Below are 55,866 nucleotides of genomic sequence, written 5' to 3'. Positions count from 1 at the left end.
AACCGCTGATCCGGCCGCCGTTCTGCATGCCCCGGCAGCAGACGTACGCAATCCATGCTCCGTTGAGACTGCTGTTGTGGATATCGCGGGGGGTATTTGTGGATTTCGGCACTCCTAGGCCTGTTTTGAGCTGCTGTCAACACGGCACCAGCAGCCGGGCGCGGCGGAAAAATAGTTTGTTTACACAGGTGTGGACAAGCGTTTGCCCTAGTCAGAGCCCCTTTTGTGGAAAAAACTAAGATTTATCCACATGCTTATGCCCAGCCTGTGCACAAGACACGCCGCGTTATGCACAGCCTGTCCACAGGACCTGTGGATAACTCGTTTGTCGGTAGGGCGAAGGAGGCATACGGTTGCGGTGAATCCCTTCTTCAGACGCATGTCCGCCGGCTCGGATCCGTCAGCACGCCGCCGCCGTTCCGGCGATAGTCAGTGCGGGCTGATAGAGATAAGCAAGCCCTCCGGCAGGGCAGGGATCGAAACGTCTTAGCCTTTATGGAAAGGGTCACAGTGTCGCTCACGCATACGGACTCCCCGGCATCAACATCAAGTCCGGACTTCGCGAGGACACCGCCGCAGGACCTGGTTGCAGAACAATCGGTGCTTGGCGGCATGATGCTCTCCAAGGATGCCATCGCAGACTGCGTGGAAGTCCTGCGCGGGCTGGACTTCTACCGCCCTGCACATGAGGCCATCTACGAGGCCATCATTGATCTCTACGGCCGCGGGGAACCGGCCGATGCCGTCACCGTTTCGGATGAACTCACCAAGCGGGGCGAGATTGGCCGGATCGGCGGACCGGCCTACCTGCACGAGCTGATCCAGTCCGTTCCCACCGCGGCCAATGCCGGCTTCTATGCCGAAATCGTGCGCGAGCGGGCGGTTCTCCGCCGCCTTGTTGGTGCCGGCACCAAGATTGTCCAGTTGGGCTACTCCAACGAGGGCATGGAAGTGGATGACATTGTCAACGCTGCCCAGGCAGAAATCTACGCCGTGGCCGAGCGGCGGACTGCTGAAGACTACGTGCCCCTGAAGGACATCATCGAGGGCACGGTGGACGAGATTGAGTCCGCCGGGCACCGCGGCGAAGGCATGACCGGCGTGCCCACCGGCTTCTACGAACTGGACGAGCTCACCCAGGGCCTGCACCCGGGCCAGATGATCGTTATCGCTGCCCGTCCGGCCGTCGGAAAGTCCACCTTCGCGCTGGACTTCGCCCGGTCCGCGGCCATCAAGAACAACATGACCACCGTCTTCTTCTCCCTCGAAATGGGCCGCAACGAAATCGCCATGCGCCTGCTCTCGGCTGAAGCGACCATCGGGCTTCAGGACCTGCGCAAGGGCACCATCAAGGACGAACAGTGGGGCAAGATTGCCACCACGATGGGGCGCATGAATGATGCGCCGCTGTTCATCGATGACAGCCCGAACATGTCCCTGATGGAGATCCGTGCGAAGTGCCGCCGCCTGAAGCAGCGCCACGACCTCAAGCTCGTGGTGCTGGACTACCTCCAGCTGATGTCCTCGGGCAAGCGCGTGGAATCCCGTCAGCAGGAAGTCTCCGAGTTCTCACGTGCCCTGAAGCTGCTGGCCAAGGAGCTCGAAGTCCCCGTGATCGCGTTGTCGCAGCTGAACCGAGGTTCGGAGCAGCGCACCGACAAGAAGCCCATGGTCTCCGATCTGCGTGAATCGGGCTCCATCGAGCAGGATGCGGACATGGTCATCCTGCTGCACCGCGAGGACATCTACGACAAGGAATCGCCGCGCGCCGGCGAGGCCGACGTCATTGTGGCCAAGCACCGTAACGGCCCCACCAAGACCATCGTCGTAGGGTTCCAGGGCCACTATTCACGCTTCTCGAACATGGCGGTTGAGGGCGGCAGCGGCTTCTAGCCGCCGCGTTCACCCCTCCACCGCTTTCCCCCACCGCCGCAGGAGATCCAGCATGCCCAAGTCCAAGCCCCGCAAGAAAGCTGTTTCCAAAAAGAAGCAGGCCCGCCGCGCCGAGCATGAAGTCAATGCCCTGCTGCGCGGCGAAACCGCCTACTTCAGCGATGAGGCAGAGGCACTGCTGACCGCCCGCGGCTGGATCAGCGAGCGGGACCAGCCCGGCGGCCCTGACCAGGGCGACGCCTGGTACTGGATGCCGTCCCAGCTGCCGGCGTACCTGGAGGAAGGCGAACCCGTCCCCACCTCCATCTACCCGTCTTCCGAGAGCACCTTCGTCAGCCAGCTGGCGACACCGGACGGCTCCGTTCCCCCCGTGGCACAGACGGAGTACGACTCCCTGGCGGAACTTGAGGCGGACCTGGACCGGCTGCAGGCCTACCGGGTGCCCGACGGCGAGTGGACTGTCCTGAGCGGAGGCCCGTCCGCTGAAGAGACCCCCGGCGATCTCATCGACTCGATTACCGAGGAATGGGAGCTCATTGCAGAGCTCATCCACTTCCCGTACAGCAGCGACGCCGGTGCGCGTTCCTTTGCTGTCGTGGAGCAGGCCGTGCAGGACGGCAGGCTTACTGAGTACGCCTACCGGTCGATCCTCGCCGGCCGCGCCGGAAAGTAGGCGCCCCCGGGGGGAGTAGGCACCCCCGGCCGCGCCTAGCCCCGGTTTGAAGCGCCGGGGCCGCCCGCCGGCTCTCCGTGGGCATCGTGGCTGGACGCCAGCTGCCACGGCACGGAGGCAACCATGATGGCCGGCTCGAAGTGGAGCCGGGCCTTGATGCGCAGGGCGGTCTGGTTATGCACCAGCTGCTCCCACCAACGGCCCACCACGTACTCCGGAATGTAGACCACGAACAGTTCCCGCGGCGCGTTTCGCCGGGCATCGCGCAGGTACGCCAGCACCGGGGAGATGGTCTCGCGGTACGGCGAGGAGAGGACCGTCAGCGGCACGGGAATCTGCAGCCGCTCCCAGTCAGCCAGCGTGCGGCGGGTGTCCTCCGGATCAAGATCCACAATGATCGCGTTCAAGCTGGAGGGACGGGACGCCCGCGCATAGGCAATGGCCCGCAGGGCCGGCTTGTGGACCTGCGAAATCAGGATCACCGCATTGACCCGGGAGGGCAGGGCCAGGCCGTGGTCATCAGCGCTGAGCGCCAGCTCGCGGGCAACCGTGTCGTAGTGGACCCGGATGCTGTACATGATCACGTAGAGCACGGCCATGGCCAGCAGGGCAATCCACGCGCCGTGGGTGAACTTGGTGATGATGACGATGAGCAGCACCAGGGCCGTCATGCCGAAGCCGAGGGAGTTGATCGCCCGGGAACGCTGCATCCGGCGTCGTACGTCCTTATCCCGCTCGGTGCGCAGCTTGCCGGTCCAGTGCCGGATCATACCCAGCTGGCTGGCGGTGAAGGAGACGAAGACCCCGACAATATAGAGCTGGATCAGCTGGGTGACATCGGCGTCGAAGGCCACGATAAGCACCAGGGCGCCCAGGCCGAGCGAAATGATGCCGTTGCTGAACGCGAGCCGGTCCCCGCGGGTGCGCATCTGGCGCGGGAGGAACCCGTCCTTGGCCAGGATCGAGGCCAGCACGGGGAAGCCGTTGAACGCGGTGTTGGAGGCAAAGACCAGGATCAGCCCGGTGGCGGCCACGACAAGGTAGAACGCGATGCTGCCGTCGCCGAAGATGGTCTCCGCCAACTGGCTGATCACCGGATGCTGCACGTAGTCCTCGCCCACGGGTGAACCGTTGGATGTGAGCTGGGTGGCCGGGTCCTGGGCGACATGGACCTTGGTGAGGTTGGCCATGGCGATGATCCCGCCGATCATGGCCGCGGAAATCACGCCCAGGAGCAAGAGGGTGGTGGCGGCATTGGCGCTCTTGGGTTTGCGGAACGTGGGGACGCCGTTGCTGATGGCTTCAACGCCGGTCAGTGCGGCTGCGCCGGAGGAAAAGGCCCGCAGCAGCAGGAGGACGCCGGCAAGTCCTACGAGCCCTTCGTCGAAACCGGATTCCCGCACCAGTTCAAAGGATGCCGAGGGGGCCTGGCGGAGGTCTCCGCTGAGGAACTGGAGGAAGCCGGTGAGGCACATGCCCAGTACGGAGATCATGAAGATGTAGGTAGGTACGGCAAACAAGGCGCCGGCCTCCCGGATGCCGCGCAGGTTCACCAGGACCAGTACGGCCACCCCGATCACGGCGATGGTGGCCTGGGTGCCGTGCAGTGCGGGGATGGCCGTCACGAGGTAGGACGCCGCCGAGGACATCGACACAGCGACGGTGAGCACGTAATCCACCAGCAGTGCGGAGGCGACGGTCAGGCCGGCGGGCTTGCCCAGGTTGGTGCTCGCGATTTCGTAGTCGCCGCCGCCGGACGGATAGGCGTGGACGTTCTGGCGGTAGGACGCCACCACCGTGAGCAGGACGACAATAACGGCCAGCCCCACCCAGGGGGACAGGGTCACGGCAGCCACGCCGGCCAGCGCCAGGGTAAGGAGAATCTCATCGGGCGCATAGGCAGCAGATGAGAGGGCGTCCGAGGCGAAAACCGGGAGCGCAATCCGCTTGGGGAGGAGGGTGTGCGAGAGCCGTTCGTTGCCGTAAGGACGCCCGACCAGAATGCGTTTGAGCGCATTGAAGAATGTGAGCACGAGGACCAACGTTAGACGGGTCCGCCTGCACTGTCCAGAAGCGGAAAAACGCGGCGGCTGCGCCCTTCCCGGGCCGGGGCGCGGCTGGCTCCCCGGCACCGTCCGGAACCCGGGCGCCGGTATCGGCGCGATCACCGGAGCATGATCAAGGACACGTTGAATAACGGTATGGCTGTTGCACATGGGGTGGGAACGGGTCTCGGCAAGAAGCTGTAGGCGGCGGACGTCCGCACGGCGTCTGCCGGCGTTCTTTTGATGGCGTTCCTCACTGCTTTGGGGATGACCCGGATCACGGAAAACGCGTCCTGGGCCCCGAAAATGAATACGTGACGGAATCTACAAAAACGGGTGTGGATTGTACTTCTGCCGCTTATCTACGCGGATCTGGAAAAGATAACGATTCGTGCATATTTGATATCGATTTGATCTCGATAAAAGACTCCCTTACGTTGGTTAAGGCCCTGATCGAGGGCTGGACCGCCTGACTGAATCGAAGTCGGCGGCGGCCGCTACTAATGCTGGTGCGGCCTCAAACCAGTAAGCCTGATGCCACGCGTCCACTGCACGTCGCCGCTGCGTGGCATCCAAGAAATACCTCTATCAATATGGGGAAGGCGACGGCGTGCAGACGCCCGGGGACGGGATGAGCGCAGGTGGAACCCGTGGGAGCACAAAACTTATGAAGAACCAGAAGATCCGTCGTATCGTACGTCGCGGCCTGGCTACTGCCGCCATCACCGGTGCTGGCGCTGCCGGCCTCGCCGGCCTGGCCGCTCCGGCAAACGCAGCCTCCATGGACTGGGATGCCCTTGCACAGTGCGAGAGCGGTGGAAACTGGGCTATCAACACCGGCAACGGTTTCTCCGGCGGGCTGCAGTTCACGCCCAGCACCTGGGCAGCCTTCGGCGGTACCGGCAACCCGGCAGACGCCAGCCGCGAGCAGCAGATTGCCGTGGCTGAGCGTGTCCTGGCTGAGCAGGGCCCCGGCGCCTGGCCTGCCTGCACCGCCAAGCTGGGCCTGACCGGCGCCACCGCCAACCCGCAGGCCGCCCAGCCTGCTCCGGTTGAGCAGGCTCCTGTCACCGAAGCCGCTCCGGTTGAGACCTACACCGAGCCTGCTCCTGTGGTCGAAGCCGCTCCGGTTGAGACCTACACCGAGCCCGCTCCGGTTGAGACCTACACCGAGCCTGCTCCGGTGGTCGAGGCCGCTCCGGTCGAGACCTACGTACAGCCGCAGACCGTTGCCCCGGCACCGACCAGCGTCCCGGTTGAGGCCGTTGCTCCGGTACAGACCCCGGCTCCGGCCCTGTCCGGCGAGACCTACGTCATCCAGGCCGGCGACACCCTCTCCGGGATCGCCGAGAAGCTTGGCATCGAGGGCGGCTGGCAGGCGCTGTACAACGCCAACCTGGACACCGTTATCCACCAGGACCTGATCTTCACCGGTCAGACCCTGCAGCTGCCGGCCTAGTCGCGGCAGCATGAGTCTTCGGTAGCTGTTCCGCCTTAGTGCGGCGATCGAAGCAGAACGGGCGCTTTACGCGAAATGCGTAAAGCGCCCGTTCCTTTTAACTATCCTCACCCGCCGGCGATCGACTGCAGGACCAGAAGCTCCGCACGGGCGGGCAGCACGGTGGAAGCGCCGTCCAGGTCCCGGATGTCCTCGCCGTCCAGGTACAGGTTCACATAGCGGCGCAGCTCCCCGGTCTCGTCGCAGATCCGGCGGTACACACCGGCGAAATCGGACTGCAGGAGCGCCAGGACATCCGCAACGGTGATGTTTTCCGGTGTGCCTTCGCCAGGCGCGGGACGCAGCGTCAACAGGCGGCGTCCGTCCGCGGCGTCGGCCAGCGCCGCCGGGAGCAACAGCTCGACGTCGGTGCGGCCGGGAGCGTCAGGCCGCGACGGCGCGGACACAGAGCACATCCGGAAGATTGGCTGCCACCAGGTGAAAGCTCTCGCCCTCGTCGGCGCTCGCATACACCTCGCCGCCGCGGGTACCGAAGTAGATGCCGGCGGGATCGGCGCCGTCCACGTAGGCGGCATCGCGCAGCACGGCGTTGAAATCATAGGCGGGCAGACCGGCGTCGAACCGCTCCCAGCTCCCGCCTGCATCTGTGCTGCGGTACACCGCCGGGCGGCCCTGCGGCGGATTGCGTTCCCCCGCCGAACCCAGCGGAATGGTCCAGATGGTATCCGGGCGGGTGGGGTGGGCAAGCATCACGAAACCGAAATCCGCGGGAAGGCCGTCCGCAATGGACAACCACTGTCCGCCGGCGTCGTCGCTGCGGTACACCCCGCCGTGGTTCTGGGCGTATAGCCGCTGCGGGTTGCCCGCGTCCCGGGCAACCTTGTGCACGCACTGCCCGAACTCGGGATATTTCTCCGGCATAAAGTCCGCGATGATGCCGGTGTTGAATGCGTCCCAGGTCTCCCCGCGGTCATCGGAGCGGTAGACCCCGCCGCTGCTGATCGCCACGTGGACGGAATCGTCGCTCGGGCTGGGCAGGACCGTATGGGCGGCCGGGCCGCCGTAGCCCGCACCCCACTGGGTGCGGTGCGGGTGGTCCCACAACCCCCGCACCAGTTCGAAGTGCTTGCCGCCGTCCTGGGAGCGGAACACGGAGATCGGTTCGCAGCCCGCCCAGACAACGCCCGGCCGGTCCGCGCTGTCCGGCGCCAGCTGCCAGATGCGCTCCAGCGAGGCGCCGGTGTCCTCCGGAAAGGCAATGGCCGCCTGCTCGGGTTCCTGCCAGGTCCGCCCCAGGTCATCCGAAATCGCGACATTGGTGCCCCACCACTCGGACCGGACACCGGCCAGCAGGCGCGGGGTCCCGCTGCGGGCGTCAAAGGCCAGGGACGGGACTTCCGTCATCGCAAACTCCGGCCCGCGCAGCTCCCAGTTGCGGCGGTCGGGGCTCGTGGCCAGCCACAGGCCCTTGCGGGTTCCGATGGCGACGACGGTGGAGGCACCGGGGGATGCGGCGGCGGGCACGGCAGCGGGGTCGGCGGCGGGCATCGCTTCGGGCACGGCATCCATGCGGTTATTCCAGCACCGGGGGGTCCCCGGAACAAGGGGTTGCGCAAAGACCGGCTGCCCGGCGGTCCGACGGATGCGCTGCCGCATGGAAATTGCTGCCCCGGGTGCGATAGACATACAGGATGCTGTTGCTGCAGCCGGAAACCCGGCGTCCATGATCTACATCGATCCGCCGATGTGGCCGGCGCACAACACCCTCTTCTCGCACCTGATCTCCAACTCCGGGCTGGACGAGCTGCACGCGTTCACCCGGGAGGCCGGCATCTCGGACCGGGCGTTCGACGGCGACCACTACGACGTGCCCCGGGAACGCTATGACGCGCTCGTGTCGCTGGGGGCCGTGCCGGTCAGCTGCGGCGACCTGGTCCGCATCCTGATCTCCAGCGGGCTCCGGATCCCGGCGAGGGAGCGTCCCTCTGCCCTTGCCGCCCCGCTGCGCCACCGGTGGAACCGGCTGCTTCCCGGGACCCCGGAGCTGGGCGAACACCTGCTTCAGCTCTGGAATGAACCGCACCGCCGCTACCACGACCGCAGGCATCTGCTGCAGGTCCTGGAGGCCCTGGACCTGCTTGCCGGCGGCGAAGTGCCCCGCCCCGTGGCCCTGGCCGCCTGGTTCCACGACGCCGTGTACACCGGCCGGGCCGGCGCCGATGAGGATGCCTCGACCCGGCTGGCCGAGCAGCTGCTCTCCGGCGCGGGCGTAGCTGCGGCCGAGACCGCCGAATGCGCACGGCTGATCCGCCTGACCGCCAGCCACGATCCGGCTCCGGCGGACGGCAACGGCGCGCTGCTCACGGACGCGGACCTGGCCGTGCTGGCCCGCGACCCGGCGGGCTATGCCGCCTACCTGCAGGCGGTCCGCGCCGAGTACGCGCACCTTTCAGCGGAGGACTTCACTGCCGGACGACGCCGGGTGGTCCGGCAGCTTGCCGCAGCCGATCCGCTCTACCGGACGCCCGCCGGCCGGCAGCTCTGGGAGGAACGGGCCCGCCGTAACGTGGCCGCGGAACTGGCGGAAGACCCATCCGGGGCATCGCGGACCGCGCCCGCCGGCCCGGCCCGGGACGCGGCAACGGACCAGCCATGACGAGACGCGATGACGCGCCCGGGTCCAGCGGCCAGTTCACCGGGCACCGGCGCGGCAGCCCCGGCTACCGCGGCGTCCTGGTGGGACTGGCCGCGGCCGGTGTGGCTACCTTCGCCCAGCTGTACTCCCTGCAGGGAGTCCTGCCCGAACTCGCTGCCGATCTGGGTATCTCCGCCTCGTCGGCAGCGTTGACGGTTTCCGCAGCCACCCTCGGACTCGCCGTCACGGTGATTCCCTGGTCCGCCGCAGCGGACCGGTTCGGCCGGCTGCCAGCCATGCGCCTGGCAATCCTGGCCGCCGTGGTGCTGGGCCTGGCCGTTCCGCTCAGCCCCAATCTGCCGATGCTGCTGGGACTCCGCTTCCTTGAGGGGGCGGCGCTGGGCGGGATTCCGGCGGTGGCGCTGGCTTACCTCAGCGAGGAAGTGAGCAGGCTGCATGCCGCAGTGGCGGCCGGGACCTACGTTTCGGGCACCACCATCGGCGGTCTCGCGGGCCGGATCCTGGCCGCACCCCTGGCGGAATTGGTGAACTGGCGGGTGGGTGTAGCCGCGGTGAGCCTCCTGGCAGCCGGAGCCGCAGTCGTTTTTATGCTCACCGCACCCCGCCAGCACGGTTTTGTCCCCGTCCGCCGTGCCGCCTCCGGACACGGCCTGGCTGCGCGGCTGGCGGCGAACCTTCGCAGCCCGCGGCTGCTGGCCCTGTATTCACAGGGCTTCCTGCTGATGGGCGGGTTCGTGGCGGTTTACAACTATCTGGGTTTCCGGCTGGGCGAGCCGCCCTTCGGGCTGCCCCAGAGCCTGGCCAGCTCCCTGTTCCTCGCCTATCTCGCCGGAACCTGGTCCTCCCGGGCCGCCGGTACCCTTGCGGCCCGGCTTCGCGGCGGGCGGAAGCCGGTGCTGCTGCTGTCCCTCGGTGCCATGGCGGTGGGTCTTGCCCTGACGCTGGCTGAGAACCTTCCGGCCATCGTGGCCGGACTGCTCGTCTTCACCGCCGGTTTCTTCGCCGCGCATTCCATTGCCTCCGGCTGGACTCCGCTACTCGCCCGGGAGGGGCGGGCACAGGCCTCCTCGCTCTACAACCTCTTCTACTACACCGGGTCCAGCCTGCTGGGCTGGGTGGGCGGCTATTACTTCCAGCAGGGCGGCTGGCTGTTCCTGGTGGTTTTTGTCGGCGTGCTGCTGCTGGCGGCGGCTCTGGCGGCCGTCCTGGTCCTGCGCAGCAACGACGACGACGGCGGCGCCGGGGCGGCGGACCCCGCCGCAGCGGCACCGGACAACGGACGCAAAACGTAGGCTGGATGGTGTGAAGACCGAAGCCGACCTTTCCTCCCGGCGGCTCAGCCGCCGGATCCTGGCCCTGGCCCTCCCGGCGCTGGGCGCACTGATTGCCGAACCCCTGTTCCTGCTGGCGGATTCCGCCATTGTCGGGCACCTCGGCGTGGCCCAGCTGGCCGGCGTGGGCCTCGCCTCCACGGTGCTGCAGACCGCCGTCGGGCTGATGGTCTTCCTGGCCTATTCCACCACCGGCACGGTGGCGCGCTACCTCGGCGGCAACCGGCAGCCTGAGGCGCTCGCCGCGGGACGGGACGGCATTGCCCTGGCCGTCCTGTTGGGCGCCGTGCTTTCGACCGCGGGGTACCTCTTCGCTCCACAGCTGTGCAGTGCCATGGGTGCCACCGGTGACGTGCACCGCTACGCCGTCGATTACCTGCGCTTTTCGATGCCCGGCCTGACCGCGATGCTGGTGGTCCTGGCCGCCACCGGCGTCCTGCGCGGGCTGCAGGACACCCGCACCCCGCTGGTGGTTGCCACGGCCGGCTTCGCCGTGAACATCGGGCTGAATTACCTGCTGGTCTACGGGTTCTCCCTGTCCGTGGCGGGATCTGCCCTGGGCACCAGCATCGCGCAGTGGGGCATGGCGGTGTTCTACCTGATCGCGGTGGCGCGGATGGCACGCTCCCAAGGCGTGCCCCTGCTTCCCGCAGTGTCGGGGATCCGGGCCACCGCCCACGTGGGTTCGTGGCTGATGCTGCGGACGCTGAGCCTGCGTGCCGCGGTGCTCGCGACCGTCCTGGTTGCCACCGCGCAGGGGCCGGAATCCCTCGCGGCCCACCAGCTGGTCATGACCGTGTTTACCTTCCTGGCGTTCGCGCTGGACGCCCTGGCCATCGCGGCGCAGGCAATGATCGGGAAGGAACTGGGAGCCGGAGATACCGTGACGGCCCGCGCGCTGACCCGGCGGATGATTGTGTGGGGTGTGGGCTTCGGCGTCATCACCGGAGCCCTGTTGGCGCTGGTGGCGCCGGTGGCAGGGGTGCTCTTCACCAGCGACGCCGGAGTGCAGCAGGCCATGACCGCCGGGCTTTGGGTCCTCGCGGTTTCGCAGCCGATCTGCGGTCTGGTGTTTGTGCTGGACGGCGTGCTGATCGGGGCGGGGGACGCCAGATACCTGGCGCTCACCGGCCTGCTGAACCTGGCCGCCTATCTGCCGCTGCTGATCTGGGTGCACGCTGCGGGGCTGTCCGGCGCCGGGGGGATCGCCTGGTTGTGGGCGGCGTTTGCCCTTGGCTACATGAGCGCACGCGGAATCACCTTGTCCTGGCGGACCCGGCGGGACGCCTGGATGGTGACCGGTGCCCGGGCCGGAGCAGGGAGCGACTAAGCTTGACGGTGGCCAACCGGCCACCGAAATGACGCAAAAGTGAAAGCGGAGGCTCTGCAGTGGGCGCATCCAATCCCGGAGCACCTTGGGGACCCATGCTGGTCCGTTCAATGGTCGCAGCAGTCTACGGCGTGCTGACCGTGTTCTGGCAGGACCCCACCGAGCCCGTCCTGGTGGTTGCCGGCGGCACGTATCTGCTGCTCACCGGCGTCGCACTCTGGCCCATGCTCACCGCGGCACGCGGACACGGCAACGTTCGGGCTTTCCTGCTGGTTGAAGCCGCCGCCTACGTTCTGGCCGGTGCGGCCACGCTGGTCTTCGCCTCGGCCGAGGCATTCCGGGCCGCGGCTGCCGCCGCCCTCATCCTCGGGGGAGCCCTGGAAATCATCCTCTGGGTCCGGAACCGCAGCGGCTTCCTGCCGGCCCGTGACTGGCTGATCACCGGTGCCGCCGCCCTGGGGGCCGGCATCCTGGTGCCGCTCGTCTACAGCCTGGGTGTCCGCGCCTTGCTCGGCGTGACCGGTGGCGCGGCGATCATCATTGCGGTGATCGTGGCCATTTCCGCCCTGGGCGCCCGGCATGATTCCCGTGCAGCCGTGGACGAGCAGGCATAGGCCGTAAACTAGGTAACGCGCGCGGTGCATCTACGCTCCGATCCGCGCCACCCCAACGCAGCAGGAGGCAATCATAGTGGCGAACAGCTCAACCGGTGGACCGCAGAGGCGGAACTCCGTTAAGGCACCGCTGATTTTCTCTGCCGTGCTGGCGTTGATTGCCGGCATTGCCACCATGATCTTCGCCACCGGGGGAGCGGAGCAGGAACTGAGGTTCGACCTCGGGCTCATTGCCGTCGGCATTGCGTTCATCGCGTCGCTGCTGGTCTCTTCGCTGCTGCTGATGACGGAGAAGCCGAACCCCGAGCACCTAAGCCAGGGCTCGGGTGTCCACCGCAGTTCGGCAAAGATCCCGGGCGGTGCGGGAAACGTGGGCAAGCCAACCCCGCCCGCAACGGATCAGGACGATTCGCCCCGGCCCGCGGATCCCACCGCCTGAGCAGCTAGATCTCCCGTCCGCTGGACGGGTCGCACCCGCCGGTGCCCAGAATGAGCTCGGCAGCGTCAGCGGACCGGTCGGTAACCGTGGTCGGCGACTCCAGGTGCACTGCGCCGGAGGGAATCATTCCGGCGCCGCCGAACCTCTCCATTACCCGCCACTGGGCTGCCACGTCCTCCCCGGCGTGCCCCGGCGGCAGCTGGTCCCAGAACCCGAAGCCGCCGCACGCAAGCAGGGCCTGCCGGTCATAGAGGACGCACGCCCCCACCCAGGCGATCCGGTACAGCCGCCATTCTCCCGGCGGAATCCCGAGTCCGGACGCCACATGTGCCAGATTCGCGGCGTTGTGCAGGGTCCAGCGCGAGAAGCCCGGCTGGTTGCGGCGGATCCGCTCCGGCTGCACCTGTCCGTTCTCCCAGGCCTCGAACGGCTGCTGTTCCTCGGGCCGCCGGTCGGTGAGGTAGGACAGCCCCTGCACGGCCGCCCCCACAAACCCGCCGCCGGACGCCGCCAGGGCCGCCGTCAGCCGGGCCAGCATGTCCGGTTCCAGCCAGACGTCGTCGTCCAGGAACAGGACCAGCGGCGCGCCGGCCTGCCCAAGCAGGAAGTGCCGCTGTTCGGCCAGCCCCCGGGCCGGCAGGTGCCTCAGCAACCGGACCGGACGGCCCTGCGCCTGCAGGACCCGGACCATCGCTTCGGCGGCGGGATGGTCCCAGGACGGGACGTCGGTGCTTTGGTCGCTGATGACGACGGCGAAATCAGGCCCGTCCTGCGCGGCCAGCCCGGCGAGGGTGACCGCGAGTTCGGCCGGCCGGTTGCGGGTCGGAATCAGCACGTCCACCGCCGCCGCACTGCCCGCATCGGGTGGGCGGGCCCAGTCCCCGGACCAGCGGCGCGTCACGGCGGGTTCCCGGGGCCGTTCCCGCCAGCGGTTGCTTCCGAGCCGCCGCTGCCTGCGGGGTTTCCCTCAGTCCCGCCGGGACCATTCCCGGTGCCGCCGGACCGGATCCGGGACACCAGCGCAGTGGTGGAGTGGTCGGAAACGTAGTCCAGGATCAGCACCCGGCCGCCGCACTCCTCCACCACCGGGGTTTCAGCCAGCATCTGGGCGGAGTAGTCCCCGCCCTTGGCGTAAATATCCGGGCGCAGCTCCCGGATGAGCGGAATCGGTGTGTCCGTGTCGAATACGGTCACGTAGTCCACGCAGCTGAGCGCGGCAATGATTCCGGCCCGGTCATGGACGGGATTGATGGGACGGCCCGGTCCTTTCAGCCGTCGGGCGGACGCGTCGCTGTTCAGGGCGACCACCAGGATGTCGCCGAGCTGTTTGGCCTGGTTCAGGTACCGGGTGTGCCCGCGGTGCAGGACGTCGAAACAGCCGTTGGTCAGGACAATCCTGCGCCCGGCGGCCCGTTCGACGGCGGTCCGGGCCAGGAGATCGGCCTGGCCGAGTGCCGTGTCGGCAAAGCTGTCCAGATGCTTTTCCAGGTCGGCGGCGCTGCAGACGGAGGTGCCGGGCCGCTGGACCACAATATCGGCGGCGTTCTGCGCCAGGTCCGCGGCGGTGGACAGGGGCAGGCCTGCGGCCCGGGCCAGCGTCAGGCAGGCAACAAAGGTGTCGCCTGCTCCCGACGCCTGTTTTTCGGCGGCGGGACGCGCCCAGGTGCGGTGGAACCCGCCGTCCGCGCCGATCACGGCCGCGCCGTCGCGGTCCAGGGTGACGGCTGCCGCTGCCGCACCGGCGGCGGCGAGCAGGGCCGGTGCAGCGGTCCGAACCGCTGCCGCCCGGTCATGCCCCAGCGACTTTGACCCGCCCAGCAGTTGCGCGGCTTCGGCGGCATTCGGTGTGACCAGGTCGGGGGACAGATGGGCCCAGCCCGCGGCGTCGTGGGCGTCCACGACGGTGAGGCGGCCGCCGCGCAGTGCCACCAGGGCGTCGCGGACGGCCCCGTGCAGCAGCCCGGTGCCGTAATCGCAGACCACCAATGCATCGGCGCCCTCCAGCAGTGCAGGCACGGAAGCCGCCAGCAGTTCTTCTGCCTCCGGCGGGAACCGCCCGCCGTCGTCGAGCCGGAACAGGACCTGTTCCGCGGCGACAATCCGGTCCTTCGTGGCGGTCTGCGCGTCGGGGTGCCGCACCATCCCGCGCAGGTCCACGCCCGCCTCTGCCAGGATGCCGCGCAGCCGGTCACCGGCGGCGTCGGTGCCGGTCAGTCCGCCGAGCCGGACCCGTGCTCCGAGCGCCTGCAGGTTCATGGCGGTGTTTCCCGCACCGCCGGGTGCGTAGTTTTTCCGCTGCACATCCACCACGGGAGCCGGGGCCTCGCGGCAGAACCGTTCGGTGACCCCGGACCACCAGCCGTCCAGCATCACATCGCCGATGACCGCTATGCACAGGGAGGCGGCCGCGAGGCGATCAGGGAGCCCGGGAGCGAGGCTGCGGACCTCCCCGGGGTTCCGGAAGTCCGTCACTCCGGTATTCCCGGTGCCGCGGTGCCCGGAGAGCCGACGTGGACCACCTTTACGAGGGAGAACTCGTCCAGAAGTTCCGGGCCGTAGCCAAATCCTCGGCCGCTCCGGCGCCGGGGCTGTGCCGAACCGCCCGGGGCGCCGCCGAACACGGCGTTGATCTTCACCGTGCCCACGTCCAGGCCAGCCACTGCCTGCTGCGCGTGGGCAATGCTGCCCGTTAAGACCGTGGCGGCCAGCCCGTAGGACCCCGCAGCGGCGAGGGCGAGCCCTTCGTCGAAGCTGTCCACCACCTGCACGGCGGCCACCGGGCCGAATGTTTCGGCATCGAAGACCTCCATCCCCGCCGAGCAGTTCAGCAGGACGGTCGCGGGGTAGTGGGCTCCGGGTCCTTCCGGTAATGCGCCGCCCTCCGCAACCGTGGCGCCGCGGCCCAGCGCCTGGGTGACCTGCTGGTGCACGGTGTCGCGGAGCCGGGTATCCACCAGCGGCGCGACCGCGTGCGCGCGGTTGCGCCGCCGCGCTTCGGCCATCAGCTCGGCGCAGAACGCATCCGCGATGTTGCGGTGAACATAAATGCGTTCCACCGAGGTACAGATCTGTCCGCTGTTGCTGAATGCTCCGACAGCTGCCTGTCCGGCCGCCCAGCGCGGATCCACATCTGCATCAACCAGCAGCGGATCGTTGCCGCCGTTCTCGAGAATGACGTGGGCTCCCGTCAGGGCAGCCGCCCGGGCAATCCTGGCGCCGGCCGCACTGGAACCCACGTGTGCCAGGACGTCCACCCCTGCCTCCATGGTCAGCTGGGCACCCGTGTCCGGGCCGCCGGTGACCGTGGTGAGGACACCGGCGGGGAACAGCGGAGCGAGGATCTCCCCGAGCAGTTTCCCGGTGTGGGGAGAACGCTCGCTGGGCTTGTGAATCACCGTGTTTCCGGTGACCAGCGCCGCGCCGATCAACCCGGCGGCGACGGCCACCGGGTCGTTCCACGGAGTCAGCACCACGGCGACACCGCGAGGCCCGGCTACCGTGTAGTCCGCAGCCAGCGATGCACCGCGGAGGCTATGCCCCCGGTGCACAGGGCCAAGTTCGGCGTATTGCTCTAATGTGGCCACCCCGGCCTGCACCCCGGCAAGGGCTTCGGTCCCGGGCCGTCCGGTCTCACGGCTGTTCCACTTGGCCAGTTCGGCGGCACGCAGCTCCAAAGCAGCGGCGGCGGCGCGCAGGAAGCGCCCCCGCTCTGCGGGGTCGGTGCCCGCCCACCCGGGCAGGGCGCCGCGGGCTGCCGCCACGGCGGCGCGGATGCCGGCCCGTCCGTCCTGCTCCACCCGACCCACCAGCGTTCCGTCCCGGGGATCGAAAATGGTGAGCGGCTCGGGGGAACCGGCGGGGTGCATCGGGGAGGCGGGCCGGGGAGCCGGCGGCTGGATGGTGGTGGACATGCTGCTCCTTGTCGCGCGTTGTATAGCTCCCATACCCCGTTTCGGGCGGGTTCAGACAGGCGCGGAAGCAGGTGCGGGGCTGCAGGCGGCCCCACGGGGTTCCGGCCGCCCTGTCGGACTTATGCCGTCAGCGGCATATATTGCCGAAGCCTTCTGGTCCTTCGGACCGCGATCCGCCGCGGCCAACTGGAGGAGACACCTCCCTTGGGTCCGGCGTCGCCAGCACCTATGGTGAGTGCCCACAGGGCAGACCGGCGCGGCACGCGCGTCCTCGGCGAAAGGAAGCCCAATGAAGCAGCAGACCACGGAACAGCGCGGGCCGCTGCACACCCCTGGCGACCGGGCGGGGCTCGTCCGCGGTGTCGGCCCCCTGGCCGCACCCTTTCCGGCGGTGAAGAAAATCGCCGTGCTGCGCGGCGGAGGGCTGGGGGACCTGATGTTCGCCCTGCCTGCGGTCGAAGCGCTCGCCGCCGCCTATCCGTCCGCGTCCATCACGTTGCTTGGTACTGCACTGCACGCCGCCCTGCTGGCGGACCGGCCCGGGCCGGTGCAGCGGGTTGAGGTCCTGCCCGCCGCCCCCGGCATTGCCTCCGGACCGGAGAACCCGGCGGCCGTTGAGGCATTCCTGGCCCGGATGCAGCGGGAGCGGTTTGATCTGGCCGTACAGGTGCACGGGGGCGGCCGGAACTCGAATCCCTTCCTGCTCCGCTTGGGGGCACGGCACACAGTGGGGACCCGCGCCCCCGATGCTGCTGCCCTGGAGCGGAGCATTCCCTACATCTACTACCAGCACGAGGTCTTCCGGGCCCTGGAAGTGGCCGGGCTCGCCGGAGCCGCCCCCGTCAGCCTGGACGCGCAGCTGCCCGTCCTGCCCGAAGAAGCAGCAGCGGCGCGGGCCCTGGTATTGCCGGGCCGGAACCTGGTGACCCTGCACCCCGGGGCCACGGACCCGCGGCGGCGGTGGCCGGCGTCGTGCTTCGCGGAGGTGGCGGTGCGTGCCGTCGCCCGGGGCTGCCAGGTTGTGGTGGTGGGCGACGACGCCGACCGGGGCCTCGCGCAGGAGGTTGTGGACCTTGCGCTCGCCGAGGCCGGACCCGATGCGCCCGTCCGCTCACTCGCCGGCGAACTGGGCATCGGCACACTCGGAGCCCTGCTGCAGGCCAGTGCGGTGATGGTGGGCAATGACAGCGGGCCCCGGCATCTGGCGCAGGCGGTTGGCGCGGCCACGGTGGGGATCTACTGGTTCGGCAACGTCGTCAACGCCGGGGCGATGGGCCGCACCCGGCACCGGGTGCACATGTCCTGGGTGTCGGAGTGCCCCGTCTGCAAGGCGGACGTCACGCAGGTCGGCTGGACGGCGGAGCGGTGCGAACATGACGATTCGTTTGTGGCGGAAGTGCGGACCGCAGATGTGTGGGCCGACGTCGACGAGCTGCTGGGGTAGCGCCGGGATCCCCTTGATGCCAGCGGAGGAGAGGGAGTTTACGGCACCGTAACGGACCGATACCGCACCGTAACAGGGGGTGTCCGCCGCAGAAACAAAGCGTTCGTAGGCTCGGGATTCATCACCCCGCACCTACTGAAAGCGGTACCCATGAACGTCCTGCCCCGGTTGCGCACACGCGCCGCGAATACACGAATCCTGCTCGGCACACTCGCCGCGTCCAGCCTTCTGATGGTCACCGCCTGCGGCGGGTCTGCCGACGCCGGGGACGCGGAGTACGACACCCTGGACGTGAACCTGTCCTGGATCAAGAACGCCGAATTCGCCGGTGAGTACTTCGCCGAGGAGAAGGGCTATTACGCGGATGCAGGCTTCTCCGAGGTGAACCTCATAGCAGGCGGTCCCGGCGGCACCTCGACGGAAACCATGGTCCTCTCCGGCGGCGCCCTGGTGGGAACCTCCAGCCCCATGGGGGTGGCCCCGGTCATCGCGGAGCAGGACGCACCGCTGAAAATCATCGGCACCACCTATCAGAAGAACCCGTTCGTCATCATCTCCCTGGGTTCCCTGCCCATCACCACGCCGGAGGACCTCGTTGGCAAACGGATCGGAGTGCAGGCCGGCGTCAACGAAACACTCTTTGACGCCCTGCTCGAGGTCAACGGGATCGATCCCGGTTCCGTGGAAAAGGTCCCGGTGCAATATGACCCGCAGCCGCTGGTCAACGGGGATGTGGACGGATTCTTCGGCTACCTCACCAATGAAGTGCTGACACTGGAGCAGGCCGGGCATCAAACCGCCGTACTGCCCTTCGCCGACAACGGCCTCCCGTTCATCGCAGAGAGCTTCGTGACGACTGACGAAGCCATTGAAACCCGCCGGGAGGAACTCAAGGCATTCCTGAAGGCGACCGCGCAGGGATGGAAGGACGCCGTCGCCGACCCCGAGGAGTCCGCACGGCTGGCCGTCGAGGTCTACGGCACGGACCTGAACCTGGACACGGCCAAGGAGACCCGGCAGGCCGAGGAACAGAACACCAAGCTTGTTGTATCCGCGGATACCGAAGCCAACGGATTGTTCACCATCTCGGACTCGCTGATCGCGGAGAACCTGGAAATCCTGAAACTGGCCGGATATGACCTCACCGCCGAGCAGGTGTTCGACATGAGCCTCCTGGCCGAGGTGTACGAGGAAAACCCGGAGCTGAAGTAGATGCAGTCCGAACACGCCTTGGCACCGGCTTCCCCGGGCATCACAGCACCCGGGGAAGCCGCCCGGCCGGGCAGCGGCACGGGAATCCGGCTGACGAATCTCGGTAAGACGTTCGGATCGGGGCGGAAAGAGGTGACAGCCCTGGCGGAGACCAACCTCGTCACCGACCGCGGATCCTTCATCTCCCTGCTGGGTCCTTCCGGCTGCGGAAAATCCACCGTGCTGCGGATCCTGGCCGGGTTGGAAACACCGACCACCGGGGAAGTCCTTGTAGACGGAAAGTCGCCCCAGGATCTCCGGCGCGGCCATGAACTGGGCATCGCCTTCCAGGACTCGGCGCTGCTGCCGTGGCGGAGCGTGTACACGAATATCCGGTTGCCGCTGGAGGTCGCCGGGCGTGCAGCGGATGACGCTTATATCCGCGAGCTGATCAATCTGGTGGGCCTGGAGGGATTCGAAAAGGCCCGGCCCGCGCAGCTCTCCGGCGGCATGCGGCAACGCGTTTCGATTGCGCGGGCGCTGGTTCTGAAACCGTCGGTACTGCTGCTGGATGAGCCCTTCGGAGCCCTGGACGATATGACCCGCCAGCGCCTGAACCTTGAACTGCTGCGGATCTGGACCGAGAAACCCGCCACGACGCTGATGGTCACCCACGGAATTTCCGAGGCCATCTTCCTCTCGGACACGGTGGCGGTGATGAGCCCGCGTCCCGGCCGCGTGAAGGAGGTCATCACCGTGGACCTCCCGCGGCCGCGCACCCCGCAAATGATGCGGACCCCCGAATTCCACGCCCTGCACGACCACGCCTCCGAGCTGCTTTTCGGCGGGCCGTCCTCCGCGGAGGCATCATGACCCGCGTGCCGCCGTGGGCCGTGGGGGTCACCGGCGCGGCTGCCGTACTGGCCCTCTGGTGGGTAGGTGCGGCCACCTTCCTCAGTGGCATCGGCGCCGCAGGCGACGGCGGCCCCGGAGCCATCCCGACCCCGTGGGAGGTGCTCGCCCAGGTGGGGGCCGACGGATGGGGTTTCTACTGGCGCAATGCCGCCGTGACCCTGGCCGAAGCCGGCGCCGGTTATCTGTGGGGCAACGCCCTGGCCCTGCTGCTGGCGTTCCTGGTGCTGTTGGTCCCGCGGCTCGAGCAGCTCGCCACGCAGCTGGCCGTCGTCAGCTACTGCCTGCCGGTGGTCGCCGTCGGCCCCGTGATCTTTATTGTCCTGGGCCCGCCGCGGTCCGGAGAGTCCTCGGGAACGGCGGTGGCACTGGCTGCACTGTCGGTGTTTTTCACCACGATGGTCAGCGCCCTGGCCGGGTTGAAAGCGGCGGACCGTGCCTGCCTGGACATCGTCACGGTGTTCGGCGGCCGCCGGATCCATCAGTTGCTCAAGGTCCGCATCATTGCTGCCCTGCCGTCGGTCCTGGCTGCGTTGAAAATTGCCGCACCGGCCGCGTTGCTTGGTGCCATCCTCGGTGAGTACGTGGGCGGAGTGGACCGTGGACTGGGGCCCGCGATGGTCAACGCGCAGCAGACCCTGGAAGTGGCACGGGTATGGGGTGTGGCGGGTGCCTGTGCCGCCCTGGCCGGTTCCGCCTACGCGGTGCTGGGGCTCCTGTCCCGATTTGCTGTTCCGTGGGCCTCCGGCGCGCCGGGTGTCCGGGTGGGCGGCCTGTGATGGGCGCGCTGGTCCGGTCCGTCGGCCGGATGCTGCTGGGCCTGGCGGTGTCACTGGCCGTGGTTGGTGCGCTCTGGATCGGGCTGCTGAAGGTTTTCGACGTGTCCGCCTACATCGGCAAGGGACCGTGGGAGGTCTGGACATTCCTGGTCCTGGACCCGGAGGCCGCAGAGAACCGCGCGCTGGTCGGCGGGCAGCTGGGACAGACACTGCTCGACGCCGGCATGGGGTTCGCCGCCGGAATGCTGGCCGCGCTCGCCGCGGCCTGTGTCTTCACCCTGTTCCGCGGGGTGGAGCACGCTCTGATGCCGCTGGCCATGCTCCTGCGCTCGGTGCCGCTGGTGGCACTCGCCCCGATGATCATCCTGGTCTTCGGCCGGCAGGAAGCTGCGGTGGCCGCGATGGGCGGCATTGTGGTGCTGTTCCCCGCGCTCGTCACCATCGTGTTCGGCCTGCGCTCCGCCTCACCGGCCATGCTCGAAGTGGTGCAGGTGTACGGGGGCAGCCGGTTCGATGCCTTCCGGAAGGTGGCGGTGCCGACAGCAGTGCCCGCCCTGTTCACCGCGCTGCGGGTCTCCATTCCCGGGGCACTGACCGGGGCGTTGCTCGCGGAGTGGCTCGCCACGGGGCAGGGAATCGGCTACGGGATAGTCTCCGCGGTGTCCCGGGCGCGGTATGACCAGGTGTGGGCCGCCGTCGTCGCCGTGACCTTGGCCTCGATCCTGCTGTACGCGGTGGTTGCCGCAGTGGAGGCGGCCCTGAAGCAGCGCGCAGGGACGTAGCCTGCCACCCGCCGTCCCGGCTCCGGGGGAGGGCAAAGCCGAGGAAACGGTTGAGTGCCGGGCGGCGCGGCGCAAGACTGTTGGCGTCGGGTGTATCCGCCCGCGTGCGCCGAGCCGGCAGGCCGGCGGACTTTGAAAAGACAGGACGGACACCATGGAGCTTGTTCCGAACAATTCCCTCAAGTGCGCCACCCCGGAGGAAGGCCGGCAGCTGGCCATTCAACTGGCGCTGCAGACCGCCTTTGCCATCCAGCCGGACGGGCAGGCGGAGCACATCATCCGGGATGCCTATGCCAACAACCCGGACGGCATCATTGCGGCCTCACACGTGGTTGCCACAGAGTTCGCGACCGTTGCGGCCGCGAACAACTACTGGCGCTAGTCCTCCGGCCCGCCTGCCCCGACCGCCTAGGCGTACAGCCGGCTGAGGAACCGCGCAATGACTGCCGGGCGCTCCTGGCCCTCGATTTCGATGGTGAGGTCCGCGACCACGTGCAGGCCGTTGCCCTTGACCTCCTGGACCTCGGCGATCGCGGCGGTCATCCGGATCCGGGAACCGACCTTCACCGGCGAGGTGAAGCGGACCTTGTCCAGGCCGTAGTTGACCTTTGTCTTGACGCCCGTCACGTCGAACAGCTCGCCCCACATCGGGATCAGCAGTGACAGCGTCAGGAAGCCGTGGGCTATCGGGGCGCCGAAGGGGCCGTCCTTGGCCCGCTCCGGATCCACGTGGATCCACTGGTGGTCGTCGGTGGCATCGGCAAACAGGTCCACCTGCCCCTGGGTAATCTCGCGGTACGCCGAGGTGCCGAGGTTCTTGCCGATGAGGTCCTTGACCTCTTCGAACGCTACGACGGTCTGGGCGGAGACGGGTGCTTCAGTCATGGAAAACTCCTAGGTTGCTGGACGGATACGGCGGAGCGTGTCAGGCGAAGGCGCTCTTGCCGGTGACTGCGCGGCCTACGACCAGCGCATTGATTTCGTGGGTTCCTTCGTAGGAATAGACGGCCTCGGCGTCGGCGTGGAAACGGGCGACGTCGGTGGCCAGGGTGATCCCGTTGCCGCCGACCACTTCGCGGGCCAGGGCAACGGTTTCACGCATGTGCAGGCTGATCCACATCTTCGCCAGGGCGGAATCCTCATCCCGGAAAATCCCTTCCTGCTGGCGCTCCGCGAGGCCTGCCACCAGATTCAGGGACGCGGTGACGTTGCCCAGCATGCGGGCAAGTTTTTCCTGGACCAGCTGGAAGCTGCCCAGCGACCGGCCGAACTGTTCGCGGCTGCGCACGTACCGCAGGGCAGCTTCGTATGCTCCGGCCTGGATGCCGGTGGCAATCCAGGCCACGTCGGACCGCATGGCCCGCAGCATCGCCGCGACGTCCTTAAAGGAGTTCACATTGCCGAGCCGCCGGGATTCAGGAACACGGACGCCGTCGAGGTAAATATCGGCATTTTGCATCATCCGCAGAGACGTTTTGCCGCGGATCTTTTCGAGCCGCACCCCGGCTGCTTCGCGGTCCACGAGGAACCCCTTGACCTGTCCGTCGGCGCTGTCCCGGGCGAAGACGGCCAGGTAATCGGCGGTGAACGCCCCGCCGATCCACCGCTTGGCGCCGTCCAGGATCCACTCTTCGCCGTCGCGGCGTGCCGACGTCGCCAACCCGCCGGCAATGTCCGAACCGTGCTCGGGCTCGGTCAGGCAGAACACGCCGGTCATCTCAAAGGAGGTGATCAACGGATCCCACTGGGCGAACTGCTCCGGCGTTCCGCCTACCCGGCACGCGGTGCGGAACAGCCCGGCCTGCGCGGTGTAGTAGGTGGCAAGCGAGGCGTCGGTGCGGGCCAGTTCGAAGATCCGGAAGCCGTGGTAGAGCGCGCGGGGTTCGGCGCCGTCCGCGGTGAGTTCCTCCGGCACCATCAGGTTCAGCTCCCGCAGCGGGCCGTCCAATTGGTACGGGAACTCCCCGGCCTCCCAGTATTCCGCCAGCAGCGGCCGGGCTGAGTCCTCGAGTACCCGGCGCAGGCGCCGCAGCGGAGCCTTCTCCGCCTCGGTCAGCCGCCCCTCGACGTTGAACGGATCGCAGTCCGGGTACAGGCGCGGCTCGGTCAGCAGCCCGGTCATGCGCTTTCCCCTGCGCTGGCGGCGCCGGCGGCAGCACCGGCAGCGGTATCCAGCCCGAGCAGGCGCACCGCGTTGTCCTTCAGGATCTTCGGGCGTACCTCATCCTTGAAACTCTGCTGCTCAAAGGCACCCAGCCACTTCTGCGGGGAGATCAGCGGATAGTCGGTGCCGAACAGGACCTTGTCGGCCAGCATCGAGTTGGAAGCCCGGACCAGGGACTCCGGGAAGTACTTCGGCGACCAGCCGGACAGATCGATCCAGACGTTGGCCTTGTGGGTGGCAATGGAGTTGGCCTCGTCCTGCCACGGCACGGAGGGGTGGGCCATGATGACCTGCAGCTCCGGGAAATCCGCGGCGACGGCGTCGAGCAGCATCGGGTTCGAATACGCAAGCTTGATGCCGTAGCCCCCGGGCAGCCCGGCACCCATGCCGTTCTGCCCGGTGTGGAACAGGGCCGGGACGCCTAGGGCGGAGATGGCCTCGTAGATCGGATAGAACTGCTGGTCCGAAGGATCGAAGCCCTGCAGCGAAGGGTGGAACTTGAAGCCCTTGACCCCGTAGTCCTCCACCAGCATCCGCGCCCGGTCCACGGCGCGGCTGCCCTGCAGCGGATCCACTGAACCGAAGGGGATCAGTACGTCGTTGTTGCGCGCCGCGCCCTCGGCAATCTCCTCGATGGAGTTCGGTTCATGGCCCAGCGCGGTGGTGGCGTCCACGGTGAAAACGACGGCGGCCATCCGCCATTCGCGGTACCGCTCGGCGATGGTGTCCAGGGAGGGGCTGCGGTCCTCGGACTTGAAGTACTTGGCCGACGCCTCGGTGAGGGCTGCCGGCAGCGACGCGTGGCCGTGGTCGGAGCACTCGATGTGCACGTGCATGTCGATGGCGTCCAGGGACGCGAGGTCCAAGCCGTATTCGTAGCGCATTTCCGTCTCCGTCCCTACTGCGCCTGCGGTTCGGGCTGCAGTTCCTCAGGCAGCGGAGGCATCTTTTCGCCGACCGGCTGCAGGTTCCCCTCCAGGAGCACCGGGAACTGCTCGCGCAGGGCCTCAAACGTCCAACCGCCCTCACGGTATTCGGTGACCACGGGTACGGGGTGGGAGAAGATCTGCAGCCGGTCGCCGCCGGCACCGATGACCTGCCCGGTGATTCCCGCCGCGTCGTCGGAGGCCAGGTACGCAACCAGCCCGGCGACGTCGGCGGAGGTGCCGAAACCCAGGTCCTTGCGGAAGAAGTCCGGCATCGGTTCGCCGCGGCGGTCCGCCTCGACGGCGGCGCGGAAGTAGGGGACAGTTTCGGTCATGGCGGTGGCGGCCACGGGAATGACGGCGTTGGCGGTGACGCCGGCCTTGCGCATTTCCAGCGCCCAGGTGCGGACCATGCCGACAATGCCGGCCTTGGCGGCGGCGTAGTTGGTCTGCCCGAAGTTGCCGTACTGGCCGGTGGGGGAGCCGATGGTGATGATCCGGCCGGCCACGTTGTTTTCCTTGAAATACCGGTAGGCCTCGCGGGCGCAGGTGAACGTGCCGCGCAGATGCACCTGGATCACGAGGTCAAAATCCTCGTCAGTCATCTTCAGCAGCGACTTGTCCCGCAGCACACCCGCGTTGGTGACCAGGATGTCCAGGCGACCGAAGGCGGACACGGCGCCTTCCACCAGGGCGGTGGCGGCCTCAGTAGTGCCTACCGGGGCGACGACGGCGACGGCCCGGCCTCCGGCGGAAGTAATCATTTCGACGGCGCGGTCTGCCGTTTCCTGGACCACGTCATTGATAACGACGGCGGCGCCCTGGCGGGCGAGTTCGGCGGCGTAGGCCAGCCCGAGGCCCTGGCCGGAGCCGGTGACAACGGCGACCTTTCCGGCGAGTGCACCAGTGGATTCAGTGGTCATGCGAAGCTCCTTTGCTCAGGCCGGCCGCATGTGACTGCGGCCACGTTGCGGCGGTGTTCCCATTCCACGGCATATCATTGAAAAAGTCAACAGTTAATATCCTCACTTATTGGGAGAAGCGACTATCTCCTAGGATGGGGTTCTGACCGTGCCCCTGCCGAAGGATCAAACACTCCATGAGCACCTTCCCTGACGGCGTTGCCGCCCGCTTCGCCGCTACCGATCTCGGTGCCGAACCCGTCTTCCTGATGGCCCGCGCCGCGTCCATGGGCTCGGCCGAGGCCAACCGCCGGCTGGCCGACCTCGGCCTGAAGGTGCGCCACTACTCCGTGCTGTCCCTGGCCTGCAGCGGAGCGGCGCCAACACAGCGGGAGCTGAGCCAGTTCCTGGTGCTGGATCCCAGCCAGATCGTGGCCATCATCGACGAGCTGGAGAGCCGCGGCGCCGTCGAACGCCAGACCGACCCCCGGGACCGCCGCTCAAAGGTCATTGCGCCCACCAAGGACGGGGACGAGCTGTATGCACGGGCCAGGGAGGCAGTGGTCGGAGCCACAGCGGCCTCCATGGCGCAGCTCTCCGCCGCCGAACAGGACGAACTCCGCCGGCTGCTGCAGCAGGTTGCTTTCTAGCTGCCGCGGGCTGGGCCGGGGAGTGTCATCCCGCTTCCGGGACAGACCCCTGAAGCGGGGGGTGGACGCCGTAGTGCCGCGTCCTCTAGCAGCGGAGGACGCGGCACTGTTTTGAGGCGGGGTCAGTGCTCGTGCGTCTCCAGGTCATAGTCCTTGGATTCGCGGGTCAGCAGGATGAAGATGGCACTGATCAGTGCCATTCCGGCCAGGTACCAGACCACGGGCCCGGTGTCCCGGCCGCTGGAGGCATAGATCGAGGACAGGATGCCGGGTGTGAAGCCGGCACCGAGCAGGGTGGCGAACTGGTAGCCCAGGGACGCACCGGTGTACCGGGCGGTGGTGCCAAACTGTTCGGAGATGAACGCGGCCAGCGGTCCGTAAATGGCGGCATGGAAGAGCAAGCCGAGCATAAAGACGGCGAAGATCAGCCAGACGTTGCCCGTCGACAGCCAGGAGAACATCGGGAAGATCATGGCGATGAACAGCACCAGGCCGGCGACCATGACCGGACGGCGGCCCAGCCGGTCGGAGAGCCGGCCCATACCCACCACAAACGCGACGCTGAGGATGGAAGCGGCAGCGAAGACGTAGAGGACCGACTGGCGCTCGGCTCCGTGTTCGACGGCGTAGCTCACGGCGAAGGTGGCCAGGAATACCTGCAGGGCAAAGCCCGAGGCTCCGCCGAGCATGGTGAAGATCAACGCACGTGGCCGGCGCAGCACCTGCAGGATCGGCAGCTTGGGCTTGGCGTAGCCCTGATCGGCTGCTTCCTTCTCCACGGCTGCCTTGAAAATGGGGCTTTCGGAAACGCGGGAACGTACAAAGAGTCCCACCACAAGGAGCAGCGCCGAGAGCAGGAACGGAACCCGCCAGCCCCAGGACAGGAACTGGTCCTCCGGCATGGAGGCGAAGAGGCCCAGGATGAACGTGCCGAGGGCCGCACCGGTGGGGGCTCCGGCATTGGTGAAGGAGGCGGCGAATCCGCGTTTCCCCTTCGCTGAGTGCTCCAGTGCCATGAGGGCGGCTCCGCCCCATTCGCCGCCTACGGCAATGCCCTGGCAGACGCGCAGCAGGATCAGGATCACGGCGCCCCAGGAACCAATGGTGTTGGCGCTGGGGATCAGGCCGATCAGGGTGGAGGCGATGCCCATGATGAGCATCGACAGAATAAGCATCTTCTTGCGGCCCAGCCGGTCACCGAAGTGCCCGAACACGGCACCGCCCAGCGGCCGGGCAAGATAGCCGGCGGCGAAGGTGCCGTAGGAGGCGATGGTGCCGGCCAGCGGATCCAGGTTGGTGAAGAAGACATGCGGGAACACCAGTGCCGAGGCGGAGGCGTAAAGCAGGAAGTCGTAGAACTCGATGGTCGAGCCGAGGTAGCTGGAGAGAATGACCCGGCGGGCCTCGTTCTTTCCGGTGCGCAGCGCCGGGGCGGCCGGAGCGTCAGGAGCGGATGACATGGTTTCCTTCGAGGGGGAGTGATGGATAGCGGGGTTGCGGGCCGGTGCCCTGCTCAGGCACCGGCACGCAGGACGTGCTTTTGGATCTTGCCGGTCGCGGTGCGGGGAAGCTCGGTAACGACGTTGATCCGGCGCGGCAGCTTGTAGGTGGCCAGCCGCTGGCTCAGCTGGGCGCGGAGGTCCTCGCTGGTGCGGGAGTCGCCGTCGGCCAGGACAATGAAGGCCAATCCGGTTTCGCCCCACTTCGAGTCGGGGATGCCGATGACCGCTGCATCCCGGACGCCGGGGATGTTCAGCAGCGCGTTTTCCACCTCGGCGGGATAAACGTTCTCGCCGCCGGAAATGTACATGTCCTTGATCCGGTCCTTGATGTACATGTATCCGTCTTCGTCCACGACGGCGATGTCACCGGAGTGATACCAACCGTCAGCAAGTGCCTTGGCGGTTTCTTCCGGCTTGTTCCAGTAACCGGACATCACGTTGGGGCCCCGGACGATCACTTCTCCGGGCGCACCCGGCGGCACGGGCTTGCCGTCGAAATCCACCACCTGATGCTCCGTGAAGAAATGCGAACGGCCCGCTGAGCCGGCTTTCGTAACGCCGTCACGTGCCTCGAGCATGCACACCCCGGGAGCGGTCTCCGTCATGCCGAAGCCCTGCATGATGGCCGCCCCCTTGCCCGCCCAGGTGCGGATCATCCGTTCGGGAACCGGTGATCCTCCCACCATGAATCCACGGACCGAGGACAAATCCGCATCGGCAAACCCGGGGTGCTCGCTGAGTGCATCGAGCATGGCCGGAACCATGAAGGAGGAGGTGACTCGGGAAGCGGCGATTTCGCGCAGTACGGCGTCCGGCTTGAAGGAGCGGTGGATGATGATCCGGCCGCCCAGGGTGAAGGCGGGCAGGGTCATCATGTTCAACCCGGCAATATGGAACAGCGGCGCCACGGCCAGGTGCACCTCGTCCTGCCGCAGATCGACGCCGATCAGCGCGTTCACGTACTGGTAGAACAGATTCTGGTGCGAAAGCATCGCGCCCTTCGGCCGGCCGGTGGTGCCGGAGGTGTACATAATCAGGGCGAGATCCTCCATCTCGACGCCGTCCGGCACCGGATCCTCGCTGCCGGCGGAGAGGAAGTCTTCGAACCCGGTTCCCGGCCCGCCGCCGTCCACGCTCAGCCACCGCTCGACGTCGAGCTCCGCGGCGAGCTGTTCATTGTTCTCCCGCTGCTCATCGGTGTAGACCACGGCCCTGGCGCCGCAGTCGCGCAGGATGTAGTCCACCTCGGCCTGCCGCAGGCGCGGATTGACCAGGACGCAGGCGGCGCCGATCAGGCCGGCGGCAAAGAAGGTTTCCAACAGGGCCGGATGGTTGAAGCCGACGTAGGCCACGCGGTCTCCGCGGCGGATCCCGGCGTTGAGCAGGGCATTGGCCAGCTGGCGTACGCGGCGGTCCACGTCCGCGTAGCTCCACTCGCGACCCTCGAACACGATCGCCGGATCATGCGGGCGTACCTTTGCCCGCCGTGCCGGCCAGGAACCAATTCCCAGATTCACCATGACTCCTTTGTCGTGAGCTAGTTCACATCAAAAACCATTGGAACAGCAATCTATTGATAAAGTCAATGATTGTTGAGGTGGACGACGGCGAAGGTGTTGGGCGCCCGGCGCGGTCGAAGATGACCGAGGCCTGACTGGAATGCTGGCGAGGGGCCGGATATCAACGGGCTGAATCCCGCCGCCGGCATCGCCCTGACGTGCGCGTGCCGCTGGCCCTCAGCTGCTTTTGAGAATTCTCAAAGCAACAAGTTCGAGGATGGTAACCGTCAGCAAACCACTTATTCGGAGGTGAAACAGCACCATGGGTATAGGCAGCGGAGCTCGGAAAGTCATCGTCTGGGGCGGCGGCGCCCTTGCCGGTGTGGGCCTGCTGGTTGCCAGTTTTTTGGCGGGTACCGCTGTAGCGGAGAACCCGGAGTTTGAGCAGGCCGGCTCCACCGCCCAGGAACAGGACGCCGGGGACAACGAGAGCCGGGACTTCTTCGACGAGCAGGACACCCAGGACAAGCAGGACGAGCAGGACGAGCACGACACCCGGGACGAGCAGGACGAGCAGGACACCCGGGACGAGCAGGGCGAGCAGGACACCCGGGACGAGGAACGCCGGGATGCCGACGGAGAGGCGGAACAGGGTCCGGACGGCCAAGGTCCCGAGCAGAAGGACCCGGACGCCGAGGAGGGTGAAGGCCGGTACGATGACGACGGCCGCCACCACGGCCGGCACCATGACGACGGCCACCACGACGGCGGACCGGATGAGGACCGGGAGAACCAAAGCGAGGACGGATCGGCCCCGGCGTAGTTTCCGCAGTCAAAGGGCCGGGTGCAGCGGCACCCGGCCCTTTCTGTGTCGAGCGACCGGTTCGCTCGTGTTCTTGAAGTTCATCGCGCGGATTTCGGTATCCTGCCGCGCCCTGAAGTGGAACCATGGCAAAAAGGGCCGGCGGACAAATCGATCAGGAATCAAGAAGCGCCTTCCGCCCGCCCGCCGGTAGCGTGAGGGAACACCGGACAGGACAGCAGCAGGGAAAGTGCGATGAGTGTCGTATCAGCAGCCGTGGACAAGGACGGAGGATCCGGCCGGGCATTGGAGAACTCCCGCCGGCTCGCCGACCTGGCCCGACTGCGTCGGGTGCGGGACCGGATCGACCGAGAGTATGCCAAGCCACTGGATGTCGAAGCGCTGGCACGCGGGGTATTTATGTCGGCCGGACACCTCAGCCGCCAGTTCCGCCTGGCCTACGGGGAATCGCCGTATTCGTATCTCATGACCCGGCGCATTGAACGGGCCATGACGCTGCTGCGCTGCAGCACCCGGAGCGTCACCGACGTGTGCTTCGCCGTGGGGTGCTCCTCGCCGGGTACCTTCAGCACACGCTTTACCGAGCTGGTGGGGGTCCCGCCGGGAACCTATCGGCGGCTGGCTGCAGAGCAGGAGCCGGACCTGCCGGGGTGCGTGAGGCGCACCGTGCAAAGACCGATCAGGAAAGGGCGGTTTTCGCCGTCCCAGAGAGGGTGAGCCCGATGGACATCTCCATCAATGCGGTATTTCTTCCCCAGACCGATCCCGATGCTTCGCTGGCGTTCTACCGCGACGTGCTGGGCTTCGAGGTCCGCAACGATGTCGGCTACGGCGACATGCGGTGGATCACGGTGGGGCCGCCGGACCAGCCGGGAACTTCCATTGTGCTGGAGCCGCCCGCAGCGGACCCCGGCATCACTGACGCCGAGCGCAGGACCATCGAGGAAATGATGGCCAAGGGCACCTATGCCGGGATGATGCTGGCAACTGCCGATCTGGACGCGGCATTCGAGCGCGCCGTCGCCGGCGGAGCGGAGGTGGTCCAGGAGCCCATGGAGCAGGACTGGGGAGCGAGGGACTGCGCGCTGCGGGACCCGGCGGGCAATCAGCTGCGGATCCAGGAACTGCGGTAGCCTCCCGGCCCTACTCCCGGCGCGGCTCGGGCACCAGGTCCAGGAGGTGGGTTTCCACGTAGTCCAGGGCCAGGCGCACCGCACCGGTGGGCACCAGCATGGTGCCCAGGTTCGAAACGGCGACCCGGGGCGGTTTCACCACGTACCCGTTCAGCTCACGCGTCATGGCGGGCAGCAGGGCAGTGGCCGACGCCGCCACCGCGCCGCCGATCACGATCAGCCGAGGATCGAAGAACGAGGACACCAGTGCCAGTACCCGGGCCATCCGGCGGGCAATCCGGTCCAGGATTTCTTCGGCCACCGGGTCTCCGGCCTCGGCCGCTTCGAATACCAGACGGGCCGAGGCGCGGTTGGTATCCGGTCCCACGAGTTCGCGGATGCGGCCGTTGTGCCCTTCCTTCAGTGCGGCACTGCCCCAAAGGCGGGCAAGCTTGGCAATGCCGTCCTCGTTGCCTACGCCTTCCACCAGGTCCAGCGCACCCATGGCGCCGGTGCCGCCGGTCGCACCGTGCAGCAGGCGGCCGGACTCGATGATGCCGCTGCCGAGGCGCTCGCCGGCCAGGATCACCGCCAGGTCGTTTTCGCCCGCGCCCACCCCGCGCCAGCGTTCGGCGAGGGCTGCCAGCTTGGCATCGTTTTCCACGAGCAGCGGCCAGCCGCGGGAATCGCTGAAGATGGCGCTCAGTCCGAGATCGAACATCGGCGCCACCTCCTGCCCCGGGGCGACGTCGCCGGCGCCGGTGACCTGCGCGGCGATGCCCATCCCCGCGCACAGCACGGCCGACGGGGAAATCCCTGCGTCCTGCAGGGCGGCATCGACGGCCTCGGTGACCACGCGCCGTCGTTGTTCCGGTTCGCCGCCGTGACGCGGGAACCGTGCCTCCGATTCGCCGACGACGGCGCCCGCGAGGTCGGCGACCAGCACCCGGACGGTGGCGATGCCGACGTCGAGCCCCAGGACATAGCCGGCACTTTCGTTGAATTCGAACCGGCGGGCGGGCCGGCCTTTTTGCCGGTCGATGCGCGGGGACTCCGTTTCCCGGGCCCAGCCCCGGGCAATCAGGTCATCACACACGGCAATGACGGTGGCGCGGGTCAGGCCGGTGGCGTTGATCAGGTCGGTGCCCGTGACGGAGGGGGCAGCACGGAGCACCTCCAGCACCGCGCGCAGGTTGGTGCGGCGCAGTAGCTGCGGAGTGTTTGCTGAGGCGTCCATGGAAGTGCCCTTTGACGTGTGGCGGTAATAACAGCATAATTATAGGAGACAATAAATTTAGTTCCTAAATTTAGTTTCAGCATCAAGGAGGCACCAGTGACGGTACGCGTCGGAATCAACGGTTTTGGTCGGATTGGCCGCAATTACCTGCGGGCAGCCCTGCAGCACGGCGAAGGGTTCGAGGTTGTCGCAGTCAACGACCTCGGCGACCCCGCGCAGCTGGCCCACCTGCTCAAGTACGACTCGGTAGCCGGACGCCTGGCCGAGAAGGTCACCGTCGAAGACGGAAACCTCGTGGTCGGCGGCCACACCATCAAGGTCTTCGCTGAGCGCGATCCCAGCAACCTGCCCTGGGCCGACCTCAACGTGGACATCGTCATCGAATCCACCGGCTTCTTCACCAACGCCGAGGATGCACGCAAGCACATCTCCGCCGGCGCCAAGAAGGTCCTGGTTTCCGCACCGGCCAAGGGTGACGCGTTCACCGTGGTCATGGGCGTGAACGACGGCGACTACGACGCCGAGAAGCACGACGTCATCTCGAACGCTTCCTGCACCACCAACTGCCTGGGCCCGCTGGCCAAGGTCCTGAACGACGCCTTCGGCATCGAAAAGGGCCTCATGACCACCGTGCACGCCTACACGGCAGACCAGAACCTGCAGGACGGCCCGCACAAGGACCTGCGCCGCGCCCGCGCCGCAGCCCTGAACATGGTTCCCACCTCCACCGGTGCCGCCAAGGCCATCGGCCTGGTCCTGCCGGAACTGAAGGGCAAGCTGGACGGTTTCGCCATCCGCGTTCCCGTCCCCACCGGTTCCGTCACCGACCTGACCGTCACGCTGGAAAAGGAAGCCACGGTCGAGGAGATCAACGCCGCCTACGCCAAGGCTGCACAGGATCCGCGCTGGGCCGGCATCCTCACCTACACCGAGGATGAGATCGTTTCCTCGGACATCGTGGGCGATCCGTCCTCCTGCATCTTCGACTCCGGCCTGACCCGCGTCATGGGCAACCAGGTCAAGATCGTCGGCTGGTACGACAACGAGTGGGGCTACTCCAACCGTCTGGTCGACCTGACCGGACTGGTTGCTTCCAAGCTCTAACAAGCAACAACGCACGACGGCGCCGCGCCGGACTCCCTGCGAGTCCGGGCGGCGCCGTCGTCGTTTAATGTGCAGGTCGCTGAAACAGGGGAAAGACGAAAAGAAAATCGGGGGAACCGTGAACCATTTGCGGTGAGCGGGCATTACAGGGTGTGAACACAGACAAAGAGATTGTGGAGCGGTCGCGGAGCGCCCCCGCCACATTCGGGGAACTCTATGACCGGCACGCGCCGGACATCTACCGGTACGCGGCCCGCCGTGCCGGTGACTTTGCTGCCGAAGACGTGATGGCGGAAACCTTCCTGGTCGCCTTCGAAGGGCGGGCAGGCTTTGACGGGCCGGCCGAAGCCGTGCGGCCCTGGCTCTTCGGCATCGCCACCAATTTGCTGCGCCGGCACCATCGCGCCGAAGCGCGCATGCTGCGTGCCCTGGCCCGAAACGGCGGCCGCGGACACTCCGCGGACGGGCTCGATGCGGTGGACGCGAAAGTGGATGCCGACGGCGACCGGTCCCGGATCGGTGCGGCCCTGCATGCGCTGGCACCGATCGAGCGGGAAGCCATCCTCCTCTACGCGTGGGCGGACCTGACCTACGACGGAATCGCCACCGCCACCGGCGTGCCTATCGGCACCGTCCGCTCCCGCATCAACCGTGCCCGGCGCAAGCTCCGGGCCGACCTCGGCTTTGCCCTTTTCGACGATATGGACAGTGATCATGGACGAACTGCACCTGCTCCGCACAACGCGTAACAGCACCGGAACGGTACTCCCGGCCGTCCTGGCCGCCGGGCGGGAGAAACTGATGCAAAAGGCCGCGGAAGAGGAATCCTCCCGTCGCGCGGCGGGCCCGGTGCACGCCCGGCGGCCCTGGCGCCGCACTCTGTTGGCCTCCGCCGCGGCTGCGGCGCTCGTTGCAACGCTCGTGGCGGTGGACGTCGTCGGAGCCAATGAACGCCCGGGTGCGACGGCGGAGGCGGCCTTGGTCCTCAACGCTGCGGCGACAGCCGCGATCAACACGTCTGATCCCGTAGTCCAGCCAGGCCAGTACCTGAAGATCAAAACCACCGGCGTGATAATGATGTTCGAGCGCGGGCCCGCAAATGACGCCACCCACCGGTGGCTAGCCAGTATGGACCGGCAGATGTATGTGCCGGCCGATAGGACCGGGGAATGGGTCTGGGCCTCGGAGCCCAGCGCACCGGTGCAATTCTTCGGCGAAGGTTCGCGGCAGGCGTCCGAGAGGATGGCGGCGGAAAGGCGGGCCTTCGGAATGCCGATGGAAGGCGAAGTGCTGCGTGCACCCGGCGGGCAATGGGGCGGCTCCGACTGGTATGTCCTCAACGATATGTCGCTGAACGAGGTGATTAAAAGCGCCCCCCGCGACCCGGACGAATTGTTGAAGATGATCTATGCACAAACAGAGGGCAACCACTGGAACACGGAGGCCGAAGCCTTCATGGCCTTCGCGAATATCCTGCGTACGGGAGCCGTTCCTGCGGACCTGCGTGCTGTGATCTACCAAGCCATTGCGCTGATTCCGGGAGTGTCCCTGGTGGACCGCGAGGCCACGTTGGATGGGCGGACCGGAGTCTCCCTGGGAATGAAAAGCAGCAATTACCGGGCCAGGATGGAAATCATCATCGACCCGGCGTCCGGCCACGTGATCGGCGAGCGGGAGGTGCAGCTCAGGGAGGACAAAGGGGTCCCGGCGGGCACCGTGACTGCTTGGACGGCAATCACCGCCTCCGTGGTGGATTCGGCGCCCTAGTTTGCCGGAACCCCTTGCTGGACCTCTCGATTGTCGATAAGTATTGATTGTCCTTCAATCGAAGTGGTCCGGTAGGGAGAGCCTGATGGGAAAATCAACCATCCTGGCATTGCGGATAGTGCTGGTGCTGGTGTTCCTCGGCACCCTGTTTGTGCAGGCCGTGCTGGTGCCGCTGTTCGGCATGGACCTGGCCGAGGCGGGCGCCGAAGCCGTCCGTGTGCCGGTCCTGGCGATTGTGGTGCTGGGGGTCCTCGCCTTCCAGGTCTGCCTGGTCTGCGTCTGGCGCCTGCTGACCATGGTCCGGCGGGGAACCGTGTTTTCCTCTGCGGCTTTCCGTTACGTGGATGTGGTGATTGGCGCGCTCTCGGTGGCAGCCCTGCTGCTCTTTGCACTGGGGGCCGTGCTGGCACCGGGGGAAGGGGTGGCTCCCGGCATTGTCCTGCTGATTGGCGGCATGGGGGTGACCGTTGCGGCCGGTGCCCTGCTGGTGCTGGTGATGCGGGCGCTGCTGGCCTCCGCCGTCGACACCGCGGCCGAGGCCAGCCACCTGCGCGCCGAACTCGGCGGGGTGATCTGATGCCGATCATTGTGGACATCGACGTGATGCTGGCGAAGCGCAAGATGCCGGTTGGGGTGCTGGCCGAGCGGATCGGCATCACCCCGGCGAACCTGGCCGTGCTGAAGAACGGCCGTGCCAAGGCGGTGCGGTTCACCACTCTGGCTGCCCTTTGCGAGGTACTGGACTGCCAGCCCGGGGACCTGCTGCGCTGGGAGGCCGGTGAAACGGACGGGGCCGACGACAGCGGCGGGCTCCTCGTCGCCGTGCCCCGCCAACCAGCAGACTAGGCCATCGATTCATCTGCCGCGTCCGTGAGGATCTGGCCTCCTTGCGGGTCTTCCCGTCCGGAAGCCGTGTCTTCTGCCAGTGCGGCTTTTAGCCGAGCGGCAGCGTGCTGTCCGGCACGGCGGCCGCTGAAAATGCAGTCTGCGAGTGATAGTCCGCTGACGTAACTGTTGGAACAGACGCCGACGGCATTGCGGCCAGCGGCATAGAGGCCAGGGATAAGCGTCCCGTCCTGCCGTTTCACCAGCCCGGACTCCCCGTCCACCACCAGTCCGCCCAGCGTGAGGCCCGGAATCGGATAGAACGGCGAGGCATCAACGGAAATGTCGTAGGCATAGAAGGGAGCCTTGCCTACGGGAACGGATAGTTCAGGAGCTTTATGGGCGGGATCGCCGGCGCCGCTGGCAATACCTTGGTTGTAGGCCTCTACGGTTTGCTGCAGACCCGAGGCATCAACACCGATTTTCATCGCCAGCTCCGCGAGGGTATCCGCTTTCTTGTGGCCCACGGTCAGAAGGAAGGCGACCTGTAGCTTTTGGAAAATCTGGGTCTGGGACCGGACCTGGCCGCGCGCTTTCTTCCAACTTACCGAGTCATAGACGGCCCAGCCCTTGCCGCCGAACTCCCGCATCAGCACGTTGCCGTGGGTGGCCCCGTAGAGATCCTCGTTCTTGATCCGGAGGCCGTTCAGCCCCACGGTAACTCCTTCTATGAAGGCGCTCGGCGGGGAGAGGAACCGCCAGGCCGTCACGTTGCCCATCTTGGCCGTGGCTCCGCCCGCATCCATGCCGAGCTGGATTCCCGACCCGTCATCCGCCGGTGTTCCCAGCGGGGAAATCCCGGTAAATTCCGGGGCGTAACGCTGGACCCATTCCTGGTTGTAGATGAAGCCTCCAGCAGCCAGAACCACTGCTGTCGCGCGGGCTTCCTTCTCTTCGGCGCCGTTTTCCCACAGGCTCTTGATCTTCGCCACCGGTCCCTTCACCAGACCGGGGGCCCAGTTGCCCAGCTTCCCCGTGAGCCGGGTCAGCCGTGCGTGTTCCGCCGCATTGGCATGGTCCTGCCCGAGTACGCGGTACCGCACCCCCACCACGCCGCCGTCCTCCACGATCAGGTCACTCACTTGGGCCAGTGGAACAAACACCACCCCCTTCCGCCGGGCGGCGGCAGCGAGGGCTGACCACAGCACCTTGCCTGAAGCCAGTCCCTTGGCAACGGCGCGGTGTCCACGCGGCGCGGGTTCGGCGGTGAGGTTGTACGGATAGGCCTTCTCGTTGCCGGAAAAATACAGGTAGTGCTGATCGGTGGGGTACGACGTCTTGTAGGACGGAACGCTGCTTCCGAAGACCACTCCCTGCTGCTCCAGCCAGGTGATTGTTCCCGGGCTCTGGGCGCAGAAGCGGCGAAGCGTTGAGTCGTCAACACTGTTTCCCGCCTCCTGCCGCAGGTAGTTGTAGAGATTCTCGACGGTGTCTTCGTACCCGGCCTCGCGTTGCTGCCGGGTGCCGCCACCTGCATAAACGACGCCTCCGGAAAGGGCGCTCGCTCCGCCGCCGTAAGACCGGTCCAACACCAACACCCGTGCTCCGTTGTCGGCTGCCTCAATGGCTGCTGCCGCACCTGCGTCTCCGTACCCCACTACGATCACATCGAACTGCTGCACTTCGGGCATAACGACCTCCTTGTCGGTACCTCAATTCCGGCAGAGTCTGCCATAACTCGCAGAACCGGACAAGGGCTACGGTTGAGCCATGAGTTCGAGCAGACGGGCACCGGGACGGCCCCCGCTTCTGGAAGACGTTGAATTGCGTGCACGGGCATTCGACGTCGTCGTCCGGCAGGGCTACGAAAACGTCACCGTTGGAGACATCGCGGCGGAGGTAGGAGTAAGCGTCCGTACCCTGCATCGATACTTTCCTGCCAAGGCGGACATTGTCTGGGGAGCCGTTGACTCTGCTTTTGAGGCGTTGAAGCAGGGGTTCGATCAAGCGGGAGAGGACCTTCCCCTCATCGACCTCATCATCGCCGCCGTCACGGCGGCGTTCGGCGAACCCGATGAACATTCCGTGCTCAGCCGCCAGCGCATGCGGCTGATCGTGACCATCCGCGAACTGCAGTCCAGCCAGTCGGAGATGTACCAGTTGTGGCACGGTCAACTGGTAGAGATCATCTCCAGGCGACTGGGTGAACCCGAGGACGGACTCCGACCGAGGGCGCTGGCCTCGGCCGTGCAGGCTGCGATCATGGAAGCCCTCGCGTTCTGGGCATTCCAGGATGATGCAGACACGCCTTCGGCGGTTGTCGCCAAGGCGCTGAGGGCGTTCGAGCTGTTGAATGCGGCGGCGGCGCGGGACTAGCGGTCAGCCGTGCCGGTGCTGCTCCAGCACCCGCCCCAGGATGCGCGCCCCCTCGCCGAACGCTCCGGGATTCGGCCCGGAGTAGTTCAGCCGCAGATAGGCACCGGCCTGCTCGGCCGGAAACCACTCGTTCCCCGGTGCCACCCGCACGCCGGCGCTTTCGCAGTCCCGGGTGAGGGCGGGGAGGTCCGTGTTGTCCGGCAGGCGCACCCACAGGTTGAGTCCGCCCTTGGGGACCGCCTCCACCTGGGCTAGCGGAGCGTGCTCCCGGAGCGCATCAATCAGCAGGTCCCGCCGTCCTGCCAGCTGGGGCCGCAGCTGGCGCAGATGCGTGCGCCAGGCGGGCTGGGTGACGACGTCGAGCGCCACCGCCTGCAGTATTCCGCTGACATATACGGAGGATGCCTGGAAATCCGCCAGCAGCCGTTCGCGTGCAGGGCCGCGGGCAATGATGGCCGCCACCCGCACCGCCGGGGAAATGCTCTTGGTGAGGGAGCGCAGGTACACCACGTGCCCGCCGTCATCGCGGGCGGCCAGGGGCGCGGGATCAGCGGCAATGCCGAAGTCATGTGCCCAGTCATCTTCGATCAAAAACGCCCCGTGCCGCCGTACGGTCTGCAGCACCTGGTCGGCCCGCTGCTGCGACCAATAGGCACCGGTGGGGTTGGCGAAAGCGGGCTGGGCGTAGAAAGCCCGCGCACCGGTCTGCGCGAAGGCGCGTGCCAGCTCCTCCGGGTCCGGTCCGTCACTGCCGCTGGGTACCGGGACCACCTGCACTCCGGCCTGCGCGGCGGCCAGGATGGCGCCCCAATAAGTGGGGGATTCCATCAGCAGCGGACGTCCGGACCCCACGAGGGCGCGGAAGGCGGCGCTGAGCCCGATCTGGCTGCCGGGGAGGATTACGACGTCGGAGGCTGCCGGAGGTGCCACCCCCGGCGGGGCATCCCTGCCCAGTTCGGCGGCAAACCAGGCACGCAGTTCGGGCAGCCCGGCGGCGGGGGAGCGGGAGAGGGCGGCGTCGGTGCGGGCGGCGCGGGCGAAAGCTGCCCGGACCAGGCGTCCGGGCAGCAGCTCCGGGTCCGGATAGCCGGAATGCAGCGCAATCACGTCATCCGCCACGGACCGCATGGCGGTGGAGAGGGTGGGCAGGCTGCGCGGAGCGCCGAGGGCGGCGGTCTGCCAGCCGTAGTCGTGGGCGCGGGCAACGGTGCGGGCGCGGACGAAAGTTCCTGCACCGGGCCGGCCTTCCACCAGGCCCAGGGATGCCAGGGTCCGCAGCGCTTTCTGCACCGTGACCGGGCTGGCTCCGTGCCGTGCCACGAGCTCCCGGGTGGACGGCAACTGTGCCCCGGGAGCCGCCGCCAGGATCCACGAGCGCAGGTCTGCCACGATCCGGTTCGCGCTGCTACTATCGGCCATGAAGCCACATAATAGCGCTACTCTCCGAGTGCCAACAGTGCTACCGCCCAGCCGCGAGGGCCTGTGGTGGGGCCTGCTCGGCGTCACCGCCTTCTCCTTTACCCTTCCCTTCACCCGACTCGCCGTGGCGGGCGGCATGGCGCCGCTTTTTGTCGGATCAGGCCGGGCGGTGGTCGCCGCCCTGCTCGCTGCCGCCGCGCTTGCACTGACCCGGCAGCGGCTGCCGCGGGGCACGCAATGGGCGCGCCTGGCCCTGGTGGGCGGCGGCGTGGTAGCCGGTTTCCCGCTGCTGACCTCCTTCGCGCTCGCCACCGCCCCGGCCAGCCACGGTGCCGTTGTCACCGCCCTCCTGCCCGCCGCCACCGCCGTGATGGCAGTCCTGCGCACGCATGAGCGTCCGCCCCGCCGGTTCTGGGTTATGGCCGCCGTCGGGGCAGCGGCCGCCGTTGGGTTCGCGGCCATCCAGGGCAGTGGGCTGGCCGGGCTGCACCCGTCGGACCTGCTGTTGTTCGCCGCGGTGATCGCCGGAGCGGTTGGCTACGCCGAGGGCGGCATCCTGACCCGGGAGCTGGGTGCCTGGCAGACCATTTCCTGGGCGCTGGTGCTCGCCTCGCCGGTGATGGCAGGCCTGACTGTGTTCAGCCTTGCCGGGAGGGCACCTGCCGGTGGCCCGGGGGAATGGGCTGCCTTCGCCTACCTGGGTGTGGTGAGTATGTTCCTGGGCTTCTTCGCCTGGTACCGCGGCCTGGGCATCGGCCCCATGGCCCAGGTCAGCCAGGTACAGCTGGCCCAGCCGGTGCTGACCATCTGCTGGGCAGCCCTGCTCCTGCATGAGCAGCTGACCTGGGCCACCGTCCTGGGCGGGCTGGCCGTCATCCTCTGCGCCCGCGTCGCCGTGCGGACCCGCGGACGGAAGGCGCCGCCGTCGTCCGCGTGACCGGCACGCACCGGAGCCGGGCTCAGGGCCAGGAATCCTCCTGATCGTGGCAGATCAGCATTTCGCGGACCTCGCAGCCGGCGGGCTGGCCCAGCACGAAGAGGATCGCGGCAGCCACGTTCTCCGGATCGTTCAGCCGTGAATCGTCCTGCGGGCGGTACTGCTCGGTGCGGTCCTCGAAAAACCGTGTTTTCATGCCGCCGGGAATCATGGTGGTCACACCCACCTGGCCGCGGGTCTCGGCGGCCAGGGCGCGGCTGAAGCCGATCACCCCGAACTTGGAGGCGCAGTACGCCGTCGCATCGGAGACGGCCTTGAGCCCCAGCGTGGAAGCCACGGTGATGACCCGGCCGTGGGAGGCGGCCAGATACGGCAGGGCGGCGCGGACCACGGAGACCGTGCCCAGCAGGTTCACGCCGATGACCTTTTCCCATTCCTCCGCCGCCACGTCTTCAAGCCGGCCGCAGCGGTCAATACCGGCGGCGGTGACCACGGCATCGAGTCCGCCCAGGATCTGCGCCGCCTCCCGGACGGCCGCTTCCACGCCGGCGCGGTCCGCCACGTCCACCTGCACGGCCTTGGCCTCCGTGACGGCGCTGATATCCCGGTCCAGCACCACCACGGACCCGCCGGCGGCGGTCACGGCGGCACTGACGGCGGCGCCCAGCCCGGAGGCGCCGCCGGTGACCAGCACCCGGCCGGTAAACACCGCGGGAAGGGGGCGCGTTTGGAGGAGGGGGTCCGGAACCGGGAGAGGACCGGGCACAGGATCGGGCAGCGAAGCCGGCGCGGGGGCCGCGGGGAACAGGGTCATGGGAATTCCTTTCGACGGAGTTATTAGGGGGGCAGTGGAGCCAGGGGCCGGGGCCGCTCAGCCGACCTTCGCGAGTGCGGAGGCCAGGGCCGTGGTGGAACGGGCCGGATGGAACGGGACGGTGACCGTTTCCCCGCCCCAGGAACGGATCAGCGCGGCCTCCGGAAGTTGGTCTTCGCGGTAATCCCCGCCCTTGACCCAGATGTCCGGGCGCAGCCGCTCCAGCACGGCGGCCGGGGTATCCTCTTCGAAGACCAGGACCCCGTCCACGCATTCCAGGGACTGCAGCAGTTCCGCCCGGTCCCCGGCACCGATAATCGGGCGCTGCTCTCCTTTGAGCCGCCGGACGGAATCGTCGGAGTTCAGGCAGACAATCAGGCAGTCGCCCAGCCCCCGGGCCGCCAGCAGGGTGCGGGCATGTCCGGCGTGGAGCAGATCGAAGCAACCGCCGGTGGCCACCACGGTTCCGCCGCGCGCCCGGACCTGCGCCGCCGTCGCCATCGCGTCCGGTGGTTCGGTGCCGAAGATGGGGTCTTCCGCGTCCAGTCCGGCCACCCCGCCGGCGGCCAGGAAAGAGGCCGCCGCCTGCACCGCGCCTTCGGCGGCGGTTTCCAGCCCGTCGCCGTCGAGCAGCCGCACGGCGATGGACGCGGCAAACCGGTCTCCGGCACCGCATGCGTCCTCGGCGGAAACCTTCGGGGCCGGAAGGATCTGTGCCAACCCCGCTGCGGGGAGGGCCAGCGCGCCCTGCGCCCCCAGGGTGAGCACGACGGATTGGCTTTGCCAGCGGGTCAGCAGTTTTTCCGCCGCCCGAAGTGCGGCCGGAACCCCGCCCGGTGCCTCCCCGGCAGCGGACAGGGCCTCAGCCAGGTTCGGCGTCACTGCCGCAACCCCGGGCACCGGATCGGCCCCGGCCGGGTGCGGGTCCCAGACCACGGGGATACGCCCCGCCAAGGTCCCCAGCAGGTCCCGGAGGGCCGGGTTGGCCGTGAGCCCGCGGCCGTAGTCGGCAACCACCACCGCATCGGCCGCCGCGACCACGGACAGCATCTGCGCGGTGACCGCAGGGACCGGGGCGGGGGAGCAGCCCTGGTCGAAGCGGACCACGGCGTGGGTGCCGGCCCGGATCCGCGTCTTTACCGGTGTGGGAGCGTCGGACGGGCCGGAGGTCAGGGGGATGCCGGCCAGCGCGGTCCGCAGCAGCCCGGAGGCGTCGTCGTCGGAGAGTACCGTCACCAGATGGACCTGCCGGCCGTCCCGCTCCAGCAGGCGCGCCACCAGGCCCGCTCCGCCGGCCCGGCGTCCGACGTCGTCCACGTCCACCACGGGCACGGGCGCGTCGGGGGAGAGGCGCTGGGCCGAGCCGGAAATGTCCGTGTCCAGCAGGACATCACCCACCACTACGATTGTCTTCACGCGGTTCCTCCTGCCGCGGTGAGCCGTTCGATCTCGGCGTCAAAGGACCGGCAGAGGGCATGCAGGGCAACCAGATGGGCCTCCTGTGCATTTGCTGCCGGTGCATCAATGGCAATGAAGTCCTCACAGGCCGCCGCGAGCGGATTCGGCGCCCGGCCGGTCAACGCCCAGGTCCGCAGCCCGGCAGCGTGTGCGGCCTGCACTGCGGCCAGCAGGTTGGGGCTCGCGCCGCTGGTGGAGAAGAGGATGAGGACGTCTCCGGGCCTGCCGTGGCCCCTCACCTGCCGGGCGTAGAGCTGGTCGAAGCCGTAGTCGTTGGCGATGGCCGTCACGGCTGAGGTTTCGGCATGCAGGGCAATCGCGGAAAACGGGCGGCGCTCGCCGTCGAACCGTCCCACCAGTTCCGCGCTCAGGTGCTGGGCTTCGGCCGCGGACCCGCCGTTTCCGGCGGTCAGCAGCCGGTGCCCGGCCAACAGGCGGGCCGCCAGCTCAAGGCCCCATTCCGTCAGGTGCCGGGCCTGCCGTTGGAGGGAGAGCAGGGCCGGCTGCGCCTGGGCCAGGTGGTCCAGCACTGCCTGCTCCGGCCCGGAGACGGGCGCGGTGACCGGTGATTCGATGCTCACAGCGCTTTCCCTCCCAGCGACTGCAGCCGTCCGGGCCTCGCCGCGGTGCCCAGCGCCAGCTGATAGGCCTGCTCCGTCTCCAGCGCCACCCGGTCCCAGGAGTAGCGGGCGGAGGCGCGCTGCTTGCCTGCTACGCCGAGCCGCCGGGCGTAGCGGGGGTTCTGCAGCAGCTCCGAGAGCGCGGCGGCCAGGGCTGCCGGATCCCGTGGCGGCACATGCAGGCCGGTTCTGCCGTGGACCACGGTGTCGATCAGCCCGCCCACTGCCGAGGCCACAACGGGGACTCCGCACGCCATCGCTTCCAGCGGCACGATCCCGAAGGGTTCATACCAGGGCGCGCACACCACGGCATCGGCGCTGCGCAGTACTGCGGGCATTTGTTCGCGGGGGACCTGGCCCCGGAGCAGCACCCGGTCCGCCACATCCAGGGACCGGGCGAGGGCCAGCAGCCGGCGGGCCTCCGGATCCGATTCCAGTCCGGCACTGTCACTGGAGCCGCCGACAATCAGCAGCTCCACATCTTCCAGGCCCTCGTCCCGCAGCAGTGCAAGGGCCCGGATGGCCAGGTCCACGCCCTTGCGCGGCACCAGGCGCCCGACGGCGGCAATCCGGTGCCGCCGTCCGCGTGGTTCCGCCGGCCCGCTGGAAGAGAAGAGGGACAGATCCACGCCGCAGGGCGCAATGGAGATCCGGCTGCCCGGCACCCCGATGGCCTTGAGTTCGAAGACCTCGTCCGAACAGGTGGCCAGCACCCGGTCCGCCCGCCGGCCCACGGAGGGTTCCAGCCAGGCCCGTTCCGGCGGGGACGTGTCCTCGGCACCCTGATGCCGTTTCTTCACGGTGCCCAGGGCGTGGAAGGTGTGGACCACCGGCACGCCCTCGTCTCCGGCGCTCCGGGCCGCCTCCAGCGCGGCGAGCCCGGACATCCAGAAGTGCGAGTGCACGACGTCGGGCGGTTCGGTTCCCCAGTCGGCCAGCACGCCGCCGGCCAGCTGCCCCATGTACGGCAGCAGGTCATCCTTGGGCAGCGGCAGGGCCGGACCGGCGGTCAGGTGCACTACCTCCAGGCCGTCCTGCACCTGCACCCGGTCCGGGAGCCCGGGATCGTCCCTCCGCGTGTACACCTGCACGGTGTGGCCGCGGGCGGCCAGCGCCACGGACAGCGCGGCCACATGCACGTTCTGGCCGCCGGCATCCACCCCGCCCAGTGCGGCCAGCGGACTTGCATGTTCGGACACCATTGAGATTCTCACTGTTGTCCCCCTCCTGTTGATGCCGGTGCGGTTCCCGCGGCCGGAAGAAACGTTGCGGCGGAAACCGTCTCGGTCAGCAGGTCCGCGAAGAGCCGGTCCCAGTCGGAGAGGAACCGCTCCAACCCGTACCGGGCCAATGCCGCCGTACGGGCGGCCCGGCCGCAGGCGCGTGCCTGCTCGGGCTCGGCCAGGAACATCCGTGCCGCCCGGACCAGCTCGTCGGGATCGTTGCTGGCCATCCCCGCCTCCGGCGGGATTGCCCGGACCGCTTCAGTGGTTGCAAGGGCCAGGACCGGCAGTCCCAGATGCATAGCCTCAAGCAGGGACAGGCCCAGCGACGTCCAGCGCATCGGGTGCAGGTAGGCCCGGCAGCCGGCCAGTTCCCGGTGCAGCCTGGCAACGGGCAGGTCGCCGCGGACCAGCAGGCGGTCTGCGCCCAGCAGTCCGGGCAGCCGTTCCGTGCCCATCCCGAAGATTTCCAGCGGTGCGGCCCGGGCAAATCCGGGCAGGAGATCGGTGCCGGCCACCCGGCTGCGGCGGACCGGCTCGTTCACCACCACTCCAAGATGCGGGCGCTCCCCGGTGTAGCGGTAGCCGGGGTCGGGGATGCCGTGTTCGATCACCCGTACCGGCGCCCTCCCGGTGTCCCAGATCAAGCGGTTGAACTGCGTGACGTGCACAACCGGGATGTCCGTTCGGCCCGCCAGCGGATGCCGGGTCTCGGGCACGTTGCCGCGCGGGGTGTTGTGTTCCAGGTACACCGCCGGAATGTCGCGGCCGGGCCGCCTGCCGAGCAGACGGGTGCAGGCTTCGATCTCTTCGGGACGCTGCAGCACGACGACGTCGATCTGCTGTGTGCGTAGATCTTCCGGCACCACTTCCACGGCAGCTGCCGGCCAGGACCGGCCGCCGCGTCCCAGCCCCCAGCCATCCCGTGCGGGAGTAGCCGGCAGCAGGTACTCATGGGCGCCGCGGACAAAGGCCTCCATCCAGCCGCCGTGCACGTGCCACAGCAGAATCCTCATCGGTGCCTCATTTCACGGTGCGTCTGCAGCGACGGCACGCCGGTGACCAGGCGCTGCACCGCTTCCACCACCTGCTCTGGGGAAACGCCGGAGAGGCAGGGATGCCCGGGCACCGGGCAGATCCGGGCACGGGTTCCGCTGCAGGCAGCGTGCTGGTTCCCCAGCAGTTCCAGCGGAACCCCGTAGGGCGCCCACCGGATGGCGGGCACCACGGGTGCGAAGAGGCTCACCACCGGAGTGCCTGCCGCGGCCGCCAGATGGGCCGGCCCGGTGTTTCCGGCCACCACCGCGTCCGCTCCGGCCAGGACTGCCGCCAGCGTGGCCAGATCCGTGCGTCCGCCCAGGTCCAGGCCGGCTACCGCCGCCACGGTGGCGGTCAGCTCCTTCTCTCCGGGGCCGCCGGTGACCACCACGCGGAAGCCGGCGGCGGTAAGCAGTTCGACGGCGGCGGCATGGTGCAGCGCCGGCCAGGCCCGGGCCGGGACGGCGGCACCCGGATGCACCGCGATGTAGGGTCCGGTGCCCACCAGGTGGGAGACGTCGGGCAAGGGTCCCAGCCGCAGCCGGCCGTCGTCGCCGGCGGGAAGCGGAAAACCTGCGGCGGCAGCGATCCGCAGCGCACGATCCACCTCCGGCTGGTCTTCGGGGAAGTCCTCCCCGGGTTTGAGCCGGTGGGCCAGTAAGGCACCGGCGTAATCCGAGGACGCCCCCGTAATAGTGCGTACCCCGGCTTCGCGGAGCAGCAATGCCAGGGGCAGCGGGGACTGGTGGAAGGACGTCAGGATCACCGCCTCCTCGGCCCGGACGGACCGCACCATGACCCGCAGTGCCTCCAGCAGGTCCCGGGAAGGTTCCGGGGCAGGATTCAGGATCCAGGGACAGGACCACTCCAGCACCTGCGCGACCCCGGGCAGCAGCCGTCCGGCGGGCGCCCCCTGCGGACCGCACAGCAGCACCGTTTCCACCTCCGGTGCCGCCGCCACCGCCCGGACGGCAGGGCCCGCGAGCAGGACGTCCCCGGCGCCGTCGAGCCGGGCCACCAACACCCGGCGGCTCATCGGCTGCCCCACAGCAACTCCACGGCCTCGGCCAGGTCGCCCGCCACGAGCGGAGCCGCGGCGGTTTCCTCGGCACGGGTAGCGGCGGTGGGCACCAGCACGCCGCGTGCACCGGCGGCCGCGGCGGCTCCGACGTCGGCACCAATGTCACCGATGACGGCGACTTCTGCCGGATCGAGCCCCAGGCGGCGGCTGGCCCGCAGCACCATGCCGGGCATCGGCTTGCGGCAGGCGCAGCCGTCGCCCGGTGCATGCGGGCAGATTTCCCAGACATCGAACGGTCCCAGCAGGCCTTCGACGGCGTCGTTCACTCCCGCTACTTCTTCGGCGGACAGCATTCCGCGGCCGATGCCGGACTGGTTGGTGATTACCCCTACGGCCACGCCGGCTTGCCGCAGCCCGGCCAGCACCTCGACGGCGCCGGGCACCGGCCGCACGCGCGCCGGATCCGCGTTGTAGGGCACGTCAAAAATCAGCGTGCCGTCCCGGTCAAACAGGACGGCACGCGGCGGCGACGGCAAAAATCCCATACCGCATCTGTTCCCCGCCGGAAGGGAAGCTAAACACCGCGGGGACCACTTCTTCGACAACCGGATCAGCCGCCCCACGCGTATCCCGCGGCACAATCTTCTGGCAGGATGTGGACGTTCTGGCAGGAGTTGACCCGACCGGAAGGAAACTGCGCCCATGTCCGAGGTGCCCGAGCGTCCCGAACTGCTGGTGCTGCGAGCCTTGAAACTGGGGGATCTGCTGGTTGCAGTTCCGGCGCTGAAGGCCCTGCGGCGGGAGTATCCGGAGCACCGTATCCGGTATGCCGCGCAGGAGTGGCTGCGTCCCATCCTGCCGCTCACCGGCGCCGTGGATGACCTGCTTCCCCTGCACGGCCTGGATGTGCCCATTCCGCTCGAACCCGGACAAATCGACGTGGCCGTGAACCTGCACGGCAGCGGTCCGGAGAGCTGCAGCAGGATCGAGGCGCTGCAGCCCCGTCGCCGGATCGGGCACGCCGGACCCGGATGGGACGGTCCGCCGTGGAAGGACGGCGTCCACGAACGCGAGCGGTGGGCAGGACTGCTGTCCTGGCACGGCATCCCGGCGGATCCGCTGGATTACCGGTTGGCTCCGCCGCCGGCGGCGGAAAACGCACCGGAAACGGTAGTGATCCATGTGGGCGCGGCCTACGGCAGCCGGCTCTGGCCCGCGGACCGGTTTGCCGACGTCGCCCGTGAACTCGCCGCCACCGGTTCCCCGATTCTCTTTACGGGCAGCGGGTCCGAGCGGCAGCGGGCGCTCGCCGTCGCCGCCGCCGCCGGGCTTGGGGCGGAGTGCGTTGTGGCCGGTGAGCTCCGGCTGGACGAGTTCGCCGCCGTGATTTCCCGATCCCGGCTGGTGATCTCGGCCGATACCGGTGCGGCGCATCTGGCGTCGGCCTATGCCCGGCCGTCAGTGGTCCTGTTCGGCCCGGCGCCGGTCAGTGAATGGGGTCCGCCGCCGGGTCCGCACATCGCCCTGACCGACGGAAGCCGACGCCGCGGAGACACCTTCGCCACGGATCCGGACCCTGCGCTGCTGGCGGTCACAGTGGAGGACGTCCTGGCCGCCGTGGATAAGCTCGAGGCGCTCTAACGGTCGCTGAGGCGCAGCCGGCCGCCGGACGCGTCCACCGTTAGATCCGCCCGCCCGCCGATCGGCAGGGTCAGCTGCGGCTGGGTGTGCCCGAAATCCACGTTCGCCAGAACCGGCAGGCCTGCCAGGGCAGGCTGGGCAGCGATCTCCTGCAGATGCGGCAGCGTGATGCCGCTGGACGCCTGGAACCTGCCGATGACCAGACCCTGAATATCTTCCGCGTCCGGCTGCTGGAGCAGGGAGGTGAGGTCACGGGCAAAGGTCATGGGATCGGTGGAGGCATCGTCCTCCAGCATGAGGACGGCGCCGGCCAGCGGAGGCATCTGCGCGGTCCCCTGCAGGAGGTTCAGCGTGCACAGGTTTCCTCCGATAATTCGGCCGGAGGCGCTGCCCTGCTGCACGGGCCACCATCCGGTCCCCGGCCGGGGACTGCGGTTGTCCTGGTCCAGGAACCAGGCATCGTCGGTCCACTCCGGGGAGGGGGAAAGCTCCATCCGGTAGCCGTTCACCAGCGCGTCCTCGAACCACTGCTGCGTTAGGTCAAAGTGGTCCCGCATACCGAAGCTGGACCAGTGCGGACCGGAATAGGTCACCAGGCCGGTGCGGGCGAAGATCGCGTTCTGCAGCGCCGTAATGTCGGAATATCCGCACAGGATCTTCGGATTGGCGGCAATCAGGTCCCAATCCAGATAGGGGAGCAGCTCGTTGCTGTTGAAGCCGCCGATGACGGTCAGGATGCCCTTGACCTCCGGATCCGCAAACGCGTCATGCAGGTCGGCAACGCGGGAGGCGACCGATGTGGAGTCGAAAATGTCGCGCTCATCCACGTGGCGGCCGAAGGAAAGCCGCAGGCCCAAGTCGGCGAAACGGCGTTCGATGAGGGCGCTGTGATCGTGTTCGGCCACCATGGCGCGGCTGGCCGCCGGGGCAATGACGCGCATCAGGTCGCCCCTGGCCAGTTTGGGCGGGACGGTGGCTGGCGGGACTCTATTTTCCGGGCTGGCAGTTTCCGGAGCGGCGGCAGGATCCATGCTGGAACGGTAACAGGGCGCCGTGCGGTATCCGGGGAGGGCAGGGCAGGCCGCGCGGCGGTTCAGGCGGTTGCGCTGCCCCTGGCCGCGGGCGTCGCTGCTTGGCTGAGTGGCTTGGGCGCATCCAGCAGGTCATGCTGCAGCCGCACCAGGATCCTCGCCAGTCCGCGGGAGACCTGCATCTGGGTCAGGCCCAGCCGCTCTCCGATGGCCTGCTGGGATTCCTCGTGGAAATACCGCAGGAACAGCAGCTCCTTGTCCTGGTCCGTCAGGTCCCGCACGGCGCGGCGCAGCATGGCAAGGTTCTCGGCCCGCTCCAGCCGGCCATCGGCTACGGCCCATTGTTCGGCGCCGGTGGTGTCCGCCAAGGCTTCGAGGGATTCCGGGCGAAGGCTGCTCTGGCAGTTCAGTGCTTCCGAAACGGCTTTCGTGGGAACTCCCAATGCCTCGGACAATTCACGGAGTGACGCTTCCCGCCCCAGTGTCTGCAGGAGTTCCGGTTGCAGCCTGGCGATGGCGGTCCGCAGGTCCTGGAGCTGCCTCGGCGGCCGGACAACCCAGGAGTGATCCCGAAGATAGCGCTTGAGCTCGCCATGAATGGTGGGAACCGCGAAGGCGGGAAAGTGCGGGCCGACGGCAGGGTCAAAGCGGCGCACCGCCTTGATCAGGCCCATGTAGGCGACCTGGCGCAGGTCCGCCAGCTCGCGCCCTCTCCCCGCGTAGGCGGCGGCAGCCGTTTCGGCGATTTCCCGGTACCGGAGGACAAGTTCGTTGTGCAGCGCCTGCTGCAGGTCACCGCGTGCCTGGCGGGCCTTTTCAAACGGAAGCAGGGAGGACGGAACACCGGAGAAATCGCTCATGAGCAGCACGGGTTTTCAGGAGCAGGTCCGGCCCCCTGCTGGACCGCCTGATCAGGACACCAGAGCGCTCAGGGGTTATCAATAGTCCGGACCACCTGTTTTGTTACTGCTTCTTGAGCTCTCGGTGGAGCAGAAGGTATAAGCGCCGTGAACGGTCCGCATCCTCCGGCACGGCGGGACCGGCTCCGTTTGCGGCGCCGGCCCGGTCCACGGAGCGGTGCAGGACCAACGCGGCGACGGCGGCCGCAGCCACCGGCACGCTTCCCAGGGCAAGCATAAGACTGCAGTACATCCACAGGAACATCAGGGTGGGCGGGGTGCCGAGCGGTGCCTCCAGGAATCCGGTGGCCAGAACCAGCCAGAACGCCGCACAGACGGCGAGGAGAATCCACGCGGTGCGGCGACTGAGCAGGGTGAGCAGCTTTTGTTCCATGGGAACATCCAGACAGGAAGAACGGAGGTGCCGCCTGCTTGACCCAACAACCCTAGGCCCGCAGGCGGCTTCACCGCCGGTTTTGCGGAGCTTGTCCCTACTTTGTGGACAGAGGGGTTGCCATTCCCGCTGATTCCTCCACAATTATGGATATTTCCCCGGCCGGTGCCTGCTCATCGGCTGCCGATTGCAGTGCGGCGACCTGATCCGCTGGGACCTGGACAGTCACCGCGCCGGCGCGTCCGCTGGTGCTGATCGAGTGCACTTCCAGGTCCGGAACGGGCTTGGCCGCGAGCCAGGCCTGCACTTGGCTGCGGGCCTGCTGCAGTTGGTCGGCGTTGAACGCCACGAGGACCGGCTCTGCACCGGCGTCGCGCACCTTGGCCTCGGCCTCCGGACCGGTTACCGCGACGTGGAGAACGCCGCGGTCAATCCAGCCGTCCGCGTAATCGGCTCCCAGCTCATTCTTGAGGCGCGCGTGCAGCAGCAGGAGCTGGGCAGCGGGTCCGTCCGTTGTCATGGTTGCATCCGATCCTGGTGTAGGTGACGTGGCAGTGCCGGATGGTGAATCCGGCGGGGCGCCCGGGCCTTCGTCTGCGGATAGCGGCGCGCAGCCGGTAACCGCGCCTGCGGCGATCACGGTCGCCAGGGCGACCCCGGCCAGGGATCGGGCTGAAAGCAGGTGGAGCGACGGCGGCGTCCGGTTTCGGATCATGATTCCTCCTGGTGCGTGACAGTAGCTTAAGTCAAAGCGGGTCCCGGCCGTTGGCAGGGACCCGCTTCAGTGTGTACCGCTGGTGCTGTTAGGCGTCCACAGAAACCCGGCGGCGCTTGTTGTACATCAGCGCTGCAGCACCGGCGGCGAGCAGGGATGCTCCGCCTCCGGCCAGCAGGCCGAGGTTGGCGGCGCCGGTGTCAGGCAGCCCGCCACCCGGATTGGCGGCCGGAGCCGGGTTCACCACAACCGGAGCTGCGGTGACCGTGATGCCCGCGGAGGCGTCGGCCGACGGAGCGCTGTTGATGGTCTGGACGGCCGTGATTGCGTAGTCGCCCGCGGTCAAATCGCCCATCGGAACAGACCAGTTGCCGTCTTCGTCCACGACTACGGCCTCGAGGGCCTCGTCATCGACCGCAACGGTCACCTCGACGCCGGCGGTGCCGGTACCGGTGATTTCGTTGGGGAGTGAACCTTCAACGAACTCCTGGCCGTCAGTTGGGGAGGTGATCACCGGAGCGTCGGGTGCGACCGTAAGGTTCAGCGTCGCTGCCGCCGAGTCTTCCTTGCCGGCAATGCCGCCCTGGACTGCGGACAGCTTGTAGACGCCGTACGTCAGCGGTTCCTCGAGGGTTACCGCCCAGTTGCCTTCGTCGTCGACCTCGGTATCGAGAACTGCAGCGGCTGCTACTTCCTCTTCCTCGGCGTCGCCCGGCACAGTCAGGGACACGGTGGCGCCGGCTACGCCGGTGCCTTCAACGGTCTCGATGGAATGCAGCACCGTGGCGGGGGTCGTGAAGACCGGGGCCGGCAGGGGAGCTTCCTTGACCGTCAGTTCGAAGTTGCTGACGGTGGACTTGCTGTATCCGTTGACGGCCTGCGCAGTGATGGTGAGCTTTTCGTCGGCCGGCACCAGGGTCGGTGCCTTGAAGGACCAGGTGCCGTCCGCGGCGACCTCTACCGTCGAGTCGACGCCGTCGACGGTCAGGTCCACGGTCTTGGCGCCCGTTGCGGTGCCGGTGATGACCGCGTCGGTGTCAACGGTGCCGTTGTTCGCCGGGCTGGTCAGCGCGGGTGCGTCCAGGTGGATGGCGAGGGTGTAGCCGGAGAGCACGGGCATGGCACGGTCGAGGTCGGCGCCCGTGACCTTGCCGGAGCCGGGTACGCCCGCGCTGATGAGGCCTACGGCCAGGTTGCCGGAGATCATGGATCCGCCGGAGTCGCCCTGCGCAGCCTGGAGCTGGGCTTCAAACCCTTCAACCCAGGAGCCCTCAACGTTGACAAGATGATCACTCTGCAGGATGGTGCCGCAGGTCCAGAAGGTTGTCCGGCCGGACTTGCAGATCGGTGCGCCCACGACGGGTGAGGTGGTTCCGGTGACCTTCACTGTGGTGGCGGAAAGATCATCAACGTTCTCCCACTGCAGGGTCTCCGGCAGCAGGGTCAGCTCGGGGTTGATGTCGTCGATGACGCCGATATCGGTACCGGGATCGGTCTCGGTGCCGCCGAATTCATAGGTGGCGCTGAAGAGGCCCAGGTCGTAGTCATGATGTTCGAGAGTGGTCTCGGGGAATGCTCCGTCCGGGCAGTGCCCGGCGGTGATGGCGGCAGCCTCGCCGTCGGCGTTGAACCCGGCGAAACCGATGGAGCAGGCAAAGGCACCTTCGGCGGTCGCGAAGAGGTAGCCCGAACCATTCGGAATGTCTTCAAACTTCAACGTGGTCCCGTGGTCGTAGGTGACCGTGACGTTTGAGTACAGCTCGTCGAACTGCTGCGGCGTCATAGGTGCAGTCGTGCCGCGGGCCCTCTGGGAACCCAGCGCTTCTGCGGGATCGCCCACCTTGAGTTCAAACCCCTGCTCAATGTTGCCGCTGACCGACTGCAGCTTGTCCGCACTGCCCGTTGCTGCGGCGTATTCGGACAGGAGGCTCCGGAGATCCGATGCCCGCTTTGCCTTTACATCAGCCGGAGCTTTGTCCTCGGCTGCTTCGGTTTCGGCGGGCTGGACTGCGGGGGACGCCGCGGGGGCCGGTTCTGCGCTGGGAGCCTCCACAACCGGGGCCTCAGGCTTAACGACTGTGGCGTCGAGTTCGGTAGCGAGTGCCTGGAGTTCTTCGCCGCTGCCGGTGATAACCAGGCTGCCGTCGAGGACCTCAATGCCGACGAAGCCCGCAGTGGCCTTGAGCCGCTCGAGGTTGTCCGAGGCCTTCTTGCCGAGGTCGCCTGCAGCCACGAATTCGTCGACGGTCATGCCGAGGTCGCGCTGGAGGGCCTCCTCGAGACCGGGAGCCAGTTCTCCGGTGCCCTGCATTGCAGCGGCGGGTGTTTCGGTCGTGGTCGGCTGCGGGGTGTCCCCGGTATCAGCCATGGCCGGGCCGGCGATGAATGCGCCGCTCACCGCCAGAAGGGCAGCGGCGCTAAGGGCGCCTACCCGTGCGTAGAGCGGGCGTGAACTTTCCTGCATGAAATTTTTCCCCCATAAAACATCGACCACCGGCGTTTCCGTGCAGGCGCACGTACGGCACCTGGAGATTGCGGAGGTAATGAGACTGACACTACTGAATTTGTACCGATCCCGGCCGATTCCCTGAAAGGCCGTTATCCTGCCAATGAATTCAACCGGCCGGAATTAAAGCACCGGGTAACCGAGATCACAGACACGCGAAAGAATAGCGGCCACCGCCCGGTATGGCAAGGCTTGTGCATGGGCGCTTTGCATGCCGGGCCTAACGCCACCGCGTTCGCGAAAAAGGGCATAAACGCGAAGCGGGCCCCGGCTATTCGCCGGGGCCCGCCTCGTCTATTGCTTAGGAATTCCTAGGACTCGGAAGCCGCGTTGCGGCGCCGGTTGAACAGCAGGGCTGCACCACCGGCGGTGAGCAGGGCTGCTCCGCCTCCGGCCAGCAGGCCCAGGTTCGCCGCACCGGTGTCGGGCAGTCCGCCGGCTCCCGGGTTTCCGGCCGGAACGGGATTGACGGTGACGGGCGGAGCAACAACTGCAGCCGTAACGGTGAAGCTGGTGTCGGAGAAATCGGAGATTGCATCCCCGACGGCCTGGATGGCAACAATGTTGTGGGCACCCTCAGCCAAAGGAGTCAGCGGGACGGACCAGTTGCCACTGGCATCGGCGACAGTTGCCTGGATCGCGAGTTCATCCACATCGGCCTCACCGTCGAGGTCGAAGTCGACCACGAGCTCGACGTCCGCACCGGGCACCGCGGTGCCGGTGATTGCTGCCGGCAGCTTGTTGACGGGGACTTCGGCACCCTCGCCCGGGGTGGTGACCACCGGAGCGGCGGGGACCACATCGATGAAGTCGGTGATTGTCTCGGAGCTTTCCTTGCCCTCCTGCGACTGCACGAGGGTCAGGTCATACCCTCCGTAGCCCAGCGGCGTCTCGAGGGCCAGCTCCCAGATACCGTTCTCGCCAACCGTGACAACTCCGGTAATCGGTGCTGCTACGTCCCCGGCGATCGTGATCGTGACGGTGGCTCCCGGCACGCCGTTGCCGGTGAGAACCTTCAGGGAGTCCACGACGCGGGTCGGGGTGGTGACTCCGGGTGCCGGCAGTGGTGCATCTTCAAGGGTCACAACGACAGTGGTGGGTTCTGACCGGGTGTCGCCGTTGATGGCAACTATCGTAAGGGTCAGCGTAGCCCCCCCTTCCGCCGTGAAGGTGGGCGCGAGAATACTCCACGTGCCGTCTGCCGCTACAGCAATGGTGTCCGGCTTTGCTCCATTGATGGACAATTCCACGGAGGTTGCCCCCGGAGCTGTTCCCTTGATGAGGTGGCTCGTCTTAATGACATCACCATCGGCCAGATTGGTCGTGGGCGGCGCCAGAACTGCGGGTGCGGTGGGTGCCTCGGTGGCCGGTGCGGTCGGTTCCTGGGTGGCCGGCGGCGTGGCCGGTGCGGTGGGTTCCTGGGTGGCCGGCGGCGTCGTCGGCGGCGTGGTCGGTTCCTCGGTGGGCGGCGGCGTCGTCGGCGGCGTAGTGGCCGGCGGCGAGGCGGGTGCCGACGGGTCCAGCTCTCCGGCCATCGCGGGGCTGGCAATGAATGCGCCGCTGACTGCCAAAAGGGCTACGGCGCTGACGGCGCCGACCCGTGCCGAAATGTTGCGTGAATTTTCCTGCATGAAATTTTCCCCCATAAAACCGTCAACCTCCGACGTTTCCATGCTGGTAAGGCGGCAAATGGAGAATGCGGAGGAAACGAGACTGAAACTGCTGAACAAGTATTTGAAGTACGCACAGTAATGTGCGCCATCAATAAGTGGTACCTGCACCGGATAGAGACCCATGCCGCAGG

The 55,866-nt window shown here is 67.7% G+C and carries 54 protein-coding genes; 26 read left to right on the top strand and 28 right to left on the bottom strand.

Annotation, left to right across the window (positions count from 1 at the left end; translation table 11 throughout):
- Positions 1-510: 510 nt before the first annotated feature.
- Together dnaB and NNX35_RS05400 are read left to right on the top strand one after the other, a co-directional pair.
- On the top strand, positions 511-1,893 hold the full coding sequence (gene dnaB / locus NNX35_RS05405; RefSeq protein ID WP_229951200.1) for a replicative DNA helicase: 1,383 nt from the start codon (positions 511-513) through the stop codon (positions 1,891-1,893).
- Positions 1,894-1,945: 52 nt separating this feature from the next.
- Positions 1,946-2,566 carry a cell division protein CrgA gene (locus NNX35_RS05400; protein WP_255867193.1) on the top strand — a complete coding sequence of 207 codons (621 nt, stop codon included), beginning with the start codon at positions 1,946-1,948 and terminating at the stop codon, positions 2,564-2,566.
- A 35-nt stretch (positions 2,567-2,601) separates the two neighbouring features.
- On the opposite strand, the gene NNX35_RS05395 is transcribed toward NNX35_RS05400, so the two are convergent.
- Positions 2,602-4,599, bottom strand: coding sequence for an APC family permease (locus tag NNX35_RS05395; RefSeq protein ID WP_255867192.1), 1,998 nt, complete (start codon positions 4,597-4,599; stop codon positions 2,602-2,604).
- 679 nt (positions 4,600-5,278) lie between these two features.
- Here NNX35_RS05395 and NNX35_RS16035 point away from each other — a divergent pair.
- The gene (locus NNX35_RS16035) at positions 5,279-6,070 is read left to right on the top strand and encodes a transglycosylase family protein (RefSeq protein ID WP_304661047.1); all 792 of its coding nucleotides are present in this window, start codon (positions 5,279-5,281) and stop codon (positions 6,068-6,070) included.
- Positions 6,071-6,177: 107 nt separating this feature from the next.
- On the opposite strand, the gene NNX35_RS05380 is transcribed toward NNX35_RS16035, so the two are convergent.
- Entirely contained in the window at positions 6,178-6,516 is a 339-nt protein-coding gene (locus NNX35_RS05380) for a MoaD/ThiS family protein (RefSeq protein WP_255765481.1), read from the bottom strand.
- Positions 6,494-7,618, bottom strand: a complete 1,125-nt coding sequence (locus NNX35_RS05375; RefSeq protein ID WP_255867318.1) for an exo-alpha-sialidase — start codon at positions 7,616-7,618, stop codon at positions 6,494-6,496. The genes NNX35_RS05380 and NNX35_RS05375 overlap by 23 nt, the downstream gene beginning before the upstream one ends.
- Before the next feature lie 175 nt (positions 7,619-7,793).
- On the opposite strand from NNX35_RS05375, the gene NNX35_RS05370 reads away from it, so the two are divergent.
- The 5 genes from NNX35_RS05370 (at position 7,794) to NNX35_RS05350 (ending at position 12,440) form a co-directional block, all read left to right on the top strand.
- Entirely contained in the window at positions 7,794-8,726 is a 933-nt protein-coding gene (locus tag NNX35_RS05370) for a DUF4031 domain-containing protein (RefSeq protein WP_255867317.1), read from the top strand.
- On the top strand, positions 8,723-10,018 hold the full coding sequence (locus tag NNX35_RS05365) for an MFS transporter (RefSeq protein WP_255867191.1): 1,296 nt from the start codon (positions 8,723-8,725) through the stop codon (positions 10,016-10,018). Before NNX35_RS05370 ends, NNX35_RS05365 begins: the two co-directional genes overlap by 4 nt.
- 10 nt (positions 10,019-10,028) lie before the next feature.
- A complete protein-coding gene (locus tag NNX35_RS05360; RefSeq protein ID WP_255867190.1) occupies positions 10,029-11,387 on the top strand; it encodes an MATE family efflux transporter in 1,359 nt (452 codons plus the stop codon).
- A 95-nt stretch (positions 11,388-11,482) separates the two neighbouring features.
- Positions 11,483-12,001 carry a hypothetical protein gene (locus NNX35_RS05355; protein WP_255867189.1) on the top strand — a complete coding sequence of 173 codons (519 nt, stop codon included), beginning with the start codon at positions 11,483-11,485 and terminating at the stop codon, positions 11,999-12,001.
- Between the two features lie 76 nt (positions 12,002-12,077).
- Positions 12,078-12,440, top strand: coding sequence for a hypothetical protein (locus tag NNX35_RS05350; RefSeq protein ID WP_255867188.1), 363 nt, complete (start codon positions 12,078-12,080; stop codon positions 12,438-12,440).
- 4 nt (positions 12,441-12,444) lie between these two features.
- Here NNX35_RS05350 and NNX35_RS05345 read toward each other — a convergent pair whose 3' ends face one another.
- Genes NNX35_RS05345 through NNX35_RS05335 form a run of 3 tightly spaced genes read right to left on the bottom strand, consistent with a single transcriptional unit; the run spans position 12,445 to position 16,351 of the window.
- On the bottom strand, positions 12,445-13,341 hold the full coding sequence (locus NNX35_RS05345) for a glycosyltransferase family A protein (RefSeq protein ID WP_255867187.1): 897 nt from the start codon (positions 13,339-13,341) through the stop codon (positions 12,445-12,447).
- A complete protein-coding gene (gene rfaE2, locus NNX35_RS05340; RefSeq protein ID WP_255867186.1) occupies positions 13,338-14,912 on the bottom strand; it encodes a D-glycero-beta-D-manno-heptose 1-phosphate adenylyltransferase in 1,575 nt (524 codons plus the stop codon). The genes NNX35_RS05345 and rfaE2 overlap by 4 nt, the downstream gene beginning before the upstream one ends.
- On the bottom strand, positions 14,909-16,351 hold the full coding sequence (locus NNX35_RS05335; RefSeq protein WP_255867185.1) for an aldehyde dehydrogenase: 1,443 nt from the start codon (positions 16,349-16,351) through the stop codon (positions 14,909-14,911). The genes rfaE2 and NNX35_RS05335 overlap by 4 nt, the downstream gene beginning before the upstream one ends.
- A 289-nt stretch (positions 16,352-16,640) precedes the next feature.
- On the opposite strand from NNX35_RS05335, the gene NNX35_RS05330 reads away from it, so the two are divergent.
- From NNX35_RS05330 to NNX35_RS05305, 6 genes are all read left to right on the top strand, one after another.
- On the top strand, positions 16,641-17,795 hold the full coding sequence (locus NNX35_RS05330; protein WP_255867184.1) for a glycosyltransferase family 9 protein: 1,155 nt from the start codon (positions 16,641-16,643) through the stop codon (positions 17,793-17,795).
- Positions 17,796-17,945: 150 nt separating this feature from the next.
- Complete coding sequence (locus NNX35_RS05325; RefSeq protein ID WP_255765472.1) at positions 17,946-19,007, top strand: ABC transporter substrate-binding protein; 1,062 nt, start codon at positions 17,946-17,948, stop codon at positions 19,005-19,007.
- Complete coding sequence (locus NNX35_RS05320; RefSeq protein ID WP_255765471.1) at positions 19,008-19,859, top strand: ABC transporter ATP-binding protein; 852 nt, start codon at positions 19,008-19,010, stop codon at positions 19,857-19,859.
- A complete protein-coding gene (locus tag NNX35_RS05315) occupies positions 19,856-20,677 on the top strand; it encodes an ABC transporter permease (protein ID WP_255765470.1) in 822 nt (273 codons plus the stop codon). The genes NNX35_RS05320 and NNX35_RS05315 overlap by 4 nt, the downstream gene beginning before the upstream one ends.
- Positions 20,677-21,459 (top strand): ABC transporter permease, encoded by a 783-nt coding sequence (locus tag NNX35_RS05310; RefSeq protein ID WP_255765469.1) that lies wholly within the window; start codon positions 20,677-20,679, stop codon positions 21,457-21,459. The genes NNX35_RS05315 and NNX35_RS05310 overlap by 1 nt, the downstream gene beginning before the upstream one ends.
- A 154-nt stretch (positions 21,460-21,613) precedes the next feature.
- On the top strand, positions 21,614-21,841 hold the full coding sequence (locus NNX35_RS05305; protein ID WP_227920259.1) for a hexameric tyrosine-coordinated heme protein: 228 nt from the start codon (positions 21,614-21,616) through the stop codon (positions 21,839-21,841).
- Positions 21,842-21,867: 26 nt separating this feature from the next.
- Here NNX35_RS05305 and NNX35_RS05300 read toward each other — a convergent pair whose 3' ends face one another.
- Genes NNX35_RS05300 through NNX35_RS05285 form a run of 4 tightly spaced genes read right to left on the bottom strand, consistent with a single transcriptional unit; the run spans position 21,868 to position 25,472 of the window.
- Complete coding sequence (locus NNX35_RS05300) at positions 21,868-22,344, bottom strand: MaoC family dehydratase (protein ID WP_255867183.1); 477 nt, start codon at positions 22,342-22,344, stop codon at positions 21,868-21,870.
- A gap of 40 nt (positions 22,345-22,384) precedes the next feature.
- The gene (locus NNX35_RS05295; protein ID WP_255765467.1) at positions 22,385-23,581 is read right to left on the bottom strand and encodes an acyl-CoA dehydrogenase family protein; all 1,197 of its coding nucleotides are present in this window, start codon (positions 23,579-23,581) and stop codon (positions 22,385-22,387) included.
- Complete coding sequence (locus NNX35_RS05290) at positions 23,578-24,507, bottom strand: amidohydrolase family protein (RefSeq protein WP_255765466.1); 930 nt, start codon at positions 24,505-24,507, stop codon at positions 23,578-23,580. Before NNX35_RS05290 ends, NNX35_RS05295 begins: the two co-directional genes overlap by 4 nt.
- 14 nt (positions 24,508-24,521) lie before the next feature.
- On the bottom strand, positions 24,522-25,472 hold the full coding sequence (locus NNX35_RS05285) for an SDR family NAD(P)-dependent oxidoreductase (protein ID WP_255867182.1): 951 nt from the start codon (positions 25,470-25,472) through the stop codon (positions 24,522-24,524).
- A gap of 176 nt (positions 25,473-25,648) precedes the next feature.
- On the opposite strand from NNX35_RS05285, the gene NNX35_RS05280 reads away from it, so the two are divergent.
- Positions 25,649-26,101: a MarR family winged helix-turn-helix transcriptional regulator gene (locus tag NNX35_RS05280; protein ID WP_255765464.1), complete on the top strand. Its 453-nt coding sequence runs from the start codon at positions 25,649-25,651 to the stop codon at positions 26,099-26,101.
- Between the two features lie 122 nt (positions 26,102-26,223).
- Here the strand turns inward: NNX35_RS05280 and NNX35_RS05275 are convergent, their stop codons facing one another.
- Together NNX35_RS05275 and NNX35_RS05270 are read right to left on the bottom strand one after the other, a co-directional pair.
- Complete coding sequence (locus NNX35_RS05275; protein ID WP_255765463.1) at positions 26,224-27,561, bottom strand: MFS transporter; 1,338 nt, start codon at positions 27,559-27,561, stop codon at positions 26,224-26,226.
- 53 nt (positions 27,562-27,614) lie between these two features.
- Positions 27,615-29,120, bottom strand: a complete 1,506-nt coding sequence (locus NNX35_RS05270; RefSeq protein WP_255867181.1) for a long-chain fatty acid--CoA ligase — start codon at positions 29,118-29,120, stop codon at positions 27,615-27,617.
- A 304-nt stretch (positions 29,121-29,424) separates the two neighbouring features.
- Here NNX35_RS05270 and NNX35_RS05265 point away from each other — a divergent pair, with 304 nt between their 5' ends.
- The 3 genes from NNX35_RS05265 to NNX35_RS05255 all read left to right on the top strand — a co-directional run bounded on the left by NNX35_RS05265 (position 29,425) and on the right by NNX35_RS05255 (position 31,058).
- Complete coding sequence (locus NNX35_RS05265; RefSeq protein ID WP_255867180.1) at positions 29,425-29,925, top strand: hypothetical protein; 501 nt, start codon at positions 29,425-29,427, stop codon at positions 29,923-29,925.
- 234 nt (positions 29,926-30,159) lie between these two features.
- Positions 30,160-30,642, top strand: coding sequence for a helix-turn-helix transcriptional regulator (locus NNX35_RS05260; protein ID WP_255765460.1), 483 nt, complete (start codon positions 30,160-30,162; stop codon positions 30,640-30,642).
- Between the two features lie 5 nt (positions 30,643-30,647).
- The gene (locus tag NNX35_RS05255; protein WP_255765459.1) at positions 30,648-31,058 is read left to right on the top strand and encodes a VOC family protein; all 411 of its coding nucleotides are present in this window, start codon (positions 30,648-30,650) and stop codon (positions 31,056-31,058) included.
- Positions 31,059-31,068: 10 nt separating this feature from the next.
- Here the strand turns inward: NNX35_RS05255 and NNX35_RS05250 are convergent, their stop codons facing one another.
- Complete coding sequence (locus NNX35_RS05250) at positions 31,069-32,274, bottom strand: ROK family protein (RefSeq protein ID WP_255867179.1); 1,206 nt, start codon at positions 32,272-32,274, stop codon at positions 31,069-31,071.
- 96 nt (positions 32,275-32,370) lie between these two features.
- Here NNX35_RS05250 and gap point away from each other — a divergent pair, with 96 nt between their 5' ends.
- The 5 genes from gap (at position 32,371) to NNX35_RS05225 (ending at position 35,991) form a co-directional block, all read left to right on the top strand.
- On the top strand, positions 32,371-33,378 hold the full coding sequence (gap, locus tag NNX35_RS05245; RefSeq protein ID WP_255765457.1) for a type I glyceraldehyde-3-phosphate dehydrogenase: 1,008 nt from the start codon (positions 32,371-32,373) through the stop codon (positions 33,376-33,378).
- Positions 33,379-33,530: 152 nt separating this feature from the next.
- On the top strand, positions 33,531-34,127 hold the full coding sequence (locus NNX35_RS05240; protein ID WP_255765456.1) for an RNA polymerase sigma factor: 597 nt from the start codon (positions 33,531-33,533) through the stop codon (positions 34,125-34,127).
- The gene (locus NNX35_RS05235) at positions 34,093-35,145 is read left to right on the top strand and encodes a CU044_5270 family protein (protein ID WP_255867178.1); all 1,053 of its coding nucleotides are present in this window, start codon (positions 34,093-34,095) and stop codon (positions 35,143-35,145) included. Before NNX35_RS05240 ends, NNX35_RS05235 begins: the two co-directional genes overlap by 35 nt.
- 85 nt (positions 35,146-35,230) lie before the next feature.
- Positions 35,231-35,722 (top strand): DUF2975 domain-containing protein, encoded by a 492-nt coding sequence (locus tag NNX35_RS05230; protein ID WP_255867177.1) that lies wholly within the window; start codon positions 35,231-35,233, stop codon positions 35,720-35,722.
- Positions 35,722-35,991 carry a helix-turn-helix transcriptional regulator gene (locus NNX35_RS05225; RefSeq protein ID WP_255765453.1) on the top strand — a complete coding sequence of 90 codons (270 nt, stop codon included), beginning with the start codon at positions 35,722-35,724 and terminating at the stop codon, positions 35,989-35,991. Before NNX35_RS05230 ends, NNX35_RS05225 begins: the two co-directional genes overlap by 1 nt.
- Here the strand turns inward: NNX35_RS05225 and NNX35_RS05220 are convergent.
- Positions 35,988-37,661, bottom strand: a complete 1,674-nt coding sequence (locus NNX35_RS05220; protein ID WP_255867176.1) for an FAD-binding protein — start codon at positions 37,659-37,661, stop codon at positions 35,988-35,990. The genes NNX35_RS05225 and NNX35_RS05220 overlap by 4 nt on opposite strands.
- 79 nt (positions 37,662-37,740) lie before the next feature.
- Between NNX35_RS05220 and NNX35_RS05215 the strand changes: the two genes are divergently transcribed.
- Positions 37,741-38,346 carry a TetR family transcriptional regulator gene (locus tag NNX35_RS05215; protein ID WP_255765451.1) on the top strand — a complete coding sequence of 202 codons (606 nt, stop codon included), beginning with the start codon at positions 37,741-37,743 and terminating at the stop codon, positions 38,344-38,346.
- Positions 38,347-38,349: 3 nt separating this feature from the next.
- Here the strand turns inward: NNX35_RS05215 and NNX35_RS05210 are convergent, their stop codons facing one another.
- The gene (locus tag NNX35_RS05210; RefSeq protein WP_255867175.1) at positions 38,350-39,765 is read right to left on the bottom strand and encodes a PLP-dependent aminotransferase family protein; all 1,416 of its coding nucleotides are present in this window, start codon (positions 39,763-39,765) and stop codon (positions 38,350-38,352) included.
- Here NNX35_RS05210 and NNX35_RS05205 point away from each other — a divergent pair.
- Positions 39,764-40,702, top strand: a complete 939-nt coding sequence (locus NNX35_RS05205) for a DMT family transporter (RefSeq protein WP_255867174.1) — start codon at positions 39,764-39,766, stop codon at positions 40,700-40,702. The genes NNX35_RS05210 and NNX35_RS05205 overlap by 2 nt on opposite strands.
- Before the next feature lie 22 nt (positions 40,703-40,724).
- Here NNX35_RS05205 and NNX35_RS05200 read toward each other — a convergent pair whose 3' ends face one another.
- From NNX35_RS05200 to NNX35_RS05170, 7 genes are read right to left on the bottom strand one after another with little or no spacing between them, the layout of a single operon-like run.
- Positions 40,725-41,516 (bottom strand): SDR family oxidoreductase, encoded by a 792-nt coding sequence (locus NNX35_RS05200; RefSeq protein ID WP_255867173.1) that lies wholly within the window; start codon positions 41,514-41,516, stop codon positions 40,725-40,727.
- Between the two features lie 57 nt (positions 41,517-41,573).
- Positions 41,574-42,932 (bottom strand): PfkB family carbohydrate kinase, encoded by a 1,359-nt coding sequence (locus NNX35_RS05195; protein ID WP_255867172.1) that lies wholly within the window; start codon positions 42,930-42,932, stop codon positions 41,574-41,576.
- A complete protein-coding gene (locus tag NNX35_RS05190) occupies positions 42,929-43,555 on the bottom strand; it encodes an SIS domain-containing protein (protein ID WP_370646956.1) in 627 nt (208 codons plus the stop codon). The genes NNX35_RS05195 and NNX35_RS05190 overlap by 4 nt, the downstream gene beginning before the upstream one ends.
- The gene (locus NNX35_RS05185; protein WP_255867171.1) at positions 43,552-44,808 is read right to left on the bottom strand and encodes a glycosyltransferase; all 1,257 of its coding nucleotides are present in this window, start codon (positions 44,806-44,808) and stop codon (positions 43,552-43,554) included. The genes NNX35_RS05190 and NNX35_RS05185 overlap by 4 nt, the downstream gene beginning before the upstream one ends.
- Entirely contained in the window at positions 44,805-45,833 is a 1,029-nt protein-coding gene (locus NNX35_RS05180) for a glycosyltransferase (RefSeq protein ID WP_255862262.1), read from the bottom strand. The genes NNX35_RS05185 and NNX35_RS05180 overlap by 4 nt, the downstream gene beginning before the upstream one ends.
- A complete protein-coding gene (locus NNX35_RS05175; RefSeq protein ID WP_255862794.1) occupies positions 45,830-46,891 on the bottom strand; it encodes a glycosyltransferase family 9 protein in 1,062 nt (353 codons plus the stop codon). The genes NNX35_RS05180 and NNX35_RS05175 overlap by 4 nt, the downstream gene beginning before the upstream one ends.
- A complete protein-coding gene (locus NNX35_RS05170; protein WP_255765444.1) occupies positions 46,888-47,421 on the bottom strand; it encodes an HAD-IIIA family hydrolase in 534 nt (177 codons plus the stop codon). The genes NNX35_RS05175 and NNX35_RS05170 overlap by 4 nt, the downstream gene beginning before the upstream one ends.
- Positions 47,422-47,578: 157 nt before the next feature.
- On the opposite strand from NNX35_RS05170, the gene NNX35_RS05165 reads away from it, so the two are divergent.
- On the top strand, positions 47,579-48,517 hold the full coding sequence (locus tag NNX35_RS05165; RefSeq protein WP_255862263.1) for a glycosyltransferase family 9 protein: 939 nt from the start codon (positions 47,579-47,581) through the stop codon (positions 48,515-48,517).
- On the opposite strand, the gene NNX35_RS05160 is transcribed toward NNX35_RS05165, so the two are convergent.
- The 6 genes from NNX35_RS05160 to NNX35_RS05135 form a co-directional block, all read right to left on the bottom strand.
- Positions 48,514-49,548: a S66 peptidase family protein gene (locus NNX35_RS05160; protein WP_255867170.1), complete on the bottom strand. Its 1,035-nt coding sequence runs from the start codon at positions 49,546-49,548 to the stop codon at positions 48,514-48,516. The genes NNX35_RS05165 and NNX35_RS05160 overlap by 4 nt on opposite strands.
- A gap of 62 nt (positions 49,549-49,610) precedes the next feature.
- Positions 49,611-50,408, bottom strand: a complete 798-nt coding sequence (locus tag NNX35_RS05155; protein ID WP_255862265.1) for a sigma-70 family RNA polymerase sigma factor — start codon at positions 50,406-50,408, stop codon at positions 49,611-49,613.
- A gap of 103 nt (positions 50,409-50,511) precedes the next feature.
- Positions 50,512-50,841 carry a hypothetical protein gene (locus NNX35_RS05150; RefSeq protein ID WP_255765440.1) on the bottom strand — a complete coding sequence of 110 codons (330 nt, stop codon included), beginning with the start codon at positions 50,839-50,841 and terminating at the stop codon, positions 50,512-50,514.
- A 97-nt stretch (positions 50,842-50,938) separates the two neighbouring features.
- Positions 50,939-51,361, bottom strand: a complete 423-nt coding sequence (locus NNX35_RS05145; protein WP_255862266.1) for a hypothetical protein — start codon at positions 51,359-51,361, stop codon at positions 50,939-50,941.
- A 283-nt stretch (positions 51,362-51,644) separates the two neighbouring features.
- Positions 51,645-54,020 (bottom strand): LPXTG cell wall anchor domain-containing protein, encoded by a 2,376-nt coding sequence (locus tag NNX35_RS05140; protein ID WP_255862267.1) that lies wholly within the window; start codon positions 54,018-54,020, stop codon positions 51,645-51,647.
- A gap of 353 nt (positions 54,021-54,373) precedes the next feature.
- A complete protein-coding gene (locus NNX35_RS05135; RefSeq protein ID WP_255862268.1) occupies positions 54,374-55,693 on the bottom strand; it encodes an LPXTG cell wall anchor domain-containing protein in 1,320 nt (439 codons plus the stop codon).
- Positions 55,694-55,866 lie beyond the last annotated feature (173 nt).

This window comes from Arthrobacter sp. zg-Y844 (assembly GCF_024385465.1).
In the GTDB taxonomy this organism is placed as follows: Bacteria; Actinomycetota; Actinomycetes; order Actinomycetales; family Micrococcaceae; genus Arthrobacter_B.
This window is presented reverse-complemented; position numbering and strand designations above follow the sequence as displayed.

Coding starts and splice junctions, on each gene's coding strand:
- NNX35_RS05150 (WP_255765440.1), bottom strand. CDS start 50,841: ATGGAACAAAAGCTGCTCACCCTGCTCAGTCGCCGCACCGCGTGGATT.
- NNX35_RS05165 (WP_255862263.1), top strand. CDS start 47,579: ATGTCCGAGGTGCCCGAGCGTCCCGAACTGCTGGTGCTGCGAGCCTTG.
- NNX35_RS05160 (WP_255867170.1), bottom strand. CDS start 49,548: ATGGATCCTGCCGCCGCTCCGGAAACTGCCAGCCCGGAAAATAGAGTC.
- NNX35_RS05365 (WP_255867191.1), top strand. CDS start 8,723: ATGACGAGACGCGATGACGCGCCCGGGTCCAGCGGCCAGTTCACCGGG.
- NNX35_RS05300 (WP_255867183.1), bottom strand. CDS start 22,344: ATGACTGAAGCACCCGTCTCCGCCCAGACCGTCGTAGCGTTCGAAGAG.
- NNX35_RS05370 (WP_255867317.1), top strand. CDS start 7,794: ATGATCTACATCGATCCGCCGATGTGGCCGGCGCACAACACCCTCTTC.
- NNX35_RS05175 (WP_255862794.1), bottom strand. CDS start 46,891: ATGAGCCGCCGGGTGTTGGTGGCCCGGCTCGACGGCGCCGGGGACGTC.
- NNX35_RS05205 (WP_255867174.1), top strand. CDS start 39,764: ATGAAGCCACATAATAGCGCTACTCTCCGAGTGCCAACAGTGCTACCG.
- NNX35_RS05320 (WP_255765471.1), top strand. CDS start 19,008: ATGCAGTCCGAACACGCCTTGGCACCGGCTTCCCCGGGCATCACAGCA.
- NNX35_RS05220 (WP_255867176.1), bottom strand. CDS start 37,661: ATGCCCGAAGTGCAGCAGTTCGATGTGATCGTAGTGGGGTACGGAGAC.
- NNX35_RS05235 (WP_255867178.1), top strand. CDS start 34,093: ATGGACGAACTGCACCTGCTCCGCACAACGCGTAACAGCACCGGAACG.
- NNX35_RS05215 (WP_255765451.1), top strand. CDS start 37,741: ATGAGTTCGAGCAGACGGGCACCGGGACGGCCCCCGCTTCTGGAAGAC.
- NNX35_RS05225 (WP_255765453.1), top strand. CDS start 35,722: ATGCCGATCATTGTGGACATCGACGTGATGCTGGCGAAGCGCAAGATG.
- NNX35_RS05290 (WP_255765466.1), bottom strand. CDS start 24,507: ATGCGCTACGAATACGGCTTGGACCTCGCGTCCCTGGACGCCATCGAC.
- NNX35_RS05230 (WP_255867177.1), top strand. CDS start 35,231: ATGGGAAAATCAACCATCCTGGCATTGCGGATAGTGCTGGTGCTGGTG.
- NNX35_RS05400 (WP_255867193.1), top strand. CDS start 1,946: ATGCCCAAGTCCAAGCCCCGCAAGAAAGCTGTTTCCAAAAAGAAGCAG.
- NNX35_RS05315 (WP_255765470.1), top strand. CDS start 19,856: ATGACCCGCGTGCCGCCGTGGGCCGTGGGGGTCACCGGCGCGGCTGCC.
- NNX35_RS05200 (WP_255867173.1), bottom strand. CDS start 41,516: ATGACCCTGTTCCCCGCGGCCCCCGCGCCGGCTTCGCTGCCCGATCCT.
- NNX35_RS05140 (WP_255862267.1), bottom strand. CDS start 54,020: ATGCAGGAAAGTTCACGCCCGCTCTACGCACGGGTAGGCGCCCTTAGC.
- NNX35_RS05180 (WP_255862262.1), bottom strand. CDS start 45,833: ATGAGGATTCTGCTGTGGCACGTGCACGGCGGCTGGATGGAGGCCTTT.
- NNX35_RS05305 (WP_227920259.1), top strand. CDS start 21,614: ATGGAGCTTGTTCCGAACAATTCCCTCAAGTGCGCCACCCCGGAGGAA.
- NNX35_RS05250 (WP_255867179.1), bottom strand. CDS start 32,274: ATGGACGCCTCAGCAAACACTCCGCAGCTACTGCGCCGCACCAACCTG.
- NNX35_RS05330 (WP_255867184.1), top strand. CDS start 16,641: ATGAAGCAGCAGACCACGGAACAGCGCGGGCCGCTGCACACCCCTGGC.
- NNX35_RS05145 (WP_255862266.1), bottom strand. CDS start 51,361: ATGACAACGGACGGACCCGCTGCCCAGCTCCTGCTGCTGCACGCGCGC.
- NNX35_RS05325 (WP_255765472.1), top strand. CDS start 17,946: ATGAACGTCCTGCCCCGGTTGCGCACACGCGCCGCGAATACACGAATC.
- NNX35_RS05295 (WP_255765467.1), bottom strand. CDS start 23,581: ATGACCGGGCTGCTGACCGAGCCGCGCCTGTACCCGGACTGCGATCCG.
- NNX35_RS05170 (WP_255765444.1), bottom strand. CDS start 47,421: ATGGGATTTTTGCCGTCGCCGCCGCGTGCCGTCCTGTTTGACCGGGAC.
- NNX35_RS05355 (WP_255867189.1), top strand. CDS start 11,483: ATGCTGGTCCGTTCAATGGTCGCAGCAGTCTACGGCGTGCTGACCGTG.
- NNX35_RS05375 (WP_255867318.1), bottom strand. CDS start 7,618: ATGCCCGCCGCCGACCCCGCTGCCGTGCCCGCCGCCGCATCCCCCGGT.
- NNX35_RS05285 (WP_255867182.1), bottom strand. CDS start 25,472: ATGACCACTGAATCCACTGGTGCACTCGCCGGAAAGGTCGCCGTTGTC.
- NNX35_RS05310 (WP_255765469.1), top strand. CDS start 20,677: ATGGGCGCGCTGGTCCGGTCCGTCGGCCGGATGCTGCTGGGCCTGGCG.
- NNX35_RS05275 (WP_255765463.1), bottom strand. CDS start 27,561: ATGTCATCCGCTCCTGACGCTCCGGCCGCCCCGGCGCTGCGCACCGGA.
- NNX35_RS05155 (WP_255862265.1), bottom strand. CDS start 50,408: ATGAGCGATTTCTCCGGTGTTCCGTCCTCCCTGCTTCCGTTTGAAAAG.
- NNX35_RS05280 (WP_255765464.1), top strand. CDS start 25,649: ATGAGCACCTTCCCTGACGGCGTTGCCGCCCGCTTCGCCGCTACCGAT.
- NNX35_RS05135 (WP_255862268.1), bottom strand. CDS start 55,693: ATGCAGGAAAATTCACGCAACATTTCGGCACGGGTCGGCGCCGTCAGC.
- NNX35_RS05265 (WP_255867180.1), top strand. CDS start 29,425: ATGGGTATAGGCAGCGGAGCTCGGAAAGTCATCGTCTGGGGCGGCGGC.
- NNX35_RS05260 (WP_255765460.1), top strand. CDS start 30,160: ATGAGTGTCGTATCAGCAGCCGTGGACAAGGACGGAGGATCCGGCCGG.
- NNX35_RS16035 (WP_304661047.1), top strand. CDS start 5,279: ATGAAGAACCAGAAGATCCGTCGTATCGTACGTCGCGGCCTGGCTACT.
- NNX35_RS05210 (WP_255867175.1), bottom strand. CDS start 39,765: ATGGCCGATAGTAGCAGCGCGAACCGGATCGTGGCAGACCTGCGCTCG.
- NNX35_RS05335 (WP_255867185.1), bottom strand. CDS start 16,351: ATGTCCACCACCATCCAGCCGCCGGCTCCCCGGCCCGCCTCCCCGATG.
- NNX35_RS05255 (WP_255765459.1), top strand. CDS start 30,648: ATGGACATCTCCATCAATGCGGTATTTCTTCCCCAGACCGATCCCGAT.